The sequence below is a fragment of the Streptomyces sp. NPDC002133 genome (assembly GCF_040296405.1).
Classification (GTDB): Bacteria; Actinomycetota; Actinomycetes; order Streptomycetales; family Streptomycetaceae; genus Streptomyces.
On the sequence record NZ_JBEOXF010000024.1, the window covers coordinates 1 to 56,310 of the forward strand.

The 56,310-nt window shown below is 71.6% G+C and carries 50 protein-coding genes, 1 other RNA gene and 1 pseudogene (1 of these 52 only partly in view); 30 read left to right on the forward strand and 22 right to left on the reverse strand.

Annotated elements, in window-relative coordinates:
- Window positions 1–524 precede the first annotated feature (524 nt).
- The 6 genes and pseudogenes from ABT078_RS22365 to ABT078_RS22390 all read left to right on the forward strand — a co-directional run bounded on the left by ABT078_RS22365 (window position 525) and on the right by ABT078_RS22390 (window position 6,967).
- A complete protein-coding gene (locus ABT078_RS22365; RefSeq protein ID WP_351230360.1) occupies window positions 525–1,781 on the forward strand; it encodes an IS110 family RNA-guided transposase in 1,257 nt (418 codons plus the stop codon).
- A gap of 25 nt (window positions 1,782–1,806) precedes the next feature.
- Complete coding sequence (locus ABT078_RS22370; protein WP_351230530.1) at window positions 1,807–2,778, forward strand: IS3 family transposase; 972 nt, start codon at window positions 1,807–1,809, stop codon at window positions 2,776–2,778.
- 24 nt (window positions 2,779–2,802) lie between these two features.
- Window positions 2,803–3,873, forward strand: a pseudogene (locus ABT078_RS22375) (tyrosine-type recombinase/integrase); the annotation flags it as partial.
- Window positions 3,874–4,082: 209 nt separating this feature from the next.
- The gene (locus ABT078_RS22380; protein ID WP_351230364.1) at window positions 4,083–5,570 is read left to right on the forward strand and encodes an aldehyde dehydrogenase; all 1,488 of its coding nucleotides are present in this window, start codon (window positions 4,083–4,085) and stop codon (window positions 5,568–5,570) included.
- Window positions 5,570–5,803 (forward strand): ferredoxin, encoded by a 234-nt coding sequence (locus ABT078_RS22385; protein WP_351230367.1) that lies wholly within the window; start codon window positions 5,570–5,572, stop codon window positions 5,801–5,803. Before ABT078_RS22380 ends, ABT078_RS22385 begins: the two co-directional genes overlap by 1 nt.
- 291 nt (window positions 5,804–6,094) lie before the next feature.
- The gene (locus ABT078_RS22390) at window positions 6,095–6,967 is read left to right on the forward strand and encodes a tetratricopeptide repeat protein (RefSeq protein WP_351230369.1); all 873 of its coding nucleotides are present in this window, start codon (window positions 6,095–6,097) and stop codon (window positions 6,965–6,967) included.
- Here the strand turns inward: ABT078_RS22390 and ABT078_RS22395 are convergent.
- On the reverse strand, window positions 6,952–7,593 hold the full coding sequence (locus ABT078_RS22395; RefSeq protein WP_351230371.1) for a TetR family transcriptional regulator: 642 nt from the start codon (window positions 7,591–7,593) through the stop codon (window positions 6,952–6,954). The genes ABT078_RS22390 and ABT078_RS22395 overlap by 16 nt on opposite strands.
- A gap of 238 nt (window positions 7,594–7,831) precedes the next feature.
- Between ABT078_RS22395 and ABT078_RS22400 the strand changes: the two genes are divergently transcribed.
- From ABT078_RS22400 to ABT078_RS22410, 3 genes are all read left to right on the forward strand, one after another.
- Window positions 7,832–9,172: a glycosyltransferase family 4 protein gene (locus tag ABT078_RS22400; RefSeq protein ID WP_351230373.1), complete on the forward strand. Its 1,341-nt coding sequence runs from the start codon at window positions 7,832–7,834 to the stop codon at window positions 9,170–9,172.
- A 133-nt stretch (window positions 9,173–9,305) separates the two neighbouring features.
- On the forward strand, window positions 9,306–10,037 hold the full coding sequence (locus tag ABT078_RS22405) for a class I SAM-dependent methyltransferase (RefSeq protein ID WP_351230375.1): 732 nt from the start codon (window positions 9,306–9,308) through the stop codon (window positions 10,035–10,037).
- A gap of 5 nt (window positions 10,038–10,042) precedes the next feature.
- Window positions 10,043–11,152 (forward strand): prenyltransferase, encoded by a 1,110-nt coding sequence (locus tag ABT078_RS22410; protein WP_351230532.1) that lies wholly within the window; start codon window positions 10,043–10,045, stop codon window positions 11,150–11,152.
- A gap of 331 nt (window positions 11,153–11,483) precedes the next feature.
- Here the strand turns inward: ABT078_RS22410 and ABT078_RS22415 are convergent, their stop codons facing one another.
- A complete protein-coding gene (locus ABT078_RS22415) occupies window positions 11,484–11,777 on the reverse strand; it encodes a hypothetical protein (RefSeq protein ID WP_351230377.1) in 294 nt (97 codons plus the stop codon).
- Window positions 11,778–11,896: 119 nt separating this feature from the next.
- On the opposite strand from ABT078_RS22415, the gene ABT078_RS22420 reads away from it, so the two are divergent.
- Entirely contained in the window at window positions 11,897–12,433 is a 537-nt protein-coding gene (locus ABT078_RS22420) for a hypothetical protein (RefSeq protein WP_351230379.1), read from the forward strand.
- A gap of 66 nt (window positions 12,434–12,499) precedes the next feature.
- Here ABT078_RS22420 and ABT078_RS22425 read toward each other — a convergent pair whose 3' ends face one another.
- From ABT078_RS22425 to ABT078_RS22445, 5 genes are all read right to left on the reverse strand, one after another.
- Entirely contained in the window at window positions 12,500–14,197 is a 1,698-nt protein-coding gene (locus ABT078_RS22425; protein ID WP_351230381.1) for an LCP family protein, read from the reverse strand.
- A gap of 291 nt (window positions 14,198–14,488) precedes the next feature.
- On the reverse strand, window positions 14,489–15,499 hold the full coding sequence (locus ABT078_RS22430) for an LLM class F420-dependent oxidoreductase (RefSeq protein WP_351230383.1): 1,011 nt from the start codon (window positions 15,497–15,499) through the stop codon (window positions 14,489–14,491).
- Between the two features lie 110 nt (window positions 15,500–15,609).
- A complete protein-coding gene (locus tag ABT078_RS22435; protein ID WP_351230385.1) occupies window positions 15,610–16,383 on the reverse strand; it encodes a hypothetical protein in 774 nt (257 codons plus the stop codon).
- 163 nt (window positions 16,384–16,546) lie between these two features.
- The gene (locus tag ABT078_RS22440; protein WP_351230387.1) at window positions 16,547–17,425 is read right to left on the reverse strand and encodes an N-acetylmuramoyl-L-alanine amidase; all 879 of its coding nucleotides are present in this window, start codon (window positions 17,423–17,425) and stop codon (window positions 16,547–16,549) included.
- A gap of 23 nt (window positions 17,426–17,448) precedes the next feature.
- Entirely contained in the window at window positions 17,449–18,114 is a 666-nt protein-coding gene (locus ABT078_RS22445; RefSeq protein WP_351230389.1) for a class I SAM-dependent methyltransferase, read from the reverse strand.
- A gap of 435 nt (window positions 18,115–18,549) precedes the next feature.
- Here ABT078_RS22445 and ABT078_RS22450 point away from each other — a divergent pair, with 435 nt between their 5' ends.
- The 5 genes from ABT078_RS22450 to ABT078_RS22470 all read left to right on the forward strand — a co-directional run bounded on the left by ABT078_RS22450 (window position 18,550) and on the right by ABT078_RS22470 (window position 27,105).
- Entirely contained in the window at window positions 18,550–19,845 is a 1,296-nt protein-coding gene (locus ABT078_RS22450) for a PP2C family protein-serine/threonine phosphatase (protein WP_351230391.1), read from the forward strand.
- A 137-nt stretch (window positions 19,846–19,982) separates the two neighbouring features.
- Window positions 19,983–22,160 (forward strand): acyl-CoA dehydrogenase family protein, encoded by a 2,178-nt coding sequence (locus ABT078_RS22455; RefSeq protein ID WP_351230393.1) that lies wholly within the window; start codon window positions 19,983–19,985, stop codon window positions 22,158–22,160.
- A gap of 15 nt (window positions 22,161–22,175) precedes the next feature.
- Entirely contained in the window at window positions 22,176–23,366 is a 1,191-nt protein-coding gene (locus ABT078_RS22460; protein ID WP_351230395.1) for a lipid-transfer protein, read from the forward strand.
- Window positions 23,367–23,458: 92 nt separating this feature from the next.
- Entirely contained in the window at window positions 23,459–24,937 is a 1,479-nt protein-coding gene (locus tag ABT078_RS22465) for an MFS transporter (protein ID WP_351230397.1), read from the forward strand.
- Between the two features lie 227 nt (window positions 24,938–25,164).
- Window positions 25,165–27,105, forward strand: coding sequence for a glycoside hydrolase family 5 protein (locus ABT078_RS22470; RefSeq protein WP_351230399.1), 1,941 nt, complete (start codon window positions 25,165–25,167; stop codon window positions 27,103–27,105).
- 34 nt (window positions 27,106–27,139) lie between these two features.
- On the opposite strand, the gene ABT078_RS22475 is transcribed toward ABT078_RS22470, so the two are convergent.
- Genes ABT078_RS22475 through ABT078_RS22490 form a run of 4 tightly spaced genes read right to left on the reverse strand, consistent with a single transcriptional unit; the run spans window position 27,140 to window position 30,616 of the window.
- The gene (locus tag ABT078_RS22475) at window positions 27,140–27,745 is read right to left on the reverse strand and encodes a response regulator (RefSeq protein WP_351230401.1); all 606 of its coding nucleotides are present in this window, start codon (window positions 27,743–27,745) and stop codon (window positions 27,140–27,142) included.
- Window positions 27,742–28,998: a sensor histidine kinase gene (locus ABT078_RS22480; RefSeq protein ID WP_502981274.1), complete on the reverse strand. Its 1,257-nt coding sequence runs from the start codon at window positions 28,996–28,998 to the stop codon at window positions 27,742–27,744. Before ABT078_RS22480 ends, ABT078_RS22475 begins: the two co-directional genes overlap by 4 nt.
- A complete protein-coding gene (locus tag ABT078_RS22485; protein WP_502981275.1) occupies window positions 28,995–29,714 on the reverse strand; it encodes an ABC transporter permease in 720 nt (239 codons plus the stop codon). The genes ABT078_RS22480 and ABT078_RS22485 overlap by 4 nt, the downstream gene beginning before the upstream one ends.
- Window positions 29,711–30,616 carry an ABC transporter ATP-binding protein gene (locus tag ABT078_RS22490; protein ID WP_351230403.1) on the reverse strand — a complete coding sequence of 302 codons (906 nt, stop codon included), beginning with the start codon at window positions 30,614–30,616 and terminating at the stop codon, window positions 29,711–29,713. Before ABT078_RS22490 ends, ABT078_RS22485 begins: the two co-directional genes overlap by 4 nt.
- 285 nt (window positions 30,617–30,901) lie before the next feature.
- Between ABT078_RS22490 and chsH3 the strand changes: the two genes are divergently transcribed.
- Genes chsH3 through ABT078_RS22505 form a run of 3 tightly spaced genes read left to right on the forward strand, consistent with a single transcriptional unit; the run spans window position 30,902 to window position 33,856 of the window.
- Window positions 30,902–31,774: an enoyl-CoA hydratase ChsH3 gene (gene chsH3 / locus ABT078_RS22495; protein ID WP_351230406.1), complete on the forward strand. Its 873-nt coding sequence runs from the start codon at window positions 30,902–30,904 to the stop codon at window positions 31,772–31,774.
- Window positions 31,775–31,819: 45 nt separating this feature from the next.
- Entirely contained in the window at window positions 31,820–32,896 is a 1,077-nt protein-coding gene (locus ABT078_RS22500; RefSeq protein WP_351230408.1) for a Zn-dependent alcohol dehydrogenase, read from the forward strand.
- Window positions 32,897–32,911: 15 nt separating this feature from the next.
- Window positions 32,912–33,856, forward strand: coding sequence for a 3-oxoacyl-ACP reductase (locus ABT078_RS22505; protein ID WP_351230410.1), 945 nt, complete (start codon window positions 32,912–32,914; stop codon window positions 33,854–33,856).
- A gap of 304 nt (window positions 33,857–34,160) precedes the next feature.
- Here the strand turns inward: ABT078_RS22505 and ABT078_RS22510 are convergent, their stop codons facing one another.
- On the reverse strand, window positions 34,161–35,450 hold the full coding sequence (locus ABT078_RS22510) for a hypothetical protein (protein WP_351230412.1): 1,290 nt from the start codon (window positions 35,448–35,450) through the stop codon (window positions 34,161–34,163).
- A gap of 197 nt (window positions 35,451–35,647) precedes the next feature.
- Here ABT078_RS22510 and ABT078_RS22515 point away from each other — a divergent pair, with 197 nt between their 5' ends.
- The 5 genes from ABT078_RS22515 (at window position 35,648) to ABT078_RS22535 (ending at window position 40,073) form a co-directional block, all read left to right on the forward strand.
- Window positions 35,648–36,679, forward strand: coding sequence for an ABC transporter substrate-binding protein (locus tag ABT078_RS22515; RefSeq protein ID WP_351230414.1), 1,032 nt, complete (start codon window positions 35,648–35,650; stop codon window positions 36,677–36,679).
- Window positions 36,680–36,836: 157 nt separating this feature from the next.
- Window positions 36,837–37,652 carry a Nif3-like dinuclear metal center hexameric protein gene (locus ABT078_RS22520; protein ID WP_351230416.1) on the forward strand — a complete coding sequence of 272 codons (816 nt, stop codon included), beginning with the start codon at window positions 36,837–36,839 and terminating at the stop codon, window positions 37,650–37,652.
- A complete protein-coding gene (locus tag ABT078_RS22525; protein ID WP_351230539.1) occupies window positions 37,649–38,392 on the forward strand; it encodes a zinc ribbon domain-containing protein in 744 nt (247 codons plus the stop codon). Before ABT078_RS22520 ends, ABT078_RS22525 begins: the two co-directional genes overlap by 4 nt.
- A complete protein-coding gene (locus tag ABT078_RS22530; protein ID WP_351230418.1) occupies window positions 38,392–39,663 on the forward strand; it encodes a bifunctional RNase H/acid phosphatase in 1,272 nt (423 codons plus the stop codon). The genes ABT078_RS22525 and ABT078_RS22530 overlap by 1 nt, the downstream gene beginning before the upstream one ends.
- 182 nt (window positions 39,664–39,845) lie before the next feature.
- Window positions 39,846–40,073 (forward strand): GNAT family N-acetyltransferase, encoded by a 228-nt coding sequence (locus ABT078_RS22535; RefSeq protein ID WP_351230420.1) that lies wholly within the window; start codon window positions 39,846–39,848, stop codon window positions 40,071–40,073.
- A 21-nt stretch (window positions 40,074–40,094) separates the two neighbouring features.
- On the opposite strand, the gene eda is transcribed toward ABT078_RS22535, so the two are convergent.
- Window positions 40,095–40,709 carry a bifunctional 4-hydroxy-2-oxoglutarate aldolase/2-dehydro-3-deoxy-phosphogluconate aldolase gene (eda, locus tag ABT078_RS22540; protein WP_351230422.1) on the reverse strand — a complete coding sequence of 205 codons (615 nt, stop codon included), beginning with the start codon at window positions 40,707–40,709 and terminating at the stop codon, window positions 40,095–40,097.
- A gap of 65 nt (window positions 40,710–40,774) precedes the next feature.
- Complete coding sequence (gene yaaA, locus ABT078_RS22545) at window positions 40,775–41,557, reverse strand: peroxide stress protein YaaA (protein ID WP_351230424.1); 783 nt, start codon at window positions 41,555–41,557, stop codon at window positions 40,775–40,777.
- A 540-nt stretch (window positions 41,558–42,097) separates the two neighbouring features.
- Between yaaA and ABT078_RS22550 the strand changes: the two genes are divergently transcribed.
- Window positions 42,098–43,540 (forward strand): RNB domain-containing ribonuclease, encoded by a 1,443-nt coding sequence (locus ABT078_RS22550; protein WP_351230426.1) that lies wholly within the window; start codon window positions 42,098–42,100, stop codon window positions 43,538–43,540.
- Here the strand turns inward: ABT078_RS22550 and ABT078_RS22555 are convergent.
- Together ABT078_RS22555 and ABT078_RS22560 are read right to left on the reverse strand one after the other, a co-directional pair.
- Entirely contained in the window at window positions 43,491–44,309 is an 819-nt protein-coding gene (locus ABT078_RS22555; RefSeq protein ID WP_351230428.1) for a hypothetical protein, read from the reverse strand. The genes ABT078_RS22550 and ABT078_RS22555 overlap by 50 nt on opposite strands.
- On the reverse strand, window positions 44,306–45,085 hold the full coding sequence (locus ABT078_RS22560) for a MerR family transcriptional regulator (RefSeq protein WP_351230431.1): 780 nt from the start codon (window positions 45,083–45,085) through the stop codon (window positions 44,306–44,308). The genes ABT078_RS22555 and ABT078_RS22560 overlap by 4 nt, the downstream gene beginning before the upstream one ends.
- Before the next feature lie 76 nt (window positions 45,086–45,161).
- On the opposite strand from ABT078_RS22560, the gene ABT078_RS22565 reads away from it, so the two are divergent.
- A complete protein-coding gene (locus ABT078_RS22565) occupies window positions 45,162–45,320 on the forward strand; it encodes a hypothetical protein (RefSeq protein WP_351230433.1) in 159 nt (52 codons plus the stop codon).
- Between the two features lie 18 nt (window positions 45,321–45,338).
- Window positions 45,339–45,738: RNase P RNA component class A (rnpB, locus tag ABT078_RS22570), an RNA gene on the forward strand.
- Between the two features lie 153 nt (window positions 45,739–45,891).
- Here rnpB and ABT078_RS22575 read toward each other — a convergent pair.
- The 3 genes from ABT078_RS22575 to ABT078_RS22585 all read right to left on the reverse strand — a co-directional run bounded on the left by ABT078_RS22575 (window position 45,892) and on the right by ABT078_RS22585 (window position 48,991).
- Window positions 45,892–47,676, reverse strand: a complete 1,785-nt coding sequence (locus ABT078_RS22575; protein ID WP_351230541.1) for a glycoside hydrolase family 15 protein — start codon at window positions 47,674–47,676, stop codon at window positions 45,892–45,894.
- Window positions 47,677–47,967: 291 nt separating this feature from the next.
- A complete protein-coding gene (locus tag ABT078_RS22580) occupies window positions 47,968–48,432 on the reverse strand; it encodes a hypothetical protein (protein ID WP_351230435.1) in 465 nt (154 codons plus the stop codon).
- Between the two features lie 250 nt (window positions 48,433–48,682).
- Window positions 48,683–48,991 carry a MazG-like family protein gene (locus tag ABT078_RS22585; protein WP_351230437.1) on the reverse strand — a complete coding sequence of 103 codons (309 nt, stop codon included), beginning with the start codon at window positions 48,989–48,991 and terminating at the stop codon, window positions 48,683–48,685.
- 33 nt (window positions 48,992–49,024) lie between these two features.
- On the opposite strand from ABT078_RS22585, the gene ABT078_RS22590 reads away from it, so the two are divergent.
- Window positions 49,025–50,038 (forward strand): hypothetical protein, encoded by a 1,014-nt coding sequence (locus ABT078_RS22590; RefSeq protein WP_351230440.1) that lies wholly within the window; start codon window positions 49,025–49,027, stop codon window positions 50,036–50,038.
- Between the two features lie 149 nt (window positions 50,039–50,187).
- Entirely contained in the window at window positions 50,188–50,511 is a 324-nt protein-coding gene (locus tag ABT078_RS22595) for a nuclear transport factor 2 family protein (RefSeq protein WP_351230442.1), read from the forward strand.
- 483 nt (window positions 50,512–50,994) lie between these two features.
- On the opposite strand, the gene ABT078_RS22600 is transcribed toward ABT078_RS22595, so the two are convergent.
- Both ABT078_RS22600 and ABT078_RS22605 read right to left on the reverse strand, forming a co-directional pair.
- Window positions 50,995–51,858, reverse strand: coding sequence for a PhzF family phenazine biosynthesis protein (locus tag ABT078_RS22600; RefSeq protein WP_351230444.1), 864 nt, complete (start codon window positions 51,856–51,858; stop codon window positions 50,995–50,997).
- Between the two features lie 737 nt (window positions 51,859–52,595).
- Entirely contained in the window at window positions 52,596–53,354 is a 759-nt protein-coding gene (locus ABT078_RS22605; RefSeq protein WP_351230446.1) for an SDR family oxidoreductase, read from the reverse strand.
- Window positions 53,355–53,487: 133 nt separating this feature from the next.
- Here ABT078_RS22605 and ABT078_RS22610 point away from each other — a divergent pair, with 133 nt between their 5' ends.
- A complete protein-coding gene (locus ABT078_RS22610; protein ID WP_351230448.1) occupies window positions 53,488–55,119 on the forward strand; it encodes an alkaline phosphatase D family protein in 1,632 nt (543 codons plus the stop codon).
- Here ABT078_RS22610 and ABT078_RS22615 read toward each other — a convergent pair.
- The gene (locus ABT078_RS22615; RefSeq protein ID WP_351230450.1) at window positions 55,106–56,125 is read right to left on the reverse strand and encodes a Gfo/Idh/MocA family protein; all 1,020 of its coding nucleotides are present in this window, start codon (window positions 56,123–56,125) and stop codon (window positions 55,106–55,108) included. The two genes, ABT078_RS22610 and ABT078_RS22615, sit on opposite strands and share 14 nt — an antisense overlap.
- A 72-nt stretch (window positions 56,126–56,197) precedes the next feature.
- On the opposite strand from ABT078_RS22615, the gene ABT078_RS22620 reads away from it, so the two are divergent.
- On the forward strand, window positions 56,198–56,310 hold the beginning of the coding sequence (locus ABT078_RS22620) for a multidrug effflux MFS transporter (protein WP_351230452.1). 1,240 nt of this gene lie beyond the right edge of the window; 113 of the gene's 1,353 nt are visible here — the first part of the coding sequence; the start codon lies at window positions 56,198–56,200; its stop codon lies off the right edge, out of view.

A 56,310-nucleotide genomic window follows, 5' to 3' on the forward strand; every position in this document is an offset into this window, starting at 1 on the left:
CAGACCGCCTGGATCAACGACCCGGCCAAGCGCCGCGAACCCGCACCACAAATCTCATAGCATTACGACCGTCTCACTGGACTTGAAATCTTCCGAGGCCCGCGCCGCCCAGGACGCCGGATCCGGCCCCGTCGCCGGGCAGGCCGGGCAGAGCGCGGACGACCGGGATGAGGAACTAAAGCGGCTGCGGAGGCTGACCGCCGAGCAGGCGAAAACGATCGAGATCCTGAAAAAGTATCCATGGGCGCCCTGCGGGCGTGCACCGGCGCGCGATGAGAATGCGCCTCGGTGGCTGGTGCTCTCACGCGCCGCTGGGGTTGCTGCCGTGCGCTGGTGCGTGGGTCCCGCATGGTGGGCGATCATCGAGGGGGCTCGCCCGGCAGACGTCGGTGCCGTGTGGTACTGCGAGTCCGGAAAAAGTATGACGCTGGGGCTTGAGGGACTTCTGACTGCTGCCACGAGCGCGAATCTCAGACTCTTTGAACCGGTAGGCCCCTTCGGGCGGCGTCCGCTGGGACGACGTCATGCCCGAGGAGACTGGGATGGATGTGGTGGTGGCCCGCTGCGCGGGCCTGGACGTGCACCGCGACACGGTCGTGGCCACGGTCCGCTGGCCGGGCAAGCGCAAGAACAGCCGGGGCCAGGAGACACGGACGTATGCCACGACTCAGCGGGGGCTGGCCGAGCTGAGTGACTGGCTGCTGCTCGAGCGGGTGGAGCTGGTCGGCATGGAGGCGACCGGAATCTACTGGAAGCCGGTGTTCAGTGCGCTGGAGGAGCGCTTCACCTGCTGGCTGCTGAATGCCCAGCACATGCACAACGTGCCGGGCCGCAAGACGGACGTGGCCGACTCCGTCTGGATTGCCCAGCTGCTCGAACACGGTCTGGTGCGGCCCTCATTCGTGCCGCCCCGTGAGATGCGGGACCTGCGGGACCTGACCCGGTCACGGACGGCGGTGACGCAGGAACGGGCTCGAATGATCCAGCGGCTGGAGAAGGTGCTCCAGGACGCCGGGATCAAACTGACATCGGTGGCCTCCCAGGCGTACTCGAAGTCCGCGCGGGCGATCCTGGACGCACTGGTGGACGGGGAGCGCGATCCGAAGGTTCTGGCCTCGCTGGTCAAGGGCCGCTTGCGGTCCAAGCGGGAGAGGCTGGAGGAGGCACTCGGGCACCGTTTCCGCGTCGAACACCACGGGGTGCTCGCCCGCCGGCTGCTGGCCAACCTGGACACCCTCGATGCCGCCATCACCGAGCTGGACGCCGAGATCGCCCGCCGGCTGGAGCCGCACCAGTTGATGCTGGAGCTGTTGTGCACGATTCCCGGTGTCGGCCCGAAGACCGTCCAGGTCCTGGTCGCCGAGATCGGCCTGGACATGTCGATCTTCCCCTCCTCCGGCCATCTCGCCTCCTGGGCGGGTATCTGCCCGGGCAACAACGCCTCGGGCGGCAAGCGGCGTTCGGGTCGCACCCGACCGGGATCGCGGTGGCTCAAGCAGGCTCTGACCGAGGCGGCCTGGGGTGCGGCCCGGGCCAAGGGCACCTATCTGGCCGCCCATCATGCCCAGATCCGTGGCCGGGCCGGACGCTATAAAGCCATCGGCGCCACCCGGCACGACATCATCGTCGCCTACTGGCACATCGCCCGCGACCAGGTGCCGTTCCGGGAGCTGGGCGCGGACTGGGTCAGTCGCCGTTACTCGCCCGAGCACCGGGCCCGGCGCCTGATCGCGCAGCTCGAGGAGCTCGGCCTGAGTGTCACCACCAAACCCGCCGGATAGCCCGCCGTTCTCGCCGTCCGGTCCGGTGGCGCTGACGCCTGCCGACAAACCGGCGGATTCACATCTCAGCGACGGCCTTCTTCGCGAAGGAGAGCGACCGGTGAGCAAGATATGCCGGTTCATCCACGCGGAGAGGGCGAACTACCCGATCACGCTGCTGTGCAAGGTAACGAAGACCGCCCGCTCCACGTACTACGCGTGGGTGGCCGGACGGGAAGCCCGCGAAGCGCGGCGGCGGGCCGATGAGGCCCTGGCGCACGAGATCGCCGTGATCCACCTCGCCTCCCGGCGGAACTACGGCGTCCCGCGCGTCACCGCCGAACTGCGCCGACAGGACCGGCCGGTCAACCGCAAGCGGGTGGCGCGGGTCATGCGAGAGCACGGCATCGCCGGGAACAGCCGGCGCACCGGACGCCGCAGCCTGACCAAGGCCGACACCAAAGCCGCCCCGTCGCCGGACCTGATCGGCCGGGACTTCACCGCCACCCGCCCCGGCACGAAGATCGTCGGAGACATCACCTACATCCCCACCGCCGAGGGCTGGCTCTACCTTGCCTCGTGGATGGACCTGGCCACGCGCGAGGTGATCGGGTACTCGATGGCCGACCACCACCGCGCCGAACTCGTCGTCGACGCGCTCGACATGGCCGCCGCGCTGGGCCGCCTGGAGCCCGGCTGCGTGATCCACAGTGACCGCGGATCGGAATACACCTCCCGCCAACTGCGCCACAGAATCGGCATATTGGGGCACAGGCAAAGCATGGGTCGGACCGGGAGCTGCTTCGACAACGCCGCCGCGGAGAGTTTCTGGGCTGTACTCAAAGAGGAGATCGGCACTCGCTTCTGGCCCGACCGCGCGACAGCCCGCGCCGACATCTTCGACTTCATCGAGAGCTTCTACAACAGACGCCGCCTGCGCAAGCACATCCACTGGGGCTACCTCACGCCCCACGAGACACGCCTGCGCTACCAACAGGATCAGGCCCTCGCGGCGTAACGACGACGTGTCCAAGATCACGGGGAAACTTCAATGTCGCGCGGTCAGTACATCGACCCCAACGCGAGCCGTACGACGTTCCAGCAGTACGCCGAACGCTGGGCCGCCGCTCAGACCACCGATGTCGCCACGCGGACGGGCACGGAATACCGGCTCAGGCTGCACGCCTACCCGCACATCGGGTCGCGTCCTCTCGGCTCGTTTCAGCCCGAGCACATCCGGGAATGGTCCCGCGCGCTGGAAGACGCCGGCCTGGCTGCCTCGTATCGCCGAGTCATCTTCGCCAACGTGGCGGCTGTCTTCACGGCCGCCGTGGATGACCGGCTCGTCGCGAAGAACCCCTGCCGTGCCGCGTCGGTCAAGGCCCCGGCGGCGTCACCCAGCCGGGTTCGACCGTGGACCGCTGCGCAGGTGTTCGCGGTACGGGATGCGCTGCCCGACCACTATCGCGCGATGGTCGACGTCGGCGGTGGCTGCGGGCTGCGGCAGGGCGAGATCTTCGGTCTCCCCGTGGACGAGGTGGGTTTCCTCACGGGGTGGCTTCACGTGGGCTATCAGGTGAAGTTGGTCAACGGGCATCCCGTCTTCGCGCCGCCAAAGCGAGGCAAGGTCCGGGACGTGCCCCTTCCCAAGCAGGTGAGCCATGTGCTCGCAGCGCACATGAAGCGCTTCCCGCCGGCGGAAGTCACTCTGCCGTGGCTCACCCTGGACGGACCGCCGGTGATGAAGAAGCTGATGTTCACGACTCCCGGGGGCACAGCGGTCATTCGCAACAACTTCAACGTCAACAACTGGAGGACCGCTCTCGTCGCCGCTGGCGTGCTCCCCGAGCCCGAGCCCGGTCAGCGGGTGAAGGAGTCTCGCGAGGACGGCATGCACGCACTGAGGCACTTCTACGCGTCGGTTCTGCTCGACGCGGGGGAGAACATCAAGGCCCTGAGCGGCTGTCTGGGCCACGCGGATGCAGGCTTCACACTCCGGGTCTACACGCACCTGATGCCGAGCAGTGAGAGCCGCACCCGGAAGGCCGTCGACGGCATGTACTGGACGGCCGGTGAAGCGCACGACGGCCCAGACACGGCCCAGGCGGCATAGGGGGTGCCCCCATCAGCGGCGAAACCGCTGGTGGGGGCCTATTCGGTCCCGAGTCTGGCTTAGTTGAACTAGAACTGGTATCAGTTCTGAAACAGTGTCAGAAGATCCCAGGGAGACCCCCGCAGAGCTCCGCCAGATCTCCGGCAGATCCCCGGCGGATCGCCGGGCGGGTCCCCCGACAGATCCCCGGTGCGCGGGAGGCAGGCGTCATGACCGAGCTGGTCGAGCACGGAAAGCTGTACATCGGCGGGGAGTTGGTCGATCCCCTGGGCGCGGACACCATCGAGGTGATCTCCCCCCACACCGAGCAGGTCATCGGCCGCGTCCCGCATGCGACCGAGGCGGACGTCGACCGTGCCGTCGCGGCCGCGCGTGCCGCGTTCGACGACGGGCCATGGCCGCGGATGACGCTCGACGAGCGGATCGAGGTGGTCGGCCGGATCAAGGACGCCATCGCCGTACGGCACGAGGAGATCGCGCGCTCGATCAGCTCGCAGAACGGCTCCCCGTACTCCTGGAGCGTCCTCGCACAGGCCCTCGGCGCGATGATGGTCTGGGACGCGGCCATCACCGTCGCCCGCGACTTCAGGTACGAGGAGCGGCGCACCGGCGTGCTCGGGCCGATCCTGGTGCGGCGCGAGCCCGTCGGGGTCGTCGCGGCCGTCGTGCCGTGGAACGTGCCGCAGTTCGTCGCCGCGGCCAAGCTCGCGCCCGCGCTGCTCACCGGCTGCACGGTCGTGCTCAAGCCGTCGCCGGAGTCGCCGCTCGACGCGTACATCCTGGGCGAGATCGCGAAGGAGGCCGGGCTGCCGCAGGGTGTGCTGTCGATCCTCCCCGCGGACCGCGAGGTCAGCGAGTACCTCGTCGGGCACCCGGGCATCGACAAGGTGTCGTTCACGGGCTCGGTCGCCGCGGGCAAGCGCGTGATGGAGGTCGCCGCCCGCAATCTCACGCGCGTCACGCTGGAGCTGGGCGGCAAGTCCGCCGCCGTGATCCTGCCGGACGCCGATCTGGACGCGGCCGTTCAGGGCATCGTGCCGGCGGCCTGGATGAACAACGGCCAGGCCTGCGTCGCCCAGACCCGCATCCTCGTCCCGAGCTCCCGCTACGACGAGATCGCCGAGGCGTTCGCCGCCGCCGCGGGCGCGCTGGTGGTCGGCGACCCGCTGGACCCGGCGACCCAGGTCGGACCGCTGGTGGCGAAGCGTCAGCAGCAGCGTTCCCTCGACTACATCAGGATCGGCCAGGAGGAGGGCGCCAAGATCCTCACCGGCGGCGGCCGTCCGGCCGGTCCGGAGCGCGGCTGGTACGTCGAGCCGACCCTCTTCGGCGGCGTCGACAACGCGATGCGGATCGCCCGCGAGGAGATCTTCGGTCCGGTCATCTGCCTCCTGCCGTACGGAGAGGAGAGCGAGGCCGCGAAGATCGCCAACGACTCCGACTACGGGCTCAGCGGGAGCGTGTGGACGGCCGACGTCGAGCACGGCATCGACTTCGCGCGGCAGGTCAGGACGGGGACGTTCAACGTCAACACCTTCAGTCTCGACATGCTTGGCCCATTCGGCGGCTACAAGAACTCCGGACTGGGGCGGGAGTTCGGCCCCGAGGGCTTCGGCGAGTACCTTGAGCACAAAATGGTGCATTTGCCGTCCACGTATACATCTGCCGCTGACGCGGCGGGCGGGAGCGAGAGCTGATGGGTGACCGCTGGCATGTCGAGGTCGACCGGGGTGTGTGCATCGGCTCCGGGATGTGTGTGAACCACGCGCCGGACGGCTTCAGACTGGACTCGGCCCGTCAGTCGCATCCACAGGCGGCCGACACCGACGCCAACGAGCAGATCCTCGCCGCGGCGGAGGGCTGCCCGGTCGAGGCGATCGTGATCACGCTGACGGACAGCGGCGAGACCGTGTTCCCGCCCGAGGAGTAGCCGACCCGCCGGAGGAGTGGCCGCGTTCCCGCCCGAGGAGCAGGCACGACGGCCTGCCGTGGCTGCGGTGAACTGCCGTACGGAACCCTTCACCGGATCATGCGGGCGACAGGGCCCGGTGACCGTGCCGGTGGGGGTTCCGTGCTTGGGGCGCCGTGGGCGGCCGCGGTCGCCGGAGCCCGAGAGCGGCGCGTCGGCGGACCCCGCCCCCACGTGGCCCCGGGCGAGGCGCGGCGCCCCGTGACGGAGTAGCCTCCTGCGGTCCGGTACCGGCGATCAGAGTGGGTAGTGGTGGAGAAGTCCGAGGCCGAGCGGCTGCTCAAGCGTGCGCAGGAGGCGTTCGACGCGGAGGAGTGGCAGCAGTGCGCGCAGGCGTACGAGCTGGTGCTCGCGCACTATCCGGAGGAACGGCGCAGCGGCATCTGGTGGTACGACGCCGCGCTCGCGTACAAGTTCCTCCGCGACTGGCCCAAGGCGTACGAACTCGGGCGTGAGGCCGCGGCCCGTGCCACGCGCGGCGAGAACGACCCGGCCTTCTGGAACCTGGGCATCGCGGCCACCATCCTGCGCGAGTGGGAGGTGGCGCGCGACGCCTGGGAGGGCTACGGAATCCCGATGCCCGAGGGCGAGGGGCCGGTCGACGTCGACGGTGCGTTCGGCATGGCCTGCGTACGGCTGGAGACGGACGGCGCGTTCGAGGTCGTGTGGGCGCGGCGGCTCTGCCCCACCCGGGCGCAGGTGGTGAACGTGCCCTTCACCGGAGGGCGGCGGTTCGGCGAGATCGTCGTGCACGACGGGGAGCCGAAGGGCGAGCGGGTCTTCCAGGGCCGGAGCGTCAGTGTCTTCGACGAGCTGGTCCTCTTCGAGCCGTCCCCGCTGCCGACGCTCACGGTGACCGTGAACGCGGCGGAGGCCGACGACATCGATGCGCTGGTGGAGCTGTTCGCCGACCGCGACTTCGGTGCCGAGCCGACGAGCGGCTTCGTCCTGCACTGCGCGTGCTGCAGCGAGGGCAGCATCGAGTACGAGGGCAGCAGCGTGCACGCGGGTGCTCAGGAGGTCGCGCTTGCCGCGCCCGAGGAGGATGCGCGGCTGCTGCTCGACCAGTGGGCCGGGGAGGCCGCGATCGGGCGGAGCTGGAGCGGGCTTCAGCTGGTCGGCTGACCGGTACGGGCCTGCCGCTGCGGGTCCGTCAGGTCGATCAGCCGGCAGACCGTCTCGATGTCGATCTTCACCTGGGCTATCGAGGCGCGCCCGGAGAGCCACGTGATCAGCGCCGAGTGCCAGGTGTGCTCGATGACCCGGACCGCGGAGAGTTGCTGGGGCGTCGGGTTCTCCAGGCCCATCGCGTCCAGGATGATCGCCGTCGTCTGGCGCGAGACGGTGTCCACCTCGGGGCTGACGCTGCGGTCGGCGAAGGTCAGCGCACGGACCATGGCGTCCGCGAGATGCGGCTCACGCTGGAGCGCGCGGAAGGCCCGCATCAGGGTCTCGGCGACCCGCTCCGCCGCGCCGTCCGCGGCCGGTGGCCGCTTGCGCAGGGTCGTGTGGAGGTGCTGGAGCTGGTCCTGCATGGTGGCGACCAGCAGATGGATCTTCGAGGGGAAGTACCGGTAGAGCGTGCCCAGGGCGACCTCGGCGGCCTCGGCGACCTCGCGCATCTGCACGGCGTCGAAACCGCCCCGGCTGGCCAGCTGGGCGCTGGCGTGCAGGATGCGGCGGCGGCGGGCCTCCTGGCGCTCCGTCAGGGGAGGGGACGCCGGAGTGACTGCCTTGGCTTCCGCGGTCATGTCTCCCGTTCCCTGAGTTCGCTGCGTTCCCTGAGTGTGGACGGACCGTGCAGGACGGCACAGCATGGCAGGGGGCCGCGCCGTGGCGCGAATCACCTGATCCGGGCCTTACAGTCGGGCTACCTGCCGGTAGATTCGATGCTCCTTGAACGCTCAAGAACGATCAAGTCTGGAACTTGTTCTAGATTAGCGCGAGCAGTTACGCTCCGGCGAAAGTGCAGTGAGAAGGGGGCCGTGAGTGACCGCTGAGGCCATAGCCGCCGGGCCCCGTCCGGGTTCCGGTGCGGCTGCCGCCGGTGCGGGTGACGCCGGTGCCGGTGACCGACCGATGCGCATCGCTCTCCTCACGTACAAGGGCAACCCGTTCTGCGGGGGCCAGGGCGTGTACGTACGCCATCTGTCGCGGGAGCTCGCCCGGCTCGGGCACAGCGTGGAAGTGATCGGCGCCCAGCCGTATCCCGTGCTGGACGAGGGCGTGCCGCTCACCGAGCTGCCCAGCCTCGACCTGTACCGGCAGCCCGACCCCTTCCGCACGCCGAAGCGCGGCGAGTACCGGGACTGGATCGACCGGCTCGAGGTCGCCACGATGTGGACCGGCGGATTCCCCGAGCCGCTGACCTTCTCGATGCGGGCCCGCCGCCATCTGGTCGCGCGGCGCGGGGAGTTCGACGTCGTCCACGACAACCAGACGCTGGGCTACGGGCTGCTCGGCGACCTCGGCGCCCCGCTCGTCACCACGATCCACCACCCCATCACCGTCGACCGGCAGCTGGAGCTCGATGCGGCGGCCGACTGGAAGCGGCGCGCCTCCGTCCGCCGCTGGTACGGCTTCACGCGCATGCAGAAGCGGGTCGCGCGCCGGCTGCCGTCCGTGCTGACCGTCTCCGGATCCTCGCAACAGGAGATCGTCGACCACCTCGGGGTGCGGCAGGAGCGGGTGCGGGTCGTGCACATCGGCGCGGACGCCGACCTCTTCTCGCCCGACCCGGCGGTCGCCGAGGTGCCCGGGCGGATCGTCAGCACGTCCAGCGCCGACGTCCCGCTCAAGGGCCTCGTCTTCCTGATCGAGGCGCTCGCCAAGCTCCGTACGGAACACCCGGACGCACACCTCGTCGTCGTCGGCAAGCGCGCCGAGGACGGGCCCGTGGCGCGCATGATCGAGCGATACGGGCTGGAAGGCGAAGTCCGGTTCGTGAAGGGCATCTCCGACGCGGAGCTCGTGGACCTCGTGCGCGGCGCCCAGGTGGCGTGCGTGCCGTCGCTGTACGAGGGCTTCTCGCTGCCCGCCGCCGAGGCCATGGCCACGGGGACGCCGCTCGTCGCCACGACGGGCGGAGCGATCCCGGAGGTCTCCGGGGCCGACGGCGACACGTGCCTGGCGGTGCCGCCGGGCGACGCGGGGGCGCTGGCCGCTGCGATCGGCCGGTTCCTGGGCGACCCCGAACTGCGCCGCCGCATCGGCGCGGCGGGCCGCGACCGCGTCCTGGCCCGCTTCACCTGGGCCCGCGCGGCCCAGGGCACGGCGGACCTCTACCGCGAGGCGATCGCCGCACGTGCGGCCGCCGGGAGTGCGCGGTGACGCCCCGGCGCCCCGCGCCCACCCGATCGATCCCCGGCCGCACCACGGCCACAGGCGTGGACCAGAGGCCCACGATCCCCGCAAGGCGCGCCCCTCACCGGGGCGCCGTTACCCATCCGGAAGGGCCGAGCCCGTGCTGACCGTCGACTTCTCCCGCTTCCCGCTCGCCCCGGGCGACCGCGTGCTCGACCTGGGCTGCGGGGCCGGGCGGCACGCGTTCGAGTGCTACCGGCGCGGTGCGCAGGTCGTCGCCCTGGACCAGAACGGCGAGGAGATCCGCGAGGTCGCCAAGTGGTTTGCGGCGATGAAGGAGGCGGGGGAGGCCCCGGAGGGCGCGAGCGCCACCGCGATGGAGGGCGACGCGCTCAATCTCCCCTTCCCCGACGAGTCGTTCGACGTCGTGATCATCTCCGAGGTGATGGAGCACATCCCCGACGACAAGGGCGTGCTCGCCGAGATGGTCCGGGTGCTCAAACCGGGCGGACGGATCGCCGTCACCGTCCCGCGCTACGGACCCGAGAAGATCTGCTGGGCGCTGTCGGACGCGTACCACGAGGTCGAGGGCGGACACATCCGCATCTACAAGGCCGACGAACTGCTCGCGAAGATGCGCGAGGCGGGCCTGAAGCCGTACGGCACGCATCACGCGCACGCGCTGCACTCGCCCTACTGGTGGCTGAAGTGCGCCTTCGGCGTCGACAACGACAAGGCGCTGCCGGTCCGCGCGTACCACAAGTTGCTGGTCTGGGACATCATGAAGAAGCCCCTGGTCACCCGGCTCGCCGAGCAGGCGCTCAACCCGGTCGTCGGCAAGAGCTTCGTGGCGTACGCGACCAAGCCGCACACGCCGAAGGTGGGCGCGTGACCTCCATCGGGGGTGCCCCCGGCGAAGCCAGGGGGAGCACCGAACACCTCGTCCTGCCCGGGGTCCTCACCGCCGAGCAGGCTGCCGAGACCGTCGCCGGGATCCTCGCCGTGCAGCGTGAGGACGGGGCGATCCCCTGGTTCCGCGGGCACCACCTCGACCCGTGGGACCACACCGAGGCGGCCATGGCGCTGGACGCGGCGGGCGAGCACGAGGCGGCCGGCCGCGCCTACGACTGGCTGGCACGGCACCAGCTCGCGGACGGGTCCTGGTACGCCGCGTACCAGGACCGGGGGAACGGCGTGGACACGGCCGAACCGACGGACCGCGGCCGGGAGACCAACTTCTGCGCGTACATGGCCGTCGGCGTCTGGCACCACTATCTCGCCACCGGCGACGACGCGTTCCTCGACCGGATGTGGCCGACGGTGTACGCCGCCGTCGAGTTCGTGCTGCGACTGCAGCAGCCCGGCGGCCAGATCGGCTGGAAGCGCGAGTCCCCCGAGGACGGGGACACACCCGTCGAGGACGCCCTGCTGACGGGCAACTCGTCGATCCACCACGCCCTGCGCTGCGCTCTTGCGATCGCTGAGGAACGCGAGGAGCCGCAGCCGGACTGGGAGTTGGCGACCGGCGCACTCGCCCATGCGATACGCCGCCACCCGGAGCGGTTCCTCGACAAGTCCCGCTACTCGATGGACTGGTACTACCCGGTCCTCGGCGGCGCGCTGACGGGTGCCGAGGCGAAGGAGCGGATCGAGGAGCACTGGGACGCGTTCGTGGTCCCCGGGCTCGGGGTGCGGTGCGTGCTGCCGAACCCGTGGGTGACGGGCGGCGAGAGCTGCGAACTCGCCCTCGCGCTCTGGGCGATGGGCGAGTCCGACAGGGCGCTGGAGATCCTCCAGTCGATCCAGCACCTGCGCGCCGAGGGCGGCATGTACTGGACGGGTTACGTCTTCGAGGGCAACCGGGCCGTCTGGCCCGAGGAGCTCACCGCCTGGACGGCGGGCTCGCTGCTGCTCGCGGTGGCCGCCCTGGGGGGAGACGAGGCGACCACCGCTGTCTTCGGCGGGGAGAGGCTGCCGCGCGGACTCGACCCGGAGTGCTGCGGGTAGGGCGCGGCGCGGACCGCCTTCTCACGGTCGATCTGCACACGGACCAGATCCAGGGCTTCTTCGACGGCCCGGTGGACCAGTCGGGGACGGTGCGTACACCGCGGCGGGCTCCGTCATCACCAAGGACGTGCGCGCACCGGGACCGTGCGCCCTGCGGGCGGGCGGGGTCTGCCGGAGCCTGCGGACGGGCCCGGGGTGTCCGTGCTCAAGCGCAGGACGGGCTGGAAGTCTGCCCCCCGCCGGGCGGTGGGCCAGGGTGGCCGTTCTCACGCGCCCGGCGGGCCGGTACGCGGCGGACGGGCTCCAAGGAGGAGCCCGTCCGGAGTGAGCGTCAGTGCCGGCGCAGACGGCCGGCCACGGCGTGTCCGGCGACGAGGTACACGACCGCGGCGAGACCGTAGCCCGCCACGACCCGCGCCCAGGTGTCGTCGAAGGTGAAGAGGTCGTGCGACCAGCCGGCGAGCCAGCGGGCCACGTCCTGGACGAGGACCACCAGATCGTTGCCCCGGTTCGCCTCAAGCAGGTACATCAGGATCCACAGGCCGATGATGCCGGCCATGACGTCCGCCACGACGGTGATGACCGTCGCAGCCTGGTTCGTACCGCTGCTTCCTCTGAGAGACATAACTTTCGGATTACCGTTTTCTGTTGAACGAAACGTGGCCGAGGTCGCCCGAGTGGCGGAACGACGGGCCCCGGGAGACGCTGGCGCTTGAGGTCTCGGGGAGGTCAGGGAGGTCTGCCATGCCCACTCCGATACGCCGTACGGCCCTGGCGCTGCTGCTCTGCTGCACGCTGGTCTTCGCCACCGCCGCCTGCGGCGGCGACGACGAGGCGGGAGGCTCGGCGACACCGACGACGACTGCGGAGAAGCAGAAGTTCGCCAAGACCCGGTTCGTGGCCAACGCGGGCCTCGCGGCGGGCGCGACGTACCAGTGGATCGTCAAGCCGTACCGTGCGGGGAAGTTCAAGAAGGGCGCGGAGGGCCAGAAACTCGCCCTGGTGAAGGCGGGCCTCGCGGGCGCGTTCGCGTACAACAGGCTCAAGGCGGCGTCGAACAACGCCAAGGGCGACCCGCTGCTCTCGAAGGCCATCGCGCCGATCACCGCGGGCATCGAGGGTCTGAAGGGCCTCGGCACCAAGCTCCGCAACGGCCAGGCGAGCGACGCCGACGTCGGTGCCTTCGAGGACGTCATCAACCAGGTCAAGGACGCGGGCAAGAGCGCGGGCGCCGAGGTGAAGGACAAGGTGCCGTCCACCTCCCAGCTCAGCGGCGGCTGAGCCGGGTCGAGCCGGTCATGGTGACCGGCGCGCCGGGTTGCCTGGGTGGCCCGTGGTCGGGTGTGGCTACTTGTCGCACGTCCCCTGGTCGGCCTGGGACCGCTTGACATCGACCTTCTTCGGCGGAGCGATGGGCGTGCCGGCCTCCTTGAAGTCCGGCCCGAGGACGAGCTTCATCGGCTCCGTACCGGCGGCGTCCGTCGTGCCGGGCTTCAGTGCCGAGGCGGGCAGGCCCATGAGGTCCGCGAGCTTACGGGCCTGGTCGGCCTGGTTCGGTGCGTACTCCAGCGTCGTCCTGGCAATGTCCTCCGGGGCGTTGCCGATGCTGCTGGACTGCGGTACTCCCTTGGAGTCCTGCAGCCAGATCAGGACGTTCCTCACCGACCCGCTCGGGGCGCCGCCGTTGGCGATGGCGACGCGCACGTCCGCCTCGTCCGCGCGAGGGCCTTCGAGCAGGGCGGCCTGCTTGTCCTTGGCTTCCTTCTGTTTCTTCTTCACCTCGGTGAAGGAGACGTCGTTCTGCAGCATGCTGAAGACCTGCGGGGCCTCGACCGGATGCAGAACGACGGTGACGGGCGTGGGTTCGTCCGGGTTGTCGATCACCGGCACCGTCATCAAGGTGATGTTCTTGAGATCGATCTTGCCGAGTTCCTTGGCGAGGGTGACCAGCTTGCCGGCGCCTCCTATCCCCTTGTCCACGGTGAGGGACTTGGTGGCGGCCTCGGCGACGTCGAGCATCTTCGTCGGGCTGTCCAGCGTGTCTTCCTTCAGCTGCCGGATCATCGATGCGACGAAGTTCTGCTGCATCTCGATGCGGTCCAAGTCGCTCTCGTTCTTGAGACCGTGCCGGTTACGGAGGAACGAGAGCGCATCCTCGCCCTCGATCCTGCTTTCGCCGGCCGGCAGATCGAGCTTGGTTCCGCCGTCCTCGTCCTTGATGGGGTCCTTCAGACACACCTTGACGCCGCCGACCGCGGTGGACAGCGTCTTGACCGCGTTGAAGTCGAACATCATGAAGTGGTCGACCTCGAGGCCTGTGATGTTCTCGACCGTACGCATGGTGCAGCCCGGATCGCGGCCGTTCACACCGTAGGACTCGTTGAACCTGGTGGTGTTCGCCGAGCCGGGGACGACCTTGGTCGAGCCGTCGGGCTGCTTGGTCTCGCAGTCCGGGATTTTGATCATGAGGTCCCGGGGGAGGCTCAGCACGGTCGCGTTGCTGCGGTCCTCGGAGACGTGGAAGAGCAGCGTGGTGTCGGCGTGACCGGTGACGTTGTCCCGGTTGCCGTAGCTCTCGTTGCCCTTGCCGACGCGTACGTCGTTGCCGATGATCAGGATGTTGACCGGGCCGTCCCCCAGGACGCTGTCGCTGCCCACGTCACCGATGTCGACGGTGCTGATGTTGCCGTCGAGGCGGTCGTACCAGTAGTACGCGTACGCCGAGCTGCCGACGAGGACGAAGGCGAGGACGCCCCCGGTCCATATCAGCGCCTTCTTCTTGCCGCCCCTCTTCTGCTGCTTGCGCTTGCGGCGGCCGGAGCCGCGCGTGTCGTCCGGGGCGGGTGCGGTGCGGGGGCCGCGCTGGCCGGGGACGCGGACGGGGGCGGTGGTGCGGCCGCGGGAGGCGCTGCGGGGGCGGGGCGGCCTCGGCTGCTCCGGGGAACTGGTCAGTCGCAGTTCGTAGTCGCCGGTGTCCGGGTTGAGCACCCACTGGTCGGCGGGGTCGATCTCGTCCGCCCGCCCACGGCTCTGCGACGCATCCAAGGTTGTCCCGGTCCTCCGTCCGGTCCACACGAGTCGCCATGGCGCTCGGTTGTTCGATGCGTCACGCTATCCGGCCCGTTCGGCATTAGCGACGTCCGTGACAAGTCCACGGTCTTCGAAACCGGGCATAGTCAGCAATCCGCCTCATCTGCCACGCTGGTTTTGACATCGCTTTACTCGCAAGCGGCTCTGGCGGCACCGGTTCCAGGGAACACGGACCCGTCTTGGCTCAGGAAGGCGCGTTCGAGTGTCGGCCGGCATCCGGACCGGCCCTCGACCGAAGCGGCGAGGCTAGGTGTTCAGCTCGGCCAGGACGCGCAGGGTGTGCGGGTCCGGTGCCGTGACCAGAAGGTCCGTCACCGGGCCCTTGCGCCACAACTCCAGGCGCTCGGCGATGCGTTCGCGGGGGCCGACGAGTGAGATCTCGTCGGCGAAGGCGTCCGGGACGGCCAGCACCGCCTCCTCGCGCCGGCCGTCGGCGAACAGCCGCTGGATGTGCCGGGCTTCGTCCTCGTATCCCATCCGCGCCATCAGGTCGGCGTGGAAGTTGCGGGCGGCGTGGCCCATGCCGCCGATGTAGAAGCCGAGCATCGCCTTGACGGGCAGCAGCCCTTCGGCCACGTCGTCGCAGACGGCGGCCCGTGCCATCGGCGCGATCATGAAGTCCGGGGGGAGTGCGGTCAGTGACGCCCGGTAGACGTCCGTCCGGAGCGGGGACCAGTACAGCGGGAGCCAGCCGTCGGCGATCCGGGCCGTCTGGGCGATGTTCTTGGGTCCTTCCGCGCCCAGCAGGACGGGCAGTCCGGCGCGGAGTGGGTGGGTGATCGGCTTCAGCGGTCTGCCGAGGCCGGTGCCGTCCTCGCCCGCGTACGGGTGCGTGTGGAAGCGGCCGGCGAGCTCGACGGGGGCTTCGCGGCGCAGGACCTGGCGGATGACGTCCACGTACTCACGGGTCGCCGTCAGCGGGCTCTTCGGGAACGGGCGCCCGTACCAGCCCTCCACCACCTGCGGCCCCGACAGCCCGAGGCCGAGCATCATCCGTCCGCCGGAGAGATGGTCGAGGGTGAGCGCGTGCATCGCGGTCGCGGTGGGGGTGCGGGCGGCCATCTGCGCGACGGCCGTGCCCAGCCGGATGCGGGTGGTGTGCGCGGCGATCCAGGTCAGCGGCGTGAACGCGTCGGATCCCCATGCCTCGGCGGTCCAGACCGAGTCGTAGCCGAGGCGCTCGGCCTCACGGGCGAGGTCGAGGTGGGCGGGGTTCGGGCCGCGCCCCCAGTAGCCGAGTGCGAGTCCGAGCCGCATACGCGTCTCCCCGTTCTGACGTACCGTCAGTTCTCTGTTCCGGGGCGACTGTACGACAACGGCCCCCCGCCCGGAAGGGCGAGGGGCCGCGGCGCAGGGAAGACGGTGCGTCAGCCGCGCTGGATGCCCGAGGTGTCCTGGAGGACGCCGCGCCGGCCGTCCTGCGTCTGGGCCACCAGGGCGGGACCGCGCTGCTCGACCGCGAGGTACCAGGTGCCGGGCGCGAGCTCGGCGATCGGGGTCGGCGAGCCGTCCTCCGCGAACAGCGGCCGGGCCACCGGCACCGCGAACCAGAACGGCGCGAAGTCCGCGGCCGGCGCGGGGCCGCCCTGCTGCGGGTGGCCACCGTAGGGCTGCGGCTGGCCGGGCTGACCGGGCTGCATGCCGTACGGCTGCTGGGCGCCGGGGTAGCCGTAACCGCCCTGCGGCGGCTGCGCCCCGTACGGCTGCGGTGCCTGCGGACGCGGGGCGGGGATCAGGGCGCCCTTGAGGGCCGGGACGAGCGGGGTGGCGACGGCCGCGGCGGCGAGGAGCAGCGAGGCGATCAGGCCGAGGATGAGGGCGCTTCCCGCACCCTCCGCCTCGAAGATCCACATCAGAATGGCCCATGCCGAGGCAATCGTGAGGACGGTGCCGGCCTGGCCGAGGTCGAGACCGGCGACCTTGCGGGGCTGGGGCAGCGCACGCGCAACGACGATGAGCGCGGCGCCGACAATGCCGGGGAAGTAGGCGCCCCACCCCAGTTGTGACAGCTCCCAGGCGCTGGGAACGGCGTCGCACAGGGCGCCGGAGCAGTCGCTGATGTTGAGGAACGAGGCGATGAACAGCACCACCGCTGCTCCGATCACCACGCCATCGCCTCGAGTGAGGGAGCGGATGTTCACGTGAAGGTCCTTAGTCGTTGCGTCGGTCGGCGCGGTCGTCGGTGCCGCCGGTCGGCGGTGCACGGCGCGAGGGTCAGAGGGCGGGCCCCATCGTACGGACGCCGTGCTGTTCCGGGGGGCACCCCCCGGACCCCGGCGTGAAACAATCTATCGCTCGACGCAACTACCCCATCAGGTAGGTGGTGATGCCGTCGGCCATCCCCTGCGCCGCCTTCTGCCGCCACTCCGGGCTCTTCAGCAATGCCGCGTCCTTCGCGTCACGCATGTTGCCGCATTCGATGAACACCTTCGGAACGATGGACAGATTCAGGCCGCCGAGGTCCTTGCGCACGTCCAACCCGGTGCCTTTGCCCACGTAGTTGGAGCGTGCGCTGCCGGTGGCGTCGGCGAACGCCCCGGCGATGCGCTCGCCGAGCTCGCGCGACGGGCCGACGATCTTCGTCGTGTCCGCGGCTCCGTCCTTCACCGGGGCGGGCAGGATCACGTGGAATCCGCGGTCGCCGGAGGCGCCGCCGTCGGCATGGACGGAGATCACGGCATCCGCGGCGGCCTTGTTCCCGATACGGGCGCGTTCGTCCACACACGGGCCGAACGGGCGGTCGCCGTCCTGGGTGAATTGGACGGTTGCGCCCTGCTTCTCCAGCAGTGTGCGAAGACGGTGTGAAACATCGAGGGTGAATGCGGCCTCGGTGTAACCATCGTTGGTGGCCGTGCCCGTGGTGTCGCATTCCTTGCGGTTCGTCCCGATGTCCACGAGCTTGTTGATCTCACGGGTGTGCCGGAAGTTGCCGGGGTTGTGGCCGGGGTCGACCACGACGACCTTTCCGGCGAGGGGGAGGAGGCTCGGGCCGGGGGTCGGCGTGATGGGTGCGGTGGCGGCGCCGCTCGGCCTGGACTGTCCCTTCGGGGAGTCGCTCGCCCCGGTGGTCTGGGCACACCCGGCCAGGCAGGCCGTCGCCAGGGCGACGACCGCGACGAGGGGAAGGCGCGGCCGGTTCCGGGCGTACTGGTCGTACGGCTCGTTCGTCACGTTCGTAGACACGTCGCGATGCTAGTGGGGCCGGCTCAGATCCCCGGCCCGGTGCGACGCAGGACACGCAGCGAGTCCGTCGCCGAGACCTCGGTGAACGCGCCGGACCCCAGCGCCCTGAGGTAGATCCGGTACGGCGCCTGGCCGGTCCATTCGTCCACCGGGTCCGGGAACACGTCGTGGATGACGAGGAGGCCGCCCTCGGCCACGTGCGGGGCCCAGCCCTCGTAGTCGTTCGTGGCGTGCTCGTCGGTGTGCCCGCCGTCGATGAAGACCAGCCCGAGCTCCCGGCCCCACACCTTCGCCACCTGCGGCGACCGCCCGACGACCGCGATCACGTAGTCCTCCAGACCCGCCTTGTGCAGGGTGCGGCGGAACGTCGGCAGCGTGTCCATCCGGCCCACCTCGGGGTCCACGACCGTGGCGTCGTGGTACTCCCAGCCGGGCTGCTGCTCCTCGCTGCCCCGGTGGTGGTCGACCGTGACCGCGACGGTCCCGGCCTCGCGGGCGGCGTCCGCGAGCAGGATCGTGGACCGCCCGCAGTACGTCCCCACCTCCAGCAGCGGCAGCCCGAGCGCCGCCCCGGCCTCCGCGGCCGCCGCGTGGAGGGCGAGCCCCTCGCGTACGGGCATGAAACCCTTGGCCGCCTCGAAGGCGGCGAGGACCTCCGGCTCGGGGGCGGCGGGGGTGGCGGCTGCCATGGCGGGTCCTCCGGCTCGTGCGGGCGTCGGGCGTACTGGGCGGTCACATCGTAGGCGGAGGTGCGGTTGCGTGACTCTCGCCATCGGTGAGTGACGGAACGGTTACGCTCGGCCACGCAGCTCTCCGGCGAAACGACGGCCGCGCGGCGTGACTTGGGGGGTGACCGCCTCATGGTCCACATCCGACCCCTCGACACCCACCGTCCACGACCGACCGCAGACCGGCACTCCGCCTGGTCGGCGCGTCGGAGGCCGCTCACCCGCCGCCAGGCCATTCCGGGGCGTCCGGTTCATCCGATCTGCTGCCGGAAAGGCGTAGTGTGATGTTGTTTCAGCCGCTTCGGGCTCCTCGTTCTCCGTCTGCCGCGCAGCAAGGCCCGGCCTCTTGCAAGGCCCGCGGGCGGAGGCGGGTGTCCCCCGACGACGGGTCTTGCGATGACGTCCCTCGCCCAGTCCGGCCTCATGCTGAGTGAGCTTCTGCGGGCCAGTCACACGGCGACGTTCGAGGAACTCCCCGCGCTGTTGCGCGAGCATGCCGGGCGCGCCGGGGTGGGCAGGGCGCGGCTGTTCGTGGCGGACCTGCAGCAGGAGGTGCTCAGGGAGGTGACAGGCCGGGGCATCGACGCCGGGGCCGGCGGACTGGAGCTGCGGGTGGACGCCACCGTGGCGGGCCGCAGCTTCATGAACACCCAGGTGCTGTCCTCGACGAGCGACGGCGGCCGTCAGTACTGGCTGCCCCTCCTGGACGGCACCGAGCGGCTCGGCGTCCTGTGCGTGGACACCGATGCGGGCTCCGCCGAAAACGCCCAGGTCATGCGAGGGCTCGCATCCTTGATGGGCATCATGCTCGTCTCCAAACGGACCAACAGCGACTCCTTCGCCCGGCTCACCAGGACCAGTCCGATGTCCGTCTCGGCGGAGATGCAGTGGTCCTTGATGCCGCCGCGGACCTTCTCCAACAACCGGGTCACCATCGCGTGCGCCATGGAGCCGGCGTACGCCACCGCCGGAGACGCCTTCGACTACGCGCTCGCCGGCGAGACCGCCCACATGGCCGTCTTCGATGCCATGGGCCATGACACCACCGCCGGGCTGACCGCCAACCTCGCGGTCGCCACCTGCCGCAACCAACGCCGCCAGGGCGCCGGCCCGGCGCAGGTGTGCGACGCCATCGAAGCCGTCCTGCTCGAACAGTTCCAGCACCACTGCTATGTCACGGGCGTCATGGCCGACCTCGACCTGCGCACCGGCATGTTCACGTGGGTCAACAGTGGCCACATGCCTCCCATCCTCATCAGGGGCGGACGCTGGGCCGCGACGCTTGATTGCCCGCCCACCCACCCCATGGGGACCGACCTCGGCATTCCCGTCACCGTGTGCCACCGCCAGCTGGAACCGGGCGACCGCGTGGTGCTGTACACCGACGGAGTCACCGAGGCCCGAAGCCCGACCGGCCAGGAGTTCGGCCGCCGGCGATTCGTGGACTTCATCATCCGCCACCAGGCCGACGGCCTGCCGGTCCCCGAAACGCTGCGCCGCCTCGTCCACGCCGTGCTCGAACACCACGGCAAACTCACCGACGACGCGACCGTGCTTCTCTGCGAATGGCATCACCCCTACTCGGCAAGGGCGAGCGAGACATCCGCTGCGCCGCCGCCGACGCCGGCCGGCGCAGGGAGCAGCCCGGCGTCCGTGCCGCCACCGGCCCCCGCGCAGCCCGGATCGCCGTAGGGCCCGGTCCGGCCCGCGGCCGAGGTCACCGCCCACAGCGCGACCGCGCAGCGGGACCGCGCCCTCTGGTCGACCCGGGCGCGATCCGATGACATCTGACCTTCCGTCAGATTGGAACGTGTTCTAGTCTGCCCCGCATGGGGAGCGGAAGCACCGGAAGCGTCGGAATCACCCAGGAGCAGCGCGAGTTGGCGGACTCCGTGCACCGCCTGCTCGCACGGTCCGTGCCGCCCGAAGCCGTACGGAAACTGCTCGACGCGCCCGAGGGTGCTTCCGGCGGCCGGCCTGCGTACTGGGACGGGGCGGCGGAGCAGGGCCTCCACGGGCTGCATCTGCCCGAGGAGTACGGCGGCGGAGGCGGCACGCTCCTCGACCTCGCCGTCGTCCTGGAGGAGACCGGGCGGGCCGCGCTGCCCGGCCCGTACCTGCCGAGCGTGCTCGCCTCCGCCGTGCTGGCCCGCGCCGGGCGCGGCGATCTGGCGGAGCCGCTCGCCGACGGGCGGCGCATCGGGGCCGTCGCCCTCGGGCCCGGTGCACTCACTGCGCGACCGGCAGAGCGGGGCGGAGGGTACGCACTCGACGGCACCGCACCGCCCGTGCTCGGCGCCGCGCACGCCGATCTGCTCGTACTCTGCACGGCCGGCGGCTGGTTCGCCGTGGACGCTGCGGACCTCTCGGTGCGCGGACACGAGAGCGCCGACCCGACCCGGCCCACGGCCGAGGTCACCGCCCATGGCGTGACCGTGTCACGGGACCGCGTCCTCGACGTCGACCCCGCCCTCGTACGGGACCTCGCCGCCGTGCTGTTCGCGGCCGAGGCCTGCGGGACCGCCGCGTGGGCGCTGCACACGGCCACCGAACACGCCAAGGTGCGCGAGCAGTTCGGGCGACCCATCGGACAGTTCCAGGCGGTCAAGCACCTGTGCGCGGACATGCTCGTACGCGTCGAGCAGGCGCGGGCCCTGACCTGGGACGCGGCAAGGGCCGCCGACGACCACCCGCAGGTCCGCGGCCTCACCGCCGCGCTCGCCGCGTCCGTCGCCCTCGACGCCGCGTACAGCTGCGCCAAGGACTGCATCCAGATCCTCGGCGGCATCGGCTTCACCTGGGAGCACGACGCCCATCTCCACCTCCGCCGGGCCGTCGTCGCCCGCCAGCTCCTGGGACCCGGCGACGCGCACCGCACCGCAGCCGTGCGGCTCGCGGCGGCGGGCGCCCGCCGCGAGCTCCGCCTGGAGCTCCCCGCCGAGGCGGAGCCGTACCGTCCGGCCGCACGGGAGGCCGTCGCCCCCGCCCGCGGACTGGACCCGGCCGCCGCCCGCCGCGCCCTCGCCCCCACCGGCTACGCGGCCCCGCACCTCCCGCCCCCGTACGGCCTCGGCGCCGGGCCGCTCCAGCAGCTCGCCGTCCAGCAGGAGCTGCGGGCAGCCGGTGTCAAGGTCGCCGACCTGGGCATCGCGACCTGGGTGGTGCCCTCCCTCATCGCGTACGGCACCGAGGAGCAGCAGGACCGCTTCCTCGGCCCCACCCTGCGCGGCGACCTGCTGTGGTGCCAGCTCTTCTCCGAGCCCGGCGCAGGGTCCGACCTCGCCTCCCTGCGCACGAAGGCGGAACGCACCGCGGACGGCTGGCGGATCACCGGGCAGAAGGTGTGGACGAGCGCCGCCCAGTGGGCCGACCACGGCATCCTCCTCGCCCGTAGCGACCCCGAGGCCCCGAAGCACCGGGGCCTCACCTACTTCATCGTCGACATGCGGACCACGGACGGCATCGACATCCGCCCGCTGAAAGAGATCACCGGCGAGTCCCTCTTCAACGAGGTGTACTTCGACGGGGCGCTGCTCCCCGCCGACGCCGTCGTCGGCGAGGTGAACGACGGCTGGCGGGTGGCCCGCAACACCCTCGGCAACGAACGCGTCCACATGGCCGACCAGCTGACCTTCGACACCGGACTGGAGGAACTGATCGCGCAGGCGCCCCGCCTCGACGACACGTACCGGGCCCGGATCGGTGGGCTCGCCGCCGAGGCGCACGCCCTCGCCTGCCTAGGACTGCGCACGGCCCTGCAGCAGGTCGACGGCATGGAACCGGGTCCCGGCGCGTCCGTGCGCAAGCTCGTCCAGACCCCGCACCAGCAGAGGGTCGCCGAACTGGCCCTCGAACTCCTCGGCCCGGCGGGCGCCGTCCGCGAGGGCGCGGGCGAACGGGCCGTGCACGGACTGCTGTTGTCCCGCTGTCTGACCATCGCGGGCGGCACCACCCAGGTCCAGCTCAACGTCGTCGCCGAGCGCATCCTCGGCCTGCCGCGAGACTGAAGGAGCCCCGAAGACATGAAGAGCTACATCGTCGGTGTCGGCATGACGAAGTTCGAGAAGCCCGAGTCGAGGGACTGGCAGTACTGGGACATGGCCAAGGAGGCGGGATCGGCGGCCCTGGCCGACGCGGGCATCCCGTACGAGCGCGTCCAGCAGGTCCCCGTCGGCTACTGCTTCCAGGCGTCGACGGCCGGACAGCGGGCCGTGTACGAACTCGGCCTCACCGGGGTCCCCGTCTACAACGTCAGCAACAACTGCGCGACCGGCTCCACGGCGCTGATGATGGCCCGGCAGTTCGTCGAGGGCGGGATCAGCGACTGCGTGCTCGCGCTCGGCTTCGAGAAGATGAAGAAGGGCGCGCTGGGCGGGGGAGCCGACGGAGGGGACTTCACGACCTCGCCCGTGGCCCGGCACTACGGGATCATGGCCGCGGCCCACGGCTTCGAGATGACCCCGCCAACCGCCCAGATCTTCGGCAACGCGGCGCGCGAGCACATGGAGCGCCACGGCACGACCCCTCGCCAGCTCGCCGCCGTCGCCGCCAAGAACCACCGGCACTCGGCGAACAATCCGAACGCCCAGTTCCAGGACGTCTACGACGTCGACGAGATCCTTGCCGCCAAGCCGATCCACCAGCCGCTGACCAGGCTCCAGTGCTCGCCGACCTCCGACGGGTCGGCGGCGGCCGTCGTCGTCTCCGAGCGGTTCGTCGTCGAGCACGGACTGCACGACAGGGCCGTCGAGATCGCCGGACAGGCCATGGCCACCGACACCGCCGACTCCTTCGTGCCCGGCTCCTGCATCGACGTGGTCGGCAGGCCCATGTCACGGGCCGCGGCCCGGCGGGCGTACGAGGCGTCCGGCCTCGGCATCGAGGACATCGACGTCATCGAGCTGCACGACTGCTTCTCCGTCAACGAGCTGCTGACGTACGAGGCGCTCGGGATGTGCGCGGACGGCGAGTCGGGCAAGCTCGTCGAGTCCGGGGCGACGACGTACGGGGGCCGGTGGGTGGTCAACCCGTCAGGCGGGCTGATTTCCAAGGGGCATCCGCTGGGCGCGACCGGCCTGGCCCAGGCCGCCGAGCTGACCTGGCAGCTGCGCGGTGAGGCGGGGACCCGGCAGGTGCCGGGCGCCCGGACCGGTCTTGCGCACAACATCGGGCTGGGCGGGGCGGCCGTCGTGACCGTGCTGCGAAAGTCCTAGGACCTCCCGGTCCCGCTGAAGGTCCTAGGACCCCCGGTCCCGCCGTCCTTAAGTCGAAATCCTGATGTACGGAACGACAGGCGCCTGCGACGATGACGGTCATGACCTATGCCCCTTCCGGCACAGCGGACACCCGGATCTCGGCCCCAAACCGCGCCGCCCAGCGTATGTGGGCCGTCGTCCTGGCCGCCTGCGCGGGGCAGTTCCTCGTCGTCCTCGACGTGTCCGTGGTCAACACGGCTCTGCCGTCGATGCGGGTCGACCTGGGGCTGAGCGCCATCGGACTGCAGTGGGTGGTCAACGCGTACTCGATCGCCTTCGCCGGATTCATGCTCCTCGGCGGGCGCGCAGGGGATCTGTTCGGGCGCAAGCGGATGTTCCTGGTGGGGCTCGGGCTCTTCACCGCCGCGTCGCTCGCCGGCGGGCTCGCGGAGGAAGGCCGGCAGCTGCTCGCAGCCCGGGCCGGGCAGGGCCTCGGCGCCGCGGTGCTCGCCCCGTCGACGCTGACGTTGCTCACCTCGGCCGTACCGGAGGGCCCGGCCCGAGCGCGCGCCATCGCCACCTGGACCGCGGTCGGCGCGGGCGGCGGCGCGGCGGGCGGGCTCGTCGGCGGGCTGCTGACCGACGCCTTCTCCTGGCGCTGGACCCTGCTGATCAACGTGCCCGTCGGCGCGCTCGTGATCGCCCTCGGCGCCTGGTGGCTCACGGAGAGCCGCGCGGCGGGTGGGGACACCTCCCATGCCGAAGGCCGTGGGGGACGCCGCCGGCTCGACCTGCCGGGCGCTGTGCTCGTGACGGCGGGTCTCACGACCCTCGCGTACGGGATCGTCCAGACCGAGAAGGACGGCTGGACCGACCCCGCGACCCTCGTCCCCCTGATTGCCGGGCTCGCGCTGCTCGGCGCCTTCGTCGCGGTCGAGGCGCGGGCGAACACGCCGCTGATGCCGCTGAAACTGTTCCGGATGCGCTCGGTGTCGGCGGCGAACGCGGCGATGTTCAGCTGTGGCGCCGCGATGTTCTGCATGTGGTTCTTCATGACGCTGTACGCGCAGAACGTCCTCCACTACAGCCCGCTGGCCGCCGGGCTCGCCCTGATGCCCAGCTCGCTCGCGGTGATCCTCGGCTCCAAGCTCGCCCCGCGGCTGATGCCGGTCCTCGGTGCCCGCAACGTGGCCGTGCTCGGAGTGCTGGTGTCCGCGGCGGGCTTCGGCTGGCAGTCCACGATGGACGCGCACGGCTCGTACCTGACCACGATCATGCTGCCCGGCATCGTGATGATGGCGGGCGCCGGCTTCGCGGGCACCCCGCTCGCCGCCCTCGCCACCTCGGGTGCCGCGCCGGGCGACGCGGGCCTCGTGTCCGGGCTGATCAACACCTCCCGGGTGATGGGCGGTGCCCTCGGGCTCGCCGTGCTGTCGACGGTCGCGGCGGCGAGGACGGGCGGGGCGACGGATCCGGAGGCGCTGACGGCGGGGTATGCGCTGGCGTTCAGGACGGGGACGGGGATCCTGGTGGGCGGGGTGGTGCTGATGCTGCTCTGGCTGCCGAGGGACCGTGGCGGGCGGGCCTGACGCCTGGGCACCTGCGGCGGGCCTTCTCCCCGGCGGGGCTCGGTCCGAGTCTGTCCGGTGTTCGAGGACGCACGCCCGGGCGCACCGTACGGCGACGCACGCCCGGGGCCCGAGCAACGGCGCTGGACGGCGCACGGAGCGCCCGGACTGAGCCCCGTACGTGCAGGGCTGGACCAATGCCGCGCCGTCCATCATCATGGCGCCGCCATGACAAAGCACTCCTCGGGATGGTGACCGTGCGCGGATCCTTCGTCAGGGCCACACAGGCCGCCGTGCTCCTGCTGGTGACCCTGGCGTCCGTCCCCGAGGCCGCAGCCGGACAGGAACTCGCCCCAGAGGCTGCCACCCGACCCGAGAGAACCACGGCCGCGGCGGACTGGACGCCACCGCTCAGCACGCGGGGCCGCTGGATCGTGGACGCAGAGGGAGACCGCTTCAAACTGCGGTCCGGCAACTGGCACGGAGCCAGCGGCACCTGGAACGGCTCAGGAAGCGGGGAAGACGACGCAAACCACCATGCGGGGGAGAACTCCGGCCGGATGCCGCTCGGTCTGGACCGTGCCCCCATGACCGAGATCATCGCCGGCTTCCAGGAGATCGGGATCAACAGCATCCGGCTGCCGTTCTCCAACGAGATGATCCACGACGGCCGTCCCGTCACCGACGATTCCGTTGCCGCCAATCCCTCCCTGCGCGGAAAGACCCCGCTGCAGGTGTACGACGTCGTGGTACGTGAACTCACCGCCGCCGGCCTCGCGGTGATCCTCAACAACCACACCAACACCACCCGCTGGTGCTGCGGAGTCGACGGCAACGAACGCTGGAACGCTGGCCAGTCCGCCGCCACCTGGGAGAACGACTGGCTCTTCATGGCCCGCCGCTACAAGGACGACCCGCGCGTCGTCGGCGCAGACCTTTACAACGAGGTGCGGCGCTCCGTCTGGGACGATCCCAACTGGGGGCTCGGCGACGACCACGACTGGTTCGCCGCCTCGCAGCGCGTCGGTGACCGCATCCTGACGGAGGCCAACCCCGACCTCCTGATCATCGTCGAGGGCATCAACTGGACCGGCATCCCCGTCGACATCCTGCCGCACGAACGCCCCACCCTGGAGCCCGCACGCAGCCTCTCGCACACGCTCGTCGACTCCGGCAAGCTCGTGTACTCCGCCCACTTCTACGACTACACCGGCCCGAATCACACCGGCGCCACCGGAACGGGCGAGACCAGCGACCCCCGCTATCGCGACCTGACCCCCGCCGAACTGATCGACGTCCTGAACCGTCAGGCATTCTTCGTGACCGCGGAGCGCGACCAGCACTTCACTGCCCCCGTCTGGATCAGTGAGTTCGGCATCGGAGGCCGCGACGAGACCGGCCAGAAGCAGCGCGCCTGGTTCGAGAACTTCGTCGACCATCTGATCCGTACCGACGCAGACTTCGCGTACTGGCCGCTCGTCGGCTGGCACGAGAACCGCAAGGGCAACGGCTGGGCCCTGCTGCACTGGGACGCCGCGGGCCACCGCATGGGCCTCTACGACGGCGACGACTGGCGGGCCGCCGCCTGGACCCGACTCATCGAGGCCGAGGGGCGCACCGGCTCGGTGGAGCCGGTGGCGGACTGGTCGATGCTCAGCCCCGACCACGGCGACTTCGTCCAGTCGCGGCGGATGCGAGCCCTGCCCGACTGGGACTCCGGCGCACGCAAGGCCGTCTGCCCCGACGGCCGACGGCTGCTCGGCCTCAGCCACACCGGTAACCGGGGCCTGTGCTCGGACGTGTCCGCCGGCCCCTTGTGGGACGCGGCCGGCGGACACGAGGTGGTCGTCGACGAGCGGCACGTCACGCCGGGCCGGGACTGGGCTTCCGGATACACCAAGCTCCAGTGCGCCGACGGCCGCTTCCTGACCGGCTACAGCGTCCGCGGCTCCGCCGTCTCCGCCGCCCTTTGCGCGGCCGCACCGCCCGGCGAGCTCGGGACGAGCGGCCGTACCGTCTGGTTCGACCGGGGCGACAACAGGGGCTCGGCTCCCAAGGGAGGTGACTTCGCGCACGGCCACTACAAGGGGCAGTGTGCCGACGACGAGTACGCGGCCGGGATCGCGTTCACGGGCCGGGTGGGCTCGGCACGGACTCCGGATGCGCTGTACTGCCGAAAACTGAGCTGATCCGCTGTGTTTCGTGTCCGCCGCAGGCCACGGCCTACAGCCAGCCCTGCCGGCGGGCCGCGCGGACCGCCTCCATGCGGTTGCGCGTGCCGGTCTTGCCGATCGCCGCCGACAGGTAGTTCCGTACCGTCGACTCCGACAGATGCACCTTCGCCGCGATGTCGGCGATCGTCGCCCCGTCCACCGCCGCGTTCAGCACATCCCGCTCCCGCGGCGTCAGCGGATTCGGCCCCGCGCTCAGCGCCGCCGCAGCGAGCGCCGGGTCGACGACCGTCTCGCCCCGCAGCACCGCCCGGACCGCCTCCGCGAGCTCCTCGACGGGACCGTCCTTGACGAGGAAGCCCGCGGCCCCGGCCTCCATCGCCCGCCGCAGATAGCCTGGCCGGGCGAACGTCGTCAGGATCAGCACCCGGCAGTCCGGCACCTCGTCCCGCAGCTCCACTGCGGCGTCCAGCCCGCTGAGCCCGGGCAGTTCGATGTCCAGCAGTGCCACGTCGGGCCGTGACGTCAGGGCGGCGGTGACGATCTCGTCGCCGCGCCCGACCTGCGCGACGACCTCGATGTCCTCCTCCATGCCGAGGAGCAGCGCGAGCGCGCCGCGCATCATGCCCTGGTCCTCGGCGAGAAGGACTCTGATCATTCCGCTCGCTCCCGCTCCGTAGAGGCCGGCATCTCCACGGGGAGTTCGGCCGTCACCCGGAACCCGCGTACCGCCGGTCCCGACTCCAGAGTGCCGCCCGCCGTGGCCACACGCTCGGCCAGGCCCTTCAGCCCGCTGCCGGGCGTGTCCGAGCCTACGCCCCGGCCGTCGTCCGTGATCACCAGGCGGACCCGCTCGGCGGTACCGCTCACCTCGATCTCGCAGCGTGCGGCCCCGGAGTGCCGTACGGCATTGGTGACCGACTCGCGGACCACCCAGCTCAGGAGCGCCTCGGTGTGCGGCTCCAGGGGCGGCCCCGACCGGCGGACGACCGGCTCGATGCCGGCGGTGGACAGGGCGTCGCGGGCCCGGTCCAGCTCCGTGGCCAGGCTGCCCTCCCGGTAGCCGGTGACCGCCTCGCGTATCTCCGTCAGGGCCTGACGGCCGACCGCCTCGATGTCGGAGACCTGGGCGAGCGCCGCGTCCAGGTCGCGGGGCGCGAGGCGGCGCGCGGCCTCCGACTTGACGACGATCACCGACAGGGTGTGCCCGAGCAGGTCGTGCAGATCGCGGGAGAAGCGCAGCCGTTCCTTCTCAACGGCGGCGCGGGCCAGTTCCTGCCGGGTGGCGCGCAGTTCCCTGACAGTCTCTGACAGCCGCAGGATCGCCGCGGTCACCATGCCGGAGATGAAGGTGCCGTACGCGACGTTGATCGCGCCCCAGCCGTCCCGGACCCCGGCGACCACCCCCGCAGCCGCGCTGAGGGCGAGGATCACCGGGCCGATGCGGGGGCCCCGCATGATCGCGCCTGTGGCGAGGCCGAGGAGGGGGAAGAGGAGGAGCCATGAGCCGCCGTAGCCGGCGGCGAGGCCGAAGGTGACGGCAGCCAGGACGAGAAGCAGCCCGCGGGTCGCCCGTGTTTCCCGTGTCCGTTCGTCGAAGGCGCGGAACGCCAGGGACACATAGAGGGAGTTGAAGACCAGCAGACCGATGCCGCCGATCCAGGGGTTGGGGGTCTTGCCCTGGAGGAGGTTGGACACCGAGCCCAAGCCCATCAGCAGCCACGGCAGAAGTGCGAAGCCGCCCGGTGGGCCCATCTCCTCGGGAAGCCGCCCCCTCTTCTTCGCGGTCCTCTTCGCTGCCCTTTGCACCTTCAGATCGGCCTTCGCCTTCCTCGTCCGGAAGTCGGCCTTCCACGCCTCCAGCCGCGCGGTGAACCATGTGGTCAGCCGGCCCATCGCCGCCTCCGTCATGCCGTCCTCGCCGACCGACGGTACGAGATCACCGCGTACGCACGGAACAGCAGGGCCCAGATCGTCAGCACGGCGACGGCGGTGAGCCCGGGCGCGCTGCCGTCGGTAAGCGCCAGGCCCAACTCGGCGAAGCGGTTGGCCGGGGTGTACTCGGACAGGCCGCGCAGCCAGGTCGGGAACAGCGCGACCGGGAACCAGAGGCCGCCGACGAGCGCGAGCCCGAGGTTGCAGGCGACGTTGACGACGCCCGTGGTCTGGGCGGAGAGCCGGTAGCCGTTGCCGATGCCGAGCAGCGTGAAGGGGAGGGCGCCGAGCCAGAGCACGACGGCGACCGCTGCCCACTGCCAGGCCTCCATGCGTACGCCGTTGACCAGACCGCCCGCCGCGAGCACCGCCGCGATGGAGGGCAGGACGATCACCGAGCCGGTGAGGGCCCGCCCGGTGACCACCTGGCGCGGGCTCATCGGGGTGATCCGCAGCTGCCGCAGCCAGCCGATCGACTTGTCCTCGGCCACGCCGGTCCCGGTGGACAGAGCGGCGCCCAGCGCACCGTACGCCGCCATGCCGACCATGGATGCGGTCCTCCACTCGTGGTCGCTGACGCCGAGGTTGGTGAAGAGCAGATACATCAGCACCGGCATGCCGATGCCGGAGACCACGAATCCGGTGTCGCGCAGGGTGCGGCGGACTTCCAGCTTCACGTACGCGGTGATCATCGGACGGTCTCCAGTTCTCCGGAAGCGGCGGTCAGGGCGAGGAATGCGTCGTCGAGTGACACCGGGGCGACTTCGAGGCCGCGTACGGCACCCAGACCGACGAGTGCGACCACCGTGGCGTCCGAGTCGTCCGTACGCAGCCGGGCCCTGTCGCCGCGCACCTCGACGGACACGACGCCCGGCAGCAGGTGCAGCCCCTCCGTGGAGCGGCCCGCGAGGTCGAAGGAGACGAGGTTGCCGCCGGCCGCGCGCCTGAGCTCCTCACCGGTGCCGTCGGCGACGATCCGGCCGTGGTCGATGACGACGATCCGGTCGGCGTGGGCGTCGGCCTCCTCCAGGTAGTGCGTGGAGAACAGCACGGTGTTGCCGCGGCGGGCGTAGGAGCGCATGGCGGCCCAGAAGGCGTGCCGCGCCTCGACGTCGAGCGCGGCGGTCGGCTCGTCGAGGACGATCAGCTCGGGCGCACCCGCGAGAGCGACGGCGAAGCGGACGCGCTGGGCCTGGCCGCCGGAGAGCCGGTCGACGCGGCGGTCGGCGAGCTCGGTGAGCCCGGCGAGTTCCAGCGCCTCGGCGACGGGCATCGGGTCCGGATAGGTGCGGGCGACGAAGCCGACCAGCTCGCGGACGGTGACCCGCGGGACCTGCCGGCCCTCCTGGAGCATCGCGCCGACACGGCCGGCGCGCACCGCGGCGGACGGGGCCTCGCCGAAGAGGCGGACCTCGCCCGCGTCGGGCTCGTCCAGACCGAGGAGGAGGCCGATGGCGGTGGACTTGCCCGCCCCGTTGCGTCCGAGGAGCGCGACGGTCTCGCCGCGCCGGATGTCGAGGTCGACGCCCGCCACGGCCCGTACCGGACCGAAGGACCTGGCCGCCCCGGCGAAGTGGACTGCTGTCTGCGTCATGACCACGACGCTACGGAGCGGACGGGTGGCCGCGGCAGATGCGCGCGTCCTTGTCCGGCGATGACAAATGTCCTGGGTGAGCCCGCCGACACGGCGATCTGACGTTGTGTCAGGAGCCTTCACAAGTCACGGGGGGTGCGTTATACATAGGGGCCAACCCGGCCTAGAACGCGTTCTAGAACGCGACGCGGGGCGGCCGGTCCCGAACGGCCTCGGTGCGGCCGACGGTGCGGACGGCCGCACCGAGGTCTTCCACTTCTCAACCGTCGGAGGAGCAGCAGCCTCATGCCCATCGATGCCGCCAAGGCGATCGCCGCAGAGCCGCGCAGCGCCGAGATCACCTGGGACCACAAGGACATCCAGCTCTACCACCTCGGCATCGGCGCGGGTTCGTTCCAAGGCAAGGACAACCCCGCGACCGACCCCGACGAGCTGCGCTACACCCTGGAGTCCCGGCTGCACGTCCTGCCCAGCTTCGCCACCGTCGCGGGCGCGGGCATGGGCGTCGTCGGCGGCCTCTCCGCCCCGGGGATCGACATCGACCTCGCCGCGGTCCTGCACGGAGGCCAGACGATCACGCTCCACCGCCCGGTCCCCGTCAGGGGGCGGGCCATCAGCACGTCACGCGTCGCCGCCGTCTACGACAAGGGCAAGGCCGCGATCCTCGTGCTCCGCTCCGAGGCCGCCGACGGGGACGGGCCGCTGTGGACGAGCGACGCCCAGATCTTCGTACGCGGCGAGGGCGGCTTCGGCGGCGACCGCGGGCCGTCGGCGCGCGCCGAGCAGCCGGGCCGCGAGCCCGACAGGGTCGTCGAGCGGGCCGTCCGCGAGGACCAGGCGCTCCTCTACCGGCTCTCCGGCGACTGGAACCCGCTGCACGCCGACCCGGAGTTCGCCAAGCTCGCCGGCTTCGAGAAGCCGATCCTGCACGGCCTGTGCTCGTACGGCATCACGCTCAAAGCGGTCGTCGACACGCTCCTCGACGGGGACGTCGCGCGCGTCCGCTCCTACAGCACCCGCTTCTCGGGCGTGGTCTTCCCGGGGGAGACCCTGCGCATCCGGATGTGGGCCGGGGAAGGCCGCATCCAGACATCGGTGACGGCCGTCGAGAGGGACGACGCCCCGGTGCTCGCCGACACCATCGTCGAAATCGCCTGACTTTCCGACCTCCTGACCTCCTGACCTCCTGAAGGGAGCCGCACCATGCGCGCAGCCGTGCTGCACGAGATCGGCCAGGACAAACTCGACGTCCTCGACGACGTCGAGGCGGTGGGCTTCGGCCCCGGCAAGGTGAAGATCCGGGTCAGGGCGACCGGGCTGTGCCACTCGGACGTCTCCGCGATGAGCGGGGTGCTGCCGCAGCCCGCCCCCTTCGTCCCGGGCCACGAGGGCGCGGGCGAGATCATCGACATCGGTGACGGCGTCGGCGGCCTCCAGCAGGGCGACCGGGTGCTGATGTGCTGGCTGCCCGCGTGCGGCACCTGTCCGGCCTGCAAGCGCGGCCAGTCCCAGCTCTGTCTGGCCGGCTTCATGAACGCCGGGACCCCCAACTTCAAGCGCCCCGGCGGTGACGTCTTCGGCTTCGCCGGTACGGGGACGTTCACGGAGGAGGTCGTGGTCGACGCGGGCTGCGCCGTGCCGATACCGGACGACGTGCCGTACGAGATCGCCGCGCTCATCGGCTGCGGGGTCACGACGGGGCTCGGCGCGGCCATCAACACCGCCAAGGTGGACGCCGGTTCGTCGGTCGCCGTCATCGGCTGCGGCGGCGTCGGCATCTCCGCGATCCAGGGCGCCCGGGTGCAGGGAGCGGCCCAGATCGTCGCCGTCGACCCGGTGGCCTCGCGGCGCGAGGCGGCGCTGCGCTTCGGCGCCACCGAGGCCGTCTCGCCGGACGGACTCGCCGACGCCAAGCAGCGGATCACCGCGGGCGAGGGCTTCGACTACGTCTTCGAGGTCGTCGGCAGGTCGGCGACGGCGAGGACGGCGTACGACACGACCCGGCGCGGCGGCACGCTGTGCATCGTCGGGGCGGGCGCGATGGACGACTTCCTGCAGCTCAACATGTTCGAGCTGTTCTTCGACGAGAAGCGGATCCTGCCGTCGATGTACGGCGGCGGGGACGTACTCCGCTCGTACGAACGGGCCATCGCGCTCTGGCGGGCGGGCCGGATCGACCTGGAGTCGCTGATCACGCACCGGGTGCAGCTCGCGGAGATCAACGAGGCGCTGACCCAGATGCGTACGGGCGAGGCGCTGCGTACCTGCATCGAGATCTGAGGGGGACCCGCTCGTATGTCACTCCCACTTGAGGGACTGTCCGCGATCGTCACGGGCGCGGGGCGGGGGCTCGGCCGGGCCGAGGCGCTGGAACTCGCCCGCCTCGGCGCGAGCGTCGTCGTCAACGACTACGGCCAGGCCGGCCGGGACGGCTCCGGCGAGGCGTCCGCCGCGCCCGCGGAGGCGGTCGCGGCCGAGATCCGCGAGGCGGGCGGCCAGGCGGTGGCGCACCTGGGCGACGTCTCGGACTTCGAGTCGGCCCGTGGTCTCGTGGACCTGGCGATCGGCACGTACGGCAAGCTCGACATCCTGGTCAACAACGCGGGGATCCTGCGCGACCGGATGGTCTTCTCGATGAGCGAGGCCGAGTGGGACTCGGTGATCCGGGTTCACCTCAAGGGCCACTTCAACACGACCCACTTCGCGTCGGTCCACTGGCGGGAACGCTCCAAGGCGGCGGGCGGACGTCCCGTGTACGGCCGCGTCGTCAACACCTCCTCGGAGGCGTTCCTGGCGGGCTCCGCGGGTCAGCCGAACTACGCGGCGGCGAAGGGCGGCATCGTCGGCCTCACGACGTCGACGGCGGCGGCCCTCGCGAAGTACGGCGTCACGGCCAACGCCATCTGCCCGCGCGCCCGCACCCGTATGACGGAGGACGTCTTCGCCGGCTTCGCCGAACCGGCGGACGGACAACTCGACCCGCTCGCCCCCGAGCACGTCGCCCCCCTGGTCGGCTATCTGGCGTCGCCGTCGGCGGCGGGGGTCAACGGGCAGCTGCTCGTCGTGCACGGAGGGATGGTGGCGGTGGTCGAACGGCCCCGGGTGGCCGCGAAGTTCGACTCGGCGAAGGACACCTTCTCCTACGAGGAGCTCGACGGCCTCCTCTCCGCGTACTACGCGTCCCGCCCACCGAACGAGACCTTCGCGTCGACGGAGGTCCTGGGGCTGAGGCGGGCCTAGGACCCGCGCGTACGGCGCGCTCTCGCCGTGGGCTCCGCCTTGCGGCTTCGCCGCGGGCTCCCCCGCCCCCCGGGACCGGGGAACGGGGATGCCCCGCTCGGCCCCGACTACTGCGCCGCGCCCGGGCGGCGGTGGCGGCCGTGGGCCGGAGACGTGGCCTCCTCCCTCGACGCCGCACCGCCCCGGTGCTTTCCAGAGCCGCCGCCTGCGGCCTGAGGCGCGCCCGCCCCCTGCGGACGCGCCTCGGTCGTGTCGGTTCGGGCTTCAGACATGTGGGAACTTCACTCCGTTGAGATCGCTGATTTCAGGTCGCAAGGGAGCCGGTCACGTCACCGTCGGCATCCGGACGATGCGCCTGCGTAGCCCCCGGCCGAAGAGTCTGACCAGGTGTCACACGCCGGAAGATCGGCGCCTGCTGCAACGGCACGGGCTTGCACACGGAAGGATCCCCGCCGCCGTCGCACGGTTCCCCACCTGCGGATTCCGCTTGTGCCGATTCAGTGATCACGGTGACCGGGTCGGGGAGAAACGCTTCCTCAGGGAGCTCCACCCGGGCCACCCCGCACGGCACCGCCCCCGTCGCGTACGGCAGCCGCAGTACGCCCTCCCGCGTCCACAGCCCTGCTCCCGTGAACCATCCTTCCGGAGCCGCGAGTTGGTGCAGTCGCCGCCCCGAGGGGCGCCACACTCCCACCCAACTGCCCGCCGCCGCGTCGATTCGCAGCGCCACCGAGCAGCTCTCCGGCATCAGCATCTGCCCCGGCTGAATCGCGAACGGCGTCACCGCGGCGTCGGCAATCCGCAGGCACTCCGGAAACCGCACCGGCCGCAGGCTCCCCAGTACTCCCCACCCCAGCCGGTCGTGGCCCGGCGCGTCCGAGCGGATCAGCAGCAGACCGCTCTCGGCGTCCGCGAGCAGCAGACGGTCGTTGCTGTCCTCCGTGATCTGCAGCAGCGGCGTCACCTCGCCGCCCCGCTCCAGGTCGACCGCGACGGCCTTGGTGATCCCGTCCGTCTCCCGGTCCAGGGCGAGCATCCGGCCCGTACGGTCCAGCCACACCCCGCCCGAGCAGTGGCCGGGCACCTCCGCGACCCGCTCGGGCCCGAACGCCCCGCCCGCGACGAGCCACAGCGCCGTCGAACGCTCGCCGGGCACCAGCGCGTACACGCAGGTGCCGTTCGGGGACGGCGGAAGCAGGGTCATCGTCGTCGACTCGACGAATCCGAGGGGTAGTTCGCCGGTACCCGGACCGGTCGGATAGAGCAGCGAGCACGCCTGCAGTCCCGCCACCCGCCGGCGGATCAGCACCCGCCCGTCGGCCATCGGCACCACCTCGGCGTCCGGCTCCTCCGGCTGGTCCATCGGAAGCGGTACGGCGTACGGCTCGGGCCCGTCGAGCGTCCACCGCTCGGCGAAGCGCGCGTCGCCCGTACCCGCGAGACGTGCCGCGTAGCACCCGTCTGCGCTGATCGTGAACCCGTCACCGGCGCCGTCACCCGGCGCAGCACCCGTACCCCTACCCTCGGCCGCGCCCACACGCCGTACAGCTCCGTCGTCCCCGGCCGCGGTCTCCTCGATGGCACACGCTGTCATCGGCTGGTCACCTCCGGCTACCGAAGGTAGTTTTCGCACTTCCAGCCGAACAATGCGAGACAGCGCACTTCACACAAAAGGGTGGCCGTGTGCCGATTCGCCTGAGGGCGAGGGGGTGGCTGTGCTCCACGAGGGCTCCGCTAAGGTAAGGCACGCCTTATCACCCCTTGCTCGACCCGCACGACCAGGAGCACCTCATGTCGCTACGCCGCCGTGGCACCGCCGCAGCAGCGGTCGCCCTCGCCGCCGCCCTCTCCCTCACCGCCTGCGGCGCCGACAAGGCCGCGGACAAGGCCACGTCCGACGACGGCGGCAAGAAGTCCGTCGCCCAGGGCGGCAAGGACTTCGGCGACGCCGCGCAGAAGACGGCGGCCATGGGCACCGACGCCAAGCCCGGTCAGTTCCCGCGCACCATCACCCACGCCATGGGCGCGACCGAGCTCAAGGCAGCCCCCAAGCGCGTCGTCGTCCTCGACGTCGGTGAGCTCGACAACGTTGCCTCGCTCGGTGTGCAGCCCGTCGGCTACGCCCCCTCCGAGGGCGACGACGGCATCCCGTCGTACCTGAAGAAGGAGGCCGGGAGCCCCAAGGACGTCGGCACGATCAACAATCTCAATCTCGAGGCGATCGCCCAGCTCAAGCCCGACCTCATCCTCGGCAGCCAGCTGCGCGCCGCCGACAAGTACAAGGAGCTCTCGCAGATCGCTCCGACGGTCTTCTCCATCCGCCCCGGCTTCACCTGGAAGGAGAACTACCGCCTCAACGCCGCCGCCCTCGACAAGTCCGCCGAGGCGAGCGCGAAGCTCGCCGCGTACGAGAAGAAGGCCGAGCAGCTCGGCACCGACCTCGGCGCCGACAAGCCGACCGTCTCCATGGTCCGCTACATGCCGGACAAGATCCGCCTCTACGCCAAGGCCTCCTTCATCGGCACGATCCTCGACGACGCCGGGGTGCCGCGGCCCACGAACCAGCAGATCAACGACCTGGCCACCGAGGTCAGCGCGGAGCGGATCGACGAGGCCGACGCCGACTGGATCTTCACCGGCGTCTACGGCGACCCGGCGAAGACCAAGCGCGACACCGCCCGGTCCAACCCGCTGTGGAAGAACCTGAAGGCGGTCAAGGCCGGGCAGGCCAAGGACGTACCGGACGAGACCTGGTACCTCGGCCTCGGCGTCACCGCCGCGGACAAGGTCCTCGACGACCTGCGCGGCTACCTGGTCAAGTGAGCTCCCGCCCCGGTGCCCGCCGTCGGCACCGGGGCTGCCGCGCTCCTGGAACGAAGACCACCGCGGCCGTCGATCGAGCACCCCGCACGGCGATCGGCCACCTCCGCGAGAGCGGCGCCGGTTCAGCCGCATAGAGCAGCCAGGTAGCCTTTCCTCCGTGCCCCGTCTCTCCGAAGTGATCGCCGCGCTCGACGCCCTCTGGCCCCCCGAGCGGGCCGAGGAGTGGGATGCCGTCGGCACGGTCTGCGGAGACCCCGACGCCGACGTGACGCGCGTCCTCTTCGCCGTCGACCCCGTCCAGGAGATCGCCGACGAGGCGATCGCGCTCGGCGCCGACCTGATCGTCACGCACCACCCGCTCTATCTGCGCGGGACGACGACGGTCGCCGCCTCCCACTTCAAGGGCCGGGTCGTGCACACCCTCATCAAGCACGACGTCGCCCTGCACGTCGCGCACACCAACGCCGACACCGCCGACCCGGGCGTCTCCGACGCCCTCGCCGGCGCCCTCGATCTGCGTGTCACGGGCCCGCTCGTGCCCGAGAACGGGCTCGGCCGCATCTGCGAGCTCGACCACCCGCTCACCTTGCGCGAATTCGCCGCCCGCGCAGCCCAGCGCCTCCCCGCCACCGCGCAGGGCATCCGGGTCGCCGGCGACCTCGACGCGACCGTCCGCCGCGTCGCCGTCAGCGGCGGCTCCGGCGACAGCCTCTTCGACGTCGTACGCGCCTCCGGCGTGGACGCCTTCCTCACCGCCGACCTGCGGCACCACCCGGTGTCCGAGGCGACGCAGCACTCGTCCGTCGGGCTGGTCGACGCCGCCCACTGGGCCACCGAATGGCCCTGGTGCGAGCAGGCCGCCGCCCAGCTCGACGAGATTTCCGACCGCCACGGCTGGGGCCTGAGGGTCCACGTCTCGAAGACGGTCACCGACCCCTGGTCCTCCCACCACACCTCTGGAGCCCCCAACTGAACGCCGCGCCCGCCGACCAGATCAGACTCCTCGACGTCCAGGCCCTCGACGTACGACTGTCGCAGCTCGCGCACAGGCGCAAGTCGCTGCCGGAGCACGCCGAGATCGAGTCGCTGACCAAGGACCTCACGCAGCTGCGCGACCTGCTCGTCGCCGCGCAGACGGAGGAGAGCGACTGCGCCCGCGAGCAGACCAAGGCCGAGCAGGACGTCGACCAGGTGCGCCAGCGCTCCGCCCGTGACCAGCAGCGTCTCGACTCGGGCGCGGTCACGTCCCCCAAGGACCTGGAGAACCTCCAGAAGGAGATCGCCTCGCTCGCCAAGCGGCAGGGCGATCTCGAGGACGTCGTCCTGGAGGTCATGGAACGCCGCGAGTCCGCGCAGGAACGGGTCGCCGAGCTGACCGGCCGCGTCGCCTCGGTCCAGGCGAAGGCCGACGACGCGACGGCCCGCCGGGACGCCGCGTTCGAGGAGCTCGACGGCGAGTCCGCGAGCGTCGCCAAGGAGCGCGAGGTCGTCGCCGGCACCATCCCCGCGGATCTGCTCAAGCTGTACGAGAAGCTGCGCGAGCAGCAAGGCGGCGTGGGCGCGGCCCGCCTGTACCAACGCCGCTGCGAGGGCTGCCACATCGAGCTCAACATCACCGAGCTGAACGAGGTGCGGGCGGCCGCTGCGGACACGGTCGTTCGGTGCGAGAACTGCCGCCGCATCCTGGTCCGTACGTCGGAGTCGGGCCTGTAATGCCTGCGTCCGTCATCCAGGAGCTGATCGTCGAGGCCGACGGCGGCTCCCGGGGCAACCCGGGCCCGGCCGGCTACGGCGCGGTCGTGCTCGACCCGGCGACGGGCGAGACGCTCGCCGAGCGGGCCGAGTACATCGGCGTCGCGACGAACAACGTCGCCGAGTACCGCGGTCTGGTGGCCGGCCTCGAGGCGGCGAAGGAACTCGCCCCGGACGCCTCGATCCGCGTCCGCATGGACTCCAAGCTCGTCGTCGAGCAGATGTCGGGCCGCTGGAAGATCAAGCACCCCGACATGAAGCCGCTCGCGGCCGAGGCGGCGCGGATCTTCCCGCAGGGCCAGGTCCGCTACGAGTGGATCCCGCGCGAGAAGAACAAGCAGGCGGACCGGCTCGCCAACGAGGCGATGGACGCGGGCAAGCGGGGCAAGCAGTGGGAGCCGTCCGCCTCCCGGGCGGCCCTCGCGGAGGACACCCGTGCGGCGCGGGTCGTGGGCGACGCGGCGGCGGGCGCTGCGAAGGCGCGGGCCGCGCTCGCGGGTACCGGCGCCGCGGCCGGTCGTGCCCCGGCCGTGGCCACGGCGCTCGCCGGGACGACTCAGGCTCCGGCCCCGGCCGCCCCGGCGGTCGGCTGGGCGGCTCCCGCCGATCTGGGAGCACCTGCCACGTTCGTCCTGCTGCGGCACGGCGAGACGGCGCTGACGCCCGAGAAGCGATTCTCCGGGAGCGGTGGCAGTGACCCGGAGCTCACCGCGGCCGGTGAACGGCAGGCGGAAGCGGTCGCCACGTCGCTGGCCGCGCGCGGCACGATCCAGGAGATCGTCTCCTCGCCGCTGCGCCGCTGCCGGCAGACGGCGGCGGCCGTGGGCAAGCGCCTCGGGCTCGACGTGCAGATCGACGACGGCCTGCGCGAGACGGACTTCGGCGCGTGGGAGGGCCTGACGTTCTCGGAGGTCCGCGAGAGGTACGGGGACGACCTCGACGCCTGGCTCGCCTCCCCGAAGGCGGCGCCCACGGGCGGCGAGGCCTTCGCATCGGTCGCCCGGCGCGTCGCGGCGACCCGCGACCGGCTGATCTCGGAGTACCAGGGCCGCACGGTCCTGCTGGTCACCCATGTCACCCCGATCAAGACCCTGGTCCGGCTGGCCCTGGGAGCCCCGCCGGAAGCGCTGTTCCGCATGGAGCTCTCGGCGGCGTCCCTGTCGGCGGTGGCGTACTACGCGGACGGCAACGCGTCCCTGCGCCTTCTGAACGACACGTCGCACTTGCGCTGAGGCGGGGGCGGCCTCTTACGTCCCGGCCCGGGCCGTGTGTCCGGGAAGGTACCCCACCTCCCAGGCGAAGCTCTGGGAGGTGCGGTGTCCACAAGGCACCGGCGGCCGCGTCGGCGACGGCCGGCTGTTGTTCCGGGAGGCGGGGCGCCGCTGTTCCGGGAGGCGGGGGCCGCCCCGCCGTCATGGCAGCGGTGTCACCGGTGGTCGCGGGGCAGGCCCGGGTCGTGCCCGTCTGTATCCCGCCCGAGCTTCGCTGCCGCGGCTACGCGGGCGTTGTCACCGTCGCCGCGACCCGTCTCGCCCAGCGCTCGGGCGCGAGCGAGGTGCTGCGCTTCACGGATCCGGCCGGCCCCACGAGCAACGCGCTCCACCAGCGCCCGGGGTACCGCCCGGAGCCGGTCTTCACCTGAACGTTCCCCGTAGTCCCGCGCTCAATTCAGCGCGGCAGCCTCGCGTGCGAGCGACTCGACCCTAGCCCAGTCCCGCGCCGCGAGCGCATCGGGCGGCAGCATCCACGTACCGCCCACGCAGCCGACGTTCGGCAACGCGAGGTACGAAGGAGCGGTCTGGAGCGAGATCCCGCCGGTCGGGCAGAAGCGCGCCTGGGGGAGCGGTCCGGCGAGGGACTTGAGGTACGGGGTGCCGCCCGCCGCCTCCGCGGGGAAGAACTTCATCTCGCCCACCCCGCGCTCCAGCAGGGCGACGACCTCCGACGTGGTCGAGACGCCGGGCAGGAACGGCACTCCGGACGACGCCATGGCGTCCAGCAGCGCGTCGGTCCAGCCGGGGCTCACCAGGAACCGCGCTCCGGCGGCCACCGCGTCCGCCACGCCCCGCGGCGAGATGACGGTGCCCGCGCCGATCACGGCGTCGGGCACCTCGTCGGCGATCGCCCGGATCGCGTCGAGCGCGCCCGGCGTGCGCAGGGTCACCTCGATGGCGGGCAGCCCGCCCGCGACCAGGGCGCGGGCGAGCGATACGGCATCGGCAGCGTCGTCGATGACGACGACGGGGACGACGGGGGCGAGGTCGAGCACGGAGGTCATGCGGTCATCGTGCCCAACCGCACCGCTCCCTGCAACGCCTGTTGCGCTCTGCGCAACGACTCGGGTCAGTGAATCTCGTTCACCAGGACGTCCAGCGACCAGGCCTTGCCCGCCTTGCCCGGCGTCTCCACCTCCACGGTGTGGCCGAGGTCCCGCAGGGCCTCCACCAGCTCGCCCGGCCCCTTCGGCGCGGCCCCCGCCTCCAGCAGGCTGCGGACGATCCGCCCCTTGGTCGCCTTGTTGAAGTGGCTGACGACCTTCCGGGTGGGGGCGTGCAGCACCCGCACCGTCGCCGTACGGCCGGCGATCTCGCCCTTCGGCCGCCACGCCGCCGCGTACGCCGACGACCGCAGGTCCAGGACGAGCCCGTCCCCGGCGGCCTCGGGCAGCACGGAGGCCATCGGTGCCCGCCAGTGCGTGCTCAGCGCCCCGAGCCCGGGCAGCTTCACTCCCATCGAGCAGCGGTACGACGGAATTCGGTCGTCCACCCGGACCGCGCCCCACAGCCCGGAGAAGACCAGCAGCGAACGCCGGGCCCGCTTGCGGGCTGCCGCGTCGAGCGTGGCGAGCCCGAGTGCGTCGTACAGAACGCCGGTGTAGATCTCCCCGGCCGGCCGCGCCCCGGCCGTCCGCAGCTGTGCGTTCTTCGCGATCTCGCCGCGCAGCCCCTCGCTCAGCCCGAGCACCTCGCGGGCCTTCTCCCCGTCCCCGCGGCAGAGCTCGACCAACTCGTCGAGCATCGCGGCCCGCGCCCCGGCCAGCCCGGGCAACGACAGCGACTCCGGCTTGAGCGGCGCCCCGCGGCCGGAAGCGGCCTTGCCCTCCGACGGCGGCAACAGCACGAGCACGGCGGTTCTCCTCTACATCCGTAACGTGAAGGGGGTGCGGCCCCCGCGCCAGCGTAGTCGGGCCCCCCGCCCCCGCTCGCGTCACGGCGGCCCCGCCCGCCGTGCCACCGCCTCCGGCACGCGAACACGGCGGGGACGGGAACGGGGGCGGCAGCCCTCTCCACAGGCCCTGGTGGGGCGCCTTGATCATCCCCGGTGACAGGTCGATGCCGACGGCGTCCAGCCGTGGTGCACGGAGCGGAGGGCCCGTACCCCGCCGAGCGCGGCCGCGCCGGCCGCTGCCTTCGGGCCTTCGCGCGCGTAGCGGCGCGCGAGGAGGCCCCGGGCGACCCGAACAGGCGGGGCGGGTCGGCAGCCCTCTCGACAGGCCCTGGTGCACGGGGCGGCGGGCCCGTACCCCGCGGCGCGCGGCTACGCCGGCTGCGTCCGCACCGCCGCACGGCGAGGCCCCGCGCGCCCCGGGGCAGGGCGGGGGAGTGGCGGCGCGAGCCCCTGCATCGTCCGGTCGCCGCGCCGCCCCGCCCGCCATACGCTCGGTCCATGCCCCGCCGTCAGATGCATGTGATCTGCGCAGCCGAGGCTCCCCTGCGGGCCGCCCTGCGCGCGCTGCGCACCACGCTCGATGTGCCGGACGACTTCCCGGGCGAGGTTCTGGCGGAGGCGGAGCAGGCGGCGCGCGAGCCGCGTCTTCCCGAGCGGGACGCGACGGACATCCCGTTCTTCACGATCGACCCGCCGGCCTCCAACGACCTGGACCAGGCGATGCACCTGGAGCGCCGCGCGGGCGGCGGCTTCCGCGTGCACTACGCCATCGCCGACGTCGCGGCGTTCGTACGGCCCGGCGGCGCGCTCGATGCCGAGGCGCACCGGCGGGCGCTGACGCTCTACTTCCCGGACGAGAGGGTCCCGCTGCACCCCGAGTCCCTCTCCGAGGGCGCCGCGAGCCTTCTGCCGGGCCGCCCGCGCCCGGCTCTGCTCTGGACGATCGACCTGGACGGGGACGGCAGGACGGTCACCACGGACGTCCGGCGCGCCGTCGTCCGCAGCCGCGCGAGGCTCGACTACGCGGGTGCGCAGCGGCAGATCGACAGCGGCACCGCCGAGGAACCGCTCGCGCTGCTCAAGGACATCGGGCTGCTGAGGGAGCGGCTGGAGATCGAGCGGGGCGGGATCTCCCTCAACGTGCCCGAGCAGGAGATCGTCGAGCAGGACCACACATACGTCCTCCGGTTCCGCGCCCCGCTCCCCGCGGACGGCTGGAACGCCCAGATCTCCCTCCTCACCGGCATGGCCGCGGCCCACCTCATGACCACGGCCGGCACCGGCATCCTCCGGACGCTGCCGACCGCCCCCGACGGCGCCGTCGCCCGGCTGCGCCGCACGGCGAAGGCCCTGCACATCGACTGGCCGCACCACGTCTCGTACGCGGAGGTCGTCCGTTCCCTCGACCCCTCGAACCACCGCCACGCCGCCTTCCTGCAGGAGTGCACGACACTTCTGCGCGGCGCGGGCTACACGGCGTTCAGCGGCGGCCGGCTCCCCGTCCCGGCCGTCCACGCCGCCGTCGCCGACGAGTACACCCACTGCACCGCCCCGCTGCGCCGCCTCGTCGACCGGTACGCGGGCGAGCTGTGCCTGTCCGCCGTCGCCGGCGAGGAGCCGCCCGTGTGGGTGCGCGATGACCTCGACGCGCTGCCGAAGGAGATGGCCGAGGGCGCGCGGCGTGCCCGCACCGTCGAGCGCGAGTGCGTGGACATCGTCGAGGCGGCCCTGCTGAGCTGCCGGATCGGCGAGCTCTTCGACGCCTTCGTGATCGATGTGAAGGACCACGAACCGGACGTCGGCACCGTCCAGTTGCAGGATCCGGCGGTCGTCGCCCCGGTCGAGGGCGGCGGCGCCGAGCTCCCGCTCGGGGAGGCGCTGCGGGTGCGGCTCATGCAGGCTGACCCGGGGGTGGCGAAAGTGCGGTTCGCGCCTGCGTGAGGGCGCGCAGCAGGGCCCGGGAGTCGTCCGCGTGCAGGCGTACGGTCCGAACCCGGCGCTCCCGCCCCAGCAGCCCCACGGTGGTCACCGGCTCGGTCAGCTCCAGGGTGAGGGAGGTCTGCGAGCCGACGGCCAGATTGAGGACGCCGTCCTCCTTCTTGTCGTGCGTGAAGCGCAGCTCGTACGAGACGGAGGCGATCCGGTCGAGCGGTATGCGCACGTCGACATGGGCGGCCTGGCGCAGCCGCAGCGTGTCCGCGGTCAGGGTGTGCGGGCGGGTGACCGAGGCCGCGTGCAGCCCGATGACGAAGAAGACGGTGTACACGTCGAGGACGAGGACGATCGCGTGCACCACGGGCCAGCCGCTCAGCAGGTACGACATGCCGACGGTCTCGACCACGCAGACGAAGGCGAAGCCGTAGAGGATGGTGGCCTGGTCGCGGGCGTGCCCGAAGGCCTGGTGGCCGGGGCCGACACCGTCGCGGCGCCGCGCCACCCACAGGACGATGCTCCACATGATCCGCAGCTCGTGCCCGGTGAGCCGGAGCACCGGCTCGGGCACCAGCTCGCCCACGGCTTCGCGGGTGCTGAGGCCCCGCCTGCGCAGCTGCACGAAGACCGCGGCGCCGGCCGACAGCAGGAGCAGAGTGACCGCCTCGGCGGCGGCCAGGACGGAGCCGGACAGGCGTACGCCGGCCAACAGGCAGACCGCGATGACGAGTTCGGCGGGCAGCGCGGCGTACGCCACCGCCCTGAGCACCCGCTTCACCGGGCGCGCTCCACGACGAGGCGCAGCGCGCGGCGTACGGCCTCGGCCTGGGCGGGGGAGAAGTCGGCGTAGAAGGCGTCGAGGAACCCGCCCTCCGGCATGCCGTCGGCGTCGGCGAGCTGTGCCGCGATCTCGTCGGGCAGCAGGCCGGCCAGCGCCTGGGCCGCGTCCGCCACCCGCGGGTCGTCGGTCTTCGCCTCGGCGAGCGCGTCGAGCTTCCCGTAGACCTCGTACGCGCGCTCCACGGCGCCCGGCGCCTCGGTCATCCGCCGCATCGCGCCGAGCAACTGGTCCCGCTCCTCGTCGGACGCGACGGTGTCCAGGAGCGCGAGCAGTTCGCGGTCCTTGGCGGCCATGGCGGACTCGGGCCGCCCGGCGGTGGCCTCGGCAATGGTCCCGAACAGCGCCGTCAGCTCCTCCGACACGGGCCCCTCGGCCGTCATCCGCCCGCTTCGTGCCTGCACCAGCAGCTCCCCGAGCCGCCTGCGCCGCTCGCCCAGCTGCTCCTGCTGCTGCGCGAGGTCGTGGTCCAGCTCCTCCAGCACCTCCACGATCTCCCGCCCCGCGTCGTCGACGAGCACGTCCCGCACCTCGTCGAGCCCGAGCCCCAGCTCGGTCAGCCGCCGGATCCGCGCGAGCAGCACGGCGTCCCGCACCGAGTAGTCCCGGTAGCCGTTGGCCTGCCGGACGGGCTCGGGCAGCAGCCCGAGGTGGTGATAGTGCCTGACGGCCCGCGCGGTCACCCCTACCAGCGCGGCGATCTCTCCGATTCGCATGGCCTCAGTAGAAACCCTGACGCTGCGGCAAGGTCAAGCGAGGCGGTGCTCCGGCGCCGGAAGCGCTCCGGCTTCCATGATCGTGTGCGGCGAGCCCGAGGACGGCGACCACCTGCAGCGGCGCACGGTCCACTTCGGCCAGGTCCTGCCCCTTCCCGAGCCGCTCGCCTTCGACCTGGACGCCGCCGCCTTCGTCCGAGGGACAGCGGCCGGCGGCCTACGGATCGCCGGGTAGCATGGTCATCACGGCAGACGAGCCGGGCGGACGGCCGCGACGGGATCGACGATCCCGCCGAGGAACGTCCGGGCTCCAAAGGGCAGGGTGGTGGGTAACGCCCACCCGGGGTGACCCGCGGGACAGTGCCACAGAAAACAGACCGCCGGGGACCTCGGTCCCCGGTAAGGGTGAAACGGTGGTGTAAGAGACCACCAGCGCCTGAGGTGACTCAGGCGGCTCGGTAAACCCCACCCGGAGCAAGGTCAAGAGGAGGCGTCTTCGGACGGCTCTGCGCGGACGATCGAGGGCTGCCCGCCCGAGTCCGCGGGTAGACCGCACGAGGCCGGTGGCAACACCGGTCCTAGATGGATGGCCGTCGCCCCGACGACCGCGAGGTCCCGGGGCACAGAACCCGGCGTACAGCCCGACTCGTCTGCCCTTGTGGCCCTGGCCAGGGTCAATGTCCTGGCCAGGGCCACAATGCACCCTGCAGGATTCGCGTCCGCACCGGTGGTTTCCCGGGAGCTCCGGCGCGATGGTCCACGCGTTGTGTGCGCGGGCCGGACGCGGACGCCGCCCCCGGCACCGGTCACCCCAGCGCCTTGTCGAGGTTGAACGCCGCGCTGATCAGGGCGAGATGGGTGAACGCCTGCGGGAAGTTGCCGATCTGCTCGCCCGTGCGGCCGATCTCCTCCGCGTACAGGCCGAGGTGGTTGCCGTACGTGAGCATTTTCTCGAAGGCCAGGCGCGCCTCGTCCTTGCGGCCGGCCCGGGTGAGGGCCTCGACGTACCAGAAGGAGCAGATCGAGAACGTGCCCTCCTCGCCGCGCAGGCCGTCCGGGCTGGCCTGGGGGTCGTAGCGGTAGACCAGGGAGTCGGCGACGAGGTCATCGCCGAGTGCGTCCAGCGTGGTCAGCCACTTCGGGTCGGTCGGGGAGATGAACTTGGTCATCGGCATCATCAGGACGGAGGCGTCGAGGACGTCGCCCTCCTCGTGCTGGACGAACGCGTTCCGGTCGGGCGACCAGCCGCGTTGCATGATGCGCCGGTAGATCCGGTCGCGCACCCCGGCCCAGTGCACGATGTCGGCGGGGAGTCCCCGGTGCCGGGCCATGCGGATGGCCCGTTCGATCGCCACCCAGCACATCAGACGGGAGTAGAGGAAGTTCTTGCGGCCACTGCGGGTCTCCCAGATGCCCTCGTCGGGCTGGTCCCAGTTCTCGCACACCCAGTCGACCAGGTCGCAGACGGTGTCCCACTGGGCGCTGGAGATCGGCTCCCCCCACTTGTCGTAGAGGTAGATCGAGTCGATGAGCGCGCCGTAGATGTCCAGCTGCAACTGGTCGACGGCGCTGTTGCCCACGCGTACGGGGGCGGAGCCCATATGGCCCTCGAGGTGGGAGAGCTCCCGCTCGGGCAGTTCGCGGCAGCCGTCGACGCGGTACATGATCTGCAGCGGTCCCGAGCGGGCGCAGGCGATGCAGACGTGCTCGGTCAGGTACCGCATGAAGGCCTGGGCCTCGTCGGTGAACCCCAGCCGGAGCAGCGCGTAGACGCAGAAGGCCGCGTCGCGGATCCAGACGTACCGGTAGTCCCAGTTCCGCTCGCCGCCGATCTGCTCGGGCAGGCTCGTCGTCGGCGCGGCGACGATCGCGCCGGTCGGCGCATAGGTGAGCAGCTTGAGCGTCAGCGCGGAGCGGTGCACCATCTCGCGCCAGCGTCCGCGGTAGCGGGACTTGGACAGCCACCGCCGCCAGTACCGCACGGTGGCCTCGAACAGCTCCTCCGCCTCGGCGACGGGACAGGCCCGCGGCGCCACCTGGCCGCCCACCCGGTCGAGCGCGAAGACGGCGGTCTCCCCCTCGTGCAGCTTGAACAGCGCCCACACGTCCCGGCCGTCGTGCTCGACCGGAACGCTGGAGGTCAGCGCGAGGGTGAGCGAGGGCGACTCGAAAACGGGGAGGCCGTGCTCCGTACGGACGGTGTGCGGCTGTGAGCCGTAGTCGAAGCGGGGTGCCACGACCGCGCGGAACGGCAGGGTGCCCCGGACGCAGATCACGCGGCGGATCAGCCGGTGCCGGTCGGCCTCGCGTGAGTCGTCGACGATGGGCATGAAGTCCTGGACCTCGCCGACGCCGTCGTCAGCGAAGAAACGGGTGATCAGCACGTTGGTGTCGGGGAAGTAGAACTGCTTCGTACGCACCGGCACGTCGGGTGCGAGCTGGAAGGAGCCGCCCAGCTCGGCGTCCAGGATCGACGCGAAGACGCTGGGTGAGTCGAAGCGGCCGCAGCAGTACCAGTCGATCGTGCCGTTCGTTCCCACCAGTGCGGCACTGCGCAGATCCCCGATCAGCCCGTGCTCGGAGACGGACAGATACTGGGGACTACCCGGGCCTCCCGGGCCGCGAGCCGCGCTCGGGACCTCGTGGGTGGTTTCTCCGGTGGTCTCTTCGATGTTGTCTCCGGTGGCCTCTTCGGGCACAGCCTCAGCAGTCACGGATCGGTCCTCCCTCTGCCTGGCGGCACATGCGACCGTACGTCCGCAATTCATGGTAGTTCGATCGCGTGTCGGGCGGTTTGGTCTGATATGTTCGCCCAGGTCAGAAGGACGGAGCGGCGGCACCCGTGCCATGGGTGCCGCCGCCCCGGGAGACGCCGGAAAGCGTCAGAAGACGAACGGGCCGGGGTTCTGCGGAGACGTCGCGTTGCAGGTCGCCGTGATGCCGAAGACCACGACCGTGAGCGTCGTCGCCTCAAGGCTGTCGCCCGCGGCGACGGTCCCGTTCAGCGGCCCGGTCGACACGGCACTGCCCGCCGGGATCGCCGGGTTGGCGTTGCCGGCGAACGTCGTCGTGCCGGAGCCGTTCTTCGTGAGGGTGAGGGTGGACCTGACGGAGTTCGCCGAGATCGGGATGGGAGCGGTGATGGCGGAGGTGGAAACGGTGATCGTCGCCGCCGTGCCGTCCTGGGTCGCCGTGAGGGTCGCCTCGCCGGAGCCGAAGGAACCGCAGTCGAAGGACAACGTTGCCGTCGTCGGCTCGACCGCCTGGGCCACGGGAGCCAGCGCGAGGGTGCCGGCGGCCAGCATGGACAAGAGGACGGTGGCTGTGCGGAGTGTGCCGTGCTTCATGGGGGGTTCCGCCTTCGTGTGTGGGGGTTCACGGAGTGGCGTCGCCGACTGCCGCCACTGAGGCTGAAGGGCAGTCAGTGACGGTTGCCATTGGTGCAGCAACCTCTCGAGAAAGCAAGGCCGTTCGGCGTGCTTGTGCCATGTAACGGTCAGATCCGGCCGTCAGGCTGAACGCCCGCGCCCGCGCTCTCGCTCGCGCCATCGGTCGCGGTCGGGTCGCGGTCGGGTCGCGGTGACCCCGGGCCCGGGGTCACCGCGAGCGCGCGGCCACTCCGCGCAGATGCTCCTCGAACACCTGCCTGGCGTCGGGGTTCAGCGTGCGCAGCGCCACCATCGCCGTGACGATCACATCGCACAGCTCGGACTCCACGTCCTGCCAGGTGTGCGTGGTGCCCTTGCGCGGGTTCTGCCCCGTCGCGCCGATGACCGCCTGCGCGACCTCGCCGACCTCCTCCGACAGCTTCAGCACGCGCAGCAGGGTCTCCTGCTCGGGCGGGCGGTCGTTCGCCGCTTCGAGCCAGGTGTGGAGGTGCTCGACGGTGTGCCAGACCATGTTCATCAGGGGAGCGTGCCATGCGGATAGGGTGCGCGGATGATATTCGGACGGAAGGCGTTCCTGGGCGCCGTAGGTGACTTCGAGAGCGCCGTACGCGCGCAGGACGCGGACGGGGCGGAACGCGCGTTCGCGCAGCTTCACCAGACCTACGGGAAGGCCGGCGACGCCGAGTTCCGCGAGGCCGGTCCGCGGCTGTCGGCGCTGCTCGCGGACGTACCGCACGGGCCGCGGGCCGTGGCCGCAGTGATCACCGGGGCGTGTGTGGAGCGGGGCGCCGACGCCGTGGCGTGCGCTCCCGGGGTGCTCGCGGGCGCGCGGGAGGCGTTCGCGGCGGCCGAGGCGTTCTGCGAGCGCTGGGCGGAGACCGGGAGCGGGGAACTGCCCGACCCGGAGGACGACGAGCTGACCGACGCGGTCGTCGAGCGGACCGGGTTCGAGCCGGCCATCGGCTGGTGGACGCTGCCCCAGTGGGAGATGGCGGGCCTGGCCATGCTCAACGCGAAGGCCGTACGCCTGACCTTCGAGGACAGGGCCGAACTGCTCGCGCTCGTCGACCGGGTCTCCGAAGCCTCCGGCCACGAGTTCAAGTGCCTGGCTCACGCACTGCGCGTCCTGGACGACGAGCCGCTCGTCGTGCTGCACCGCGAGACCGGTACCGCCTACGCGATGCGCATGACCGGAATCGGTGACAATTTCCAGCTCCACACGCTCCTCGCGGGCGCGCTCATCGGCGGCCGTCATGTGCCCGGCGACGCCCCGTCGGCGCAGGAGGTCGCCGTGTGCCGGGACGCCGAGGGACAGGTCCCGACGACGGGAGCGTTCAACCTGGTCGGTGCGGACGGCGGCTGGATCTGGAACGAGGGCACGCCCTCCGACATCGCCGTCGTCGACGGAGTCCGGCTGCTGGTCCTCGACCCCCCGCCGTACCAGCGAGGCTGGCCCGCCGGCCGGTTCTTCCCCGGGATGCACGGGGACCTCGTGCTGGAGCGGGTCCTCGGCGCGGAGGAGGCCGCGGACTGGTTCGCCAAGGTGGCGCCCGCCAAGGGGTGACATGTCGTGGGTGACGCGCCACGGCTGGGTCAAGGTCCGCGTGGCGCGGAGCACCGGGGTGTACGGGTGAGGTCGCGTGCGTGAGGCGTACGGCACGTACGCGACCTCACCCGCATCCACGCACACCCCCGCACCAGAGGAGAGCGACCATGACCATCCCTGTGGACCGGCTCGGCGACCCGGCCGTCCGGGCCTTCGTCAAGGCCGTCAACGCCAACGACCGCGACGCTTTCATGGCCGCGCTCACCCCGGACGCGACCATGTCGGACGACGGCACGGACCGCGATCTCGCGGACTGGATCGACAAGGAGATCTTCGACTCGCGCGGGCACATGGAGATCGAGTCGGAGTCGGAGGGCGGGCGCGCGCTCGTCGCCCGCTACCGCAACGAGACGTGGGGGGAGATGCGGACGGCCTGGCGGTTCACCGTGGAGAACGGGAAGATCGCCCGCTTCGAGACCGGCCAGGCGTAACCGACGCGGCGAACGTAGTCGGCGCGACGTACCCCCGCGGCCGTGCGGCCAGGCGTCACCGGCCAGGCATGTCCGACCGGGTGCGACCGGCGCGGCGGAGTCCGCGAGGGCTGCCGCTGCCGGACCTCTTGCCCTGGAGTGCGCTCCACCTCCTAGCGTGCGCGCGGCATGGAGACGAGAACACCGGGACTTCGCCGAGGGCCCGCACTGCGCGGCCGTGCAGCACGCCTGCAATGTGCTGGAGGACGCGCCGGCCGCACGACCAGTTCGCGCGGCTGCGGCGGGAGGCGCCCGTCCACTGGCACGACGTGCCCGGTGACCACGACGGCTTCTTCGCGATCACCGCGCTGACACGGGAGCTGCTGAGGCGGCATGCGCGGGTGGAGCTGACGGAGGAGCCGCGGCGGATGCGGGTCCGACTTCATCAACGGGATCAAGTACCTGCCGGTGCGATTCAGCTGACCGCAGCATGCCCGGTCGGCCTCAGCCGGAGCGAGTGATGCGCGCTCCGGCGCCGCCGACGCGGATGCGCTGTTCGCCCGCGCGCAGCGTGACCGTGAGCTCGCCAGGGCGCCCCAGGTCCTCGCCCTGGTGCAGGGTGAGGACGGCGTCCTCGGGCACCAGGCCGAGCTCACGGGCGTACGCACCGAACGCGGCTGCCGCGGCACCGGTCGCCGGGTCCTCGACGACGCCGCCGACGGGGAACGGGTCACGCACGTGGAAGACGGTGGCGGACTCCCGCCACACCAGCTGCACGGTCGTCAGGTCCAGGCGGTGCATCAGGGCCTCGAGGCGGGCGAAGTCGTACGCCAGGTCCGCGAGGCGCGCGCGGGTCGCCGCGGCGACGACGAGGTGGCGGGCGCCGGCGAAGGCGATACGGGGCGGGAGCGCGGGATCCAGGTCCGCGGCCGGCCAGTCGAGCGCGGCGAGGGCCTCGTCGAGGTCGTCGCCCGCGATGTCCTGAACGGCCGGCTCCACGCTGGTGAGCGTGGCCCGGAGCGTGCCGCCTTCCTCGCCGACCTCCACCGGCACGGTACCGGCGCGCGTCGAGAACTCCAGCTTCCCGGGGCCGATCCGCTCCGCGAGGGCGATGGCGGAGGCGATGGTGGCGTGCCCGCAGAACGGCACCTCGGCCTTGGGGCTGAAGTAGCGGATGCCGTAGGCCCGCTCGCCCTTCGGCGTCAGGAACGCGGACTCGGAGTACCCGAGTTCGGCGGCGATCGCCAGCATGTCGGCGTCGTCGAGGGCGGAGGCGTCCAGGACGACGCCGGCCGGGTTGCCGCCGTCGGGGTCGCTGGAGAACGCGGTGTACTGCAGCACCTCGGGCCGCGGCTCATTCGTCGTCATGCCGGACCCAACGCGCGCGGCTCGCGCGGTGTTCCGGCGTGTCCCGTGCGGCGGGCCACGCGGCAGAGCCGCACATCGGACACTGCGCCCCACCCTGCCCCTTCCCGAACTGGCGGCAAGCCCCCAGCCTCCGCTGGGGCTCCGCCTTCCTGGGCCCCTTTCGCCCCCACGGACCGCATTCCAAGCCGCTCCGGGGTCTGAGGGCGGACGCTCGGGCTCGCCCGGCGGTGCGGGGTGCAATTTCAGCCGGTCCGGTGTTTGAGGGCGGGTGCTCGGGTCCAGCGGGCGGTGCGGGGTGCAATTTCAGCCGGTCTGGTGTTTGAGGGCGGGTGCTCGGGTCCAGCGGGCGGTGCGGGGTGCAATTTCAGCCGGTCTGGTGTTTGAGGGCAGGTGCTCGAGTCCAGCGGGCGGTGCGGGGTGCAATTTCAGCCGGTCTGGTTTTGCGGGCGGATGTTCGGGTCCACTGGGCGGTGTGGGTGCGTCTCCAGCCGGTGCGGTGTGTGGGGGTGGGCAATTCCGCCTCATTGTGGGGTGCGGGGCACACAACTCCAGTCCGTCCGGTGTTTGAGGACGGACACTCGGGTCCACCGGGTGGTACCGGCCACGACCCGCAGCCCCGACCGCCCGGCGGCACCGAATCGCCTGCCAGGGGCCGGCGCACCCGGCGGTGCCGGTCGCGGTCCGGTAGTTGGTCCGCGGGGCGGTACCGGGGCCCGGGGCGGAGCCCCGAGGAGGCGTCAGCCGCGGCCGATGTACGGCATCGTCGTCGCCATCACCGTCGCGAACTGCACATTCGCTTCCAGCGGGAGGTCCGCCATGTGAAGCACGGTCCGCGCCACATCCGCCGCGTCCATCACGGGCTCGACGGCGAGGCGGCCGTCCGCCTGAAGGACACCCGTCTGCATGCGCGCCGTCATCTCGGTCGCCGCGTTGCCGATGTCGATCTGGCCGCAGGCGATCCGGTACGGACGGCCCTCCAGGGAGAGGGACTTGGTCAGGCCGGTCATGGCGTGCTTCGTCGCCGTGTACGCGACCGACATCGGCCGCGGCACATGCGCCGAGACGGAGCCGTTGTTGATGATGCGGCCGCCCCGCGGGTCCTGGTCCTTCATCAGGCGGAAGGCCGCCTGGGCGCACAGGAACGAGCCGTTGAGGTTGACGTCCACGACGTGGCGCCACGCCTCGTAGGGGAGGTCCTCGAGCGGTACGCCGCCCGGTCCGAACGTGCCCGCGTTGTTGAAGAGCAGGTCCAGGCGCCCGTACCGATCCCGCACGGCGGTGAAGAGCGCCGTGACCTCGTCCGGTGAGGTGACGTCCGTGGGGACGCGCAGCACGTCCGCGTCGCCGCCCGCCAGGGAGGCCGTCTCCTCGAGGGCCTCCGCGCGGCGGCCGGCCACGGCGACCGACCAGCCCGCGCCCGCGAGGGCCAGCGCCACGCTCCGCCCGATGCCCGAACCCGCGCCCGTGATCACGGCGCTCCTGTGCCCTGACTCCATGGGCCCGCAGCGTACGGCAGAGACGCGAACGCGGATCTCATCCGTCCGACACGCGGATGTTGTGTACCGGACAACCGTGTGACGTCACCCCCGACTCCAATGCGGCTGACAACAGTCGTAAGGGGAGGGGTACATGACACCCGAACGCCAGCATTCCGGGGAATTCCGCGCCGCCGTACGCCACTTGGGCCGCCGTCGCTTCCTCACCGTCACCGGCGCCGCCGCCGCTCTCGCGTTCGCCGCCAACCTTCCGACCGCCGGGGCCGCGAGCGCCGCCGAGCTCGACGCCAGGAAGATCACCGAGAACCCGTTCACGCTCGGAGTGGCCTCGGGAGACCCGCTGCCCGGCTCCGTACTGCTGTGGACGCGACTCGCGCCCCGACCGTACGAGCCCGGCAGCGGACTGCCGAGTTCCCGCATCACGGTCAAGTGGGAGCTCGCCCACGACGACCGCTTCACCCGTGTCGCCAGACGCGGCCAGGCCACCGCCCACCCCGAGTTCGACCACAGCGTCCACGTCGAGGTCGCCAACCTGGACGCCGACCGCGTCTACTACTACCGCTTCCGCGCCGGCACCTGGATCAGCCCCACCGGGCGCACCCGCACCGCACCGCGCGCCGACGCGCGGATCTCCGAGCTGAAGCTCGCGGCCGTCTCCTGCCAGGCGTACCACGACGGCTACTTCACCGCGTACGAGCACCTCGCCGACGAGGACCTCGACGTCGTCTTCCACCTGGGCGACTACCTCTACGAGTACGCCGTCAACGCCGTCGGCGGCGCCCGCAACTACACCGACCGGCGCCTGCCCGCGCACTTCAACCGCGAGACCGTCACGCTCGAGGACTACCGGCTGCGCTACGCCCTCTACCGCAGCGACCCCGACCTGGCCGCCGCGCACGCCGCGCACCCCTTCGTCGTCACCTGGGACGACCACGAGACCGAGAACAACTACGCGGACGACATCCCCGAGAACGACGTCCCGCCGGAGGAGTTCCTGCTGCGCCGGGCCGCCGCCTACCGCGCGTACTGGGAGAACCAGCCCCTGCGCAGGCCGCAGCAGCCCGACGGCCCGGACATGCAGCTCTACCGCCGTCTCCGCTTCGGCAGGCTCGCCCAGTTCGACATCCTCGACACCCGCCAGTACCGCTCCAACCAGGCGTACGGCGACGGCTGGCAGACGCCCGGGCCGGAGTCCGAGGACCCGGCGCGCACCATGACCGGCGCGACCCAGGAGCGCTGGCTGCTCGACGGCTGGAACGCATCGAACGCGCTCTGGAACGTCGTCCCGCAGCAGGTCACCTTCGCCCAGCGGCGCGACGTCCCGCGCCCCGGCTTCAAGCTCTCCATGGACGCCTGGGACGGCTACCCCGCCTCCCGCAAGCGGATCCTGGACGGCGCCGCGGCCGCCGGCATCGACAACCTTGTCGTGCTGACCGGCGACGTCCACGTCGGCTACGCCTTCGACCTGAAGCAGGACTTCGACGACCCGGCGTCCCGCACGGTCGGCACCGAAATCGTCGCCACCTCCATCAGCAGTGGCAAGGACGGCGCCGACAAGCCCGCGAACTGGGACAACCTCACCCAGGCCAACCCGCACATGAAGTTCTACAACGGCCGCCGCGGCTATACGACGGTCACGCTCACCACCGAGCACGCCCGCGCCGACTTCCGGACGGTCTCCGCGGTGACCACCCCCGGCGCGCCTGTCACCACGGCCGCGTCCTTCGTCACCGAGGCCGGAAACCCCGGTCTCACGCCGGCATAGCCACGAGCTCGCCGGGATAGCGGACGCCGATGCGGTCCCGTACCGCATCGAGCGTCCGCATCACCGCCAGCGAGCCGTCGAGCGGCACCAGCGGCGACTCCGTGGCGCCTGCCCGTAGACACCGCACCACCTCCGCCGCCTCGTGCCGCAACGAGTGCCGGTCGATCCCCGAGGCGTACTCCTCCGGCTCCCGGCCCTCCCGGTGCAGCACGAACCGGTCCGGGTGGAAGAAGCCCCGCGGCAGGTCGATCCGGCCCGTCGAGCCGGTCACCGACGCCGTCATCGGCGTGTCCGCGACGATCGAGCACGACAGCAGCGCCGACGCCCCCGACTCCCAGCCCAGCAGCATCCCCGTATTCAGGTCGACCCCCTCGTCCGAGAGCAGCGCATGCGCTTGGACGACATCCGGCTCGCCGAGCAGCAGGTGCGCGAACGACACCGGATACACGCCGAGGTCCAGCAGCGCCCCGCCGCCGACCGCCGGGTCCCGCAGCCGGTGGTCCGCCGTGAACGGACCGGCGAGACCGAAGTCGGCCTGGACCGTGCGGACCTCACCGATCGCCCCGTCCCGCACCAGCTCCGTCAGCCGCCGGATCACCGGATTGCAGTACATCCACATGGCTTCCATCAGGAACAGCCCGCGCCCGCGTGCGAGCGTCACCAGCTCCTCGGCCTCGGCGGTGTTCAGTGTGAACGCCTTCTCGCACAGCACCGCCTTCCCCGCCTCCAGACAGAGCCCGGCGGCGGTGCGATGCGCCGAGTGCGGCGTCGCCACGTACACCACGTCCACGTCCTCGTCCCCGGCGAGCGCCCCCCAGTCGCCGTACGCCCTCGGTATCCCGAACCGCTCGGCGAAGGCCCGCGCCGAGGCGTCCGTGCGCGAGGCAACCGCGACGACCTCCGCGTCCGGCATCGCCTGCAGCTCAGCCGTGAACGCCGCCGCGATCCCGCCGGTCGCCAGCACACCCCAGCGCACCGTGTCTCCCATGCCCTGCCCCTCGGTCATACGTGGAAAGGTCTCGACCACTCCGGACGAGCTGAGAGCATAGGGGGCGACGACAAGAAGCAGGAGCTGTTGATGCCGGAGAGCGGCCAGACCACAGGACACATAGCCCACGCCGCACCGGCACCGTCCCCGACGTCGCCGCCTGCCGCCGCGCGTCACGCCGGCCTCCTGGTCACGCTCGTCCT

Excerpts from the sequence above, each read along its gene's own strand:
- ABT078_RS22365 (WP_351230360.1), top strand. The coding sequence starts at position 525 with ATGCCCGAGGAGACTGGGATGGATGTGGTGGTGGCCCGCTGCGCGGGC.
- ABT078_RS22380 (WP_351230364.1), top strand. The coding sequence starts at position 4,083 with ATGACCGAGCTGGTCGAGCACGGAAAGCTGTACATCGGCGGGGAGTTG.
- ABT078_RS22385 (WP_351230367.1), top strand. The coding sequence starts at position 5,570 with ATGGGTGACCGCTGGCATGTCGAGGTCGACCGGGGTGTGTGCATCGGC.
- ABT078_RS22395 (WP_351230371.1), bottom strand. The coding sequence starts at position 7,593 with ATGACCGCGGAAGCCAAGGCAGTCACTCCGGCGTCCCCTCCCCTGACG.
- ABT078_RS22415 (WP_351230377.1), bottom strand. The coding sequence starts at position 11,777 with ATGTCTCTCAGAGGAAGCAGCGGTACGAACCAGGCTGCGACGGTCATC.
- ABT078_RS22420 (WP_351230379.1), top strand. The coding sequence starts at position 11,897 with ATGCCCACTCCGATACGCCGTACGGCCCTGGCGCTGCTGCTCTGCTGC.
- ABT078_RS22430 (WP_351230383.1), bottom strand. The coding sequence starts at position 15,499 with ATGCGGCTCGGACTCGCACTCGGCTACTGGGGGCGCGGCCCGAACCCC.
- ABT078_RS22445 (WP_351230389.1), bottom strand. The coding sequence starts at position 18,114 with ATGGCAGCCGCCACCCCCGCCGCCCCCGAGCCGGAGGTCCTCGCCGCC.
- ABT078_RS22450 (WP_351230391.1), top strand. The coding sequence starts at position 18,550 with ATGACGTCCCTCGCCCAGTCCGGCCTCATGCTGAGTGAGCTTCTGCGG.
- ABT078_RS22455 (WP_351230393.1), top strand. The coding sequence starts at position 19,983 with ATGGGGAGCGGAAGCACCGGAAGCGTCGGAATCACCCAGGAGCAGCGC.
- ABT078_RS22460 (WP_351230395.1), top strand. The coding sequence starts at position 22,176 with ATGAAGAGCTACATCGTCGGTGTCGGCATGACGAAGTTCGAGAAGCCC.
- ABT078_RS22465 (WP_351230397.1), top strand. The coding sequence starts at position 23,459 with ATGACGGTCATGACCTATGCCCCTTCCGGCACAGCGGACACCCGGATC.
- ABT078_RS22470 (WP_351230399.1), top strand. The coding sequence starts at position 25,165 with ATGGTGACCGTGCGCGGATCCTTCGTCAGGGCCACACAGGCCGCCGTG.
- ABT078_RS22475 (WP_351230401.1), bottom strand. The coding sequence starts at position 27,745 with ATGATCAGAGTCCTTCTCGCCGAGGACCAGGGCATGATGCGCGGCGCG.
- ABT078_RS22480 (WP_502981274.1), bottom strand. The coding sequence starts at position 28,998 with ATGACGGAGGCGGCGATGGGCCGGCTGACCACATGGTTCACCGCGCGG.
- ABT078_RS22485 (WP_502981275.1), bottom strand. The coding sequence starts at position 29,714 with ATGATCACCGCGTACGTGAAGCTGGAAGTCCGCCGCACCCTGCGCGAC.
- ABT078_RS22490 (WP_351230403.1), bottom strand. The coding sequence starts at position 30,616 with ATGACGCAGACAGCAGTCCACTTCGCCGGGGCGGCCAGGTCCTTCGGT.
- chsH3 (WP_351230406.1), top strand. The coding sequence starts at position 30,902 with ATGCCCATCGATGCCGCCAAGGCGATCGCCGCAGAGCCGCGCAGCGCC.
- ABT078_RS22500 (WP_351230408.1), top strand. The coding sequence starts at position 31,820 with ATGCGCGCAGCCGTGCTGCACGAGATCGGCCAGGACAAACTCGACGTC.
- ABT078_RS22505 (WP_351230410.1), top strand. The coding sequence starts at position 32,912 with ATGTCACTCCCACTTGAGGGACTGTCCGCGATCGTCACGGGCGCGGGG.
- ABT078_RS22510 (WP_351230412.1), bottom strand. The coding sequence starts at position 35,450 with ATGACAGCGTGTGCCATCGAGGAGACCGCGGCCGGGGACGACGGAGCT.
- ABT078_RS22515 (WP_351230414.1), top strand. The coding sequence starts at position 35,648 with ATGTCGCTACGCCGCCGTGGCACCGCCGCAGCAGCGGTCGCCCTCGCC.
- ABT078_RS22530 (WP_351230418.1), top strand. The coding sequence starts at position 38,392 with ATGCCTGCGTCCGTCATCCAGGAGCTGATCGTCGAGGCCGACGGCGGC.
- ABT078_RS22535 (WP_351230420.1), top strand. The coding sequence starts at position 39,846 with ATGGCAGCGGTGTCACCGGTGGTCGCGGGGCAGGCCCGGGTCGTGCCC.
- eda (WP_351230422.1), bottom strand. The coding sequence starts at position 40,709 with ATGACCTCCGTGCTCGACCTCGCCCCCGTCGTCCCCGTCGTCGTCATC.
- ABT078_RS22550 (WP_351230426.1), top strand. The coding sequence starts at position 42,098 with ATGCCCCGCCGTCAGATGCATGTGATCTGCGCAGCCGAGGCTCCCCTG.
- ABT078_RS22560 (WP_351230431.1), bottom strand. The coding sequence starts at position 45,085 with ATGCGAATCGGAGAGATCGCCGCGCTGGTAGGGGTGACCGCGCGGGCC.
- ABT078_RS22565 (WP_351230433.1), top strand. The coding sequence starts at position 45,162 with ATGATCGTGTGCGGCGAGCCCGAGGACGGCGACCACCTGCAGCGGCGC.
- ABT078_RS22580 (WP_351230435.1), bottom strand. The coding sequence starts at position 48,432 with ATGAAGCACGGCACACTCCGCACAGCCACCGTCCTCTTGTCCATGCTG.
- ABT078_RS22585 (WP_351230437.1), bottom strand. The coding sequence starts at position 48,991 with ATGAACATGGTCTGGCACACCGTCGAGCACCTCCACACCTGGCTCGAA.
- ABT078_RS22590 (WP_351230440.1), top strand. The coding sequence starts at position 49,025 with ATGATATTCGGACGGAAGGCGTTCCTGGGCGCCGTAGGTGACTTCGAG.
- ABT078_RS22595 (WP_351230442.1), top strand. The coding sequence starts at position 50,188 with ATGACCATCCCTGTGGACCGGCTCGGCGACCCGGCCGTCCGGGCCTTC.
- ABT078_RS22600 (WP_351230444.1), bottom strand. The coding sequence starts at position 51,858 with ATGACGACGAATGAGCCGCGGCCCGAGGTGCTGCAGTACACCGCGTTC.
- ABT078_RS22605 (WP_351230446.1), bottom strand. The coding sequence starts at position 53,354 with ATGGAGTCAGGGCACAGGAGCGCCGTGATCACGGGCGCGGGTTCGGGC.
- ABT078_RS22610 (WP_351230448.1), top strand. The coding sequence starts at position 53,488 with ATGACACCCGAACGCCAGCATTCCGGGGAATTCCGCGCCGCCGTACGC.
- ABT078_RS22615 (WP_351230450.1), bottom strand. The coding sequence starts at position 56,125 with ATGACCGAGGGGCAGGGCATGGGAGACACGGTGCGCTGGGGTGTGCTG.